Annotated in this window: 53 protein-coding genes, 1 tRNA gene and 1 pseudogene; 30 read left to right on the top strand and 25 right to left on the bottom strand. The window is 50.3% G+C overall.

Translation table 11 applies throughout. The features are described from left to right. Positions 1-715: 715 nt before the first annotated feature. Positions 716-1,489, bottom strand: coding sequence for a tRNA pseudouridine(38-40) synthase TruA (gene truA, locus VHE34_RS01020; protein WP_325583638.1), 774 nt, complete (start codon positions 1,487-1,489; stop codon positions 716-718). A gap of 438 nt (positions 1,490-1,927) precedes the next feature. Next, positions 1,928-3,829, bottom strand: coding sequence for a hypothetical protein (locus tag VHE34_RS01015; RefSeq protein ID WP_325583636.1), 1,902 nt, complete (start codon positions 3,827-3,829; stop codon positions 1,928-1,930). Positions 3,830-4,034: 205 nt separating this feature from the next. On the opposite strand from VHE34_RS01015, the gene VHE34_RS01010 reads away from it, so the two are divergent. Then, complete coding sequence (locus VHE34_RS01010; RefSeq protein ID WP_325583634.1) at positions 4,035-6,530, top strand: M1 family metallopeptidase; 2,496 nt, start codon at positions 4,035-4,037, stop codon at positions 6,528-6,530. A 39-nt stretch (positions 6,531-6,569) separates the two neighbouring features. Here the strand turns inward: VHE34_RS01010 and VHE34_RS01005 are convergent, their stop codons facing one another. The 4 genes from VHE34_RS01005 to VHE34_RS00990 form a co-directional block, all read right to left on the bottom strand. Further along, positions 6,570-7,394: a TPM domain-containing protein gene (locus VHE34_RS01005; protein ID WP_325583632.1), complete on the bottom strand. Its 825-nt coding sequence runs from the start codon at positions 7,392-7,394 to the stop codon at positions 6,570-6,572. Positions 7,395-7,400: 6 nt separating this feature from the next. Beyond that, positions 7,401-7,859: a TPM domain-containing protein gene (locus tag VHE34_RS01000; protein WP_325583630.1), complete on the bottom strand. Its 459-nt coding sequence runs from the start codon at positions 7,857-7,859 to the stop codon at positions 7,401-7,403. A gap of 51 nt (positions 7,860-7,910) precedes the next feature. Continuing rightward, positions 7,911-8,504 carry a LemA family protein gene (locus VHE34_RS00995; RefSeq protein ID WP_325583628.1) on the bottom strand — a complete coding sequence of 198 codons (594 nt, stop codon included), beginning with the start codon at positions 8,502-8,504 and terminating at the stop codon, positions 7,911-7,913. A gap of 291 nt (positions 8,505-8,795) precedes the next feature. Further along, on the bottom strand, positions 8,796-10,127 hold the full coding sequence (locus tag VHE34_RS00990) for a PmoA family protein (RefSeq protein ID WP_325583626.1): 1,332 nt from the start codon (positions 10,125-10,127) through the stop codon (positions 8,796-8,798). Positions 10,128-10,200: 73 nt separating this feature from the next. Between VHE34_RS00990 and VHE34_RS00985 the strand changes: the two genes are divergently transcribed. Continuing rightward, positions 10,201-11,559 carry a Gfo/Idh/MocA family oxidoreductase gene (locus VHE34_RS00985; RefSeq protein ID WP_325583624.1) on the top strand — a complete coding sequence of 453 codons (1,359 nt, stop codon included), beginning with the start codon at positions 10,201-10,203 and terminating at the stop codon, positions 11,557-11,559. 59 nt (positions 11,560-11,618) lie between these two features. Here the strand turns inward: VHE34_RS00985 and VHE34_RS00980 are convergent, their stop codons facing one another. Further along, complete coding sequence (locus VHE34_RS00980; protein WP_414709844.1) at positions 11,619-13,880, bottom strand: FtsX-like permease family protein; 2,262 nt, start codon at positions 13,878-13,880, stop codon at positions 11,619-11,621. A 270-nt stretch (positions 13,881-14,150) separates the two neighbouring features. Here VHE34_RS00980 and VHE34_RS00975 point away from each other — a divergent pair, with 270 nt between their 5' ends. Continuing rightward, on the top strand, positions 14,151-15,227 hold the full coding sequence (locus VHE34_RS00975; protein WP_325583622.1) for a zinc-binding dehydrogenase: 1,077 nt from the start codon (positions 14,151-14,153) through the stop codon (positions 15,225-15,227). Positions 15,228-15,279: 52 nt separating this feature from the next. Here VHE34_RS00975 and VHE34_RS00970 read toward each other — a convergent pair whose 3' ends face one another. From VHE34_RS00970 to gap, 3 genes are all read right to left on the bottom strand, one after another. Continuing rightward, on the bottom strand, positions 15,280-17,100 hold the full coding sequence (locus VHE34_RS00970; protein ID WP_325583621.1) for a serine hydrolase: 1,821 nt from the start codon (positions 17,098-17,100) through the stop codon (positions 15,280-15,282). A 119-nt stretch (positions 17,101-17,219) separates the two neighbouring features. Continuing rightward, positions 17,220-18,413, bottom strand: coding sequence for a phosphoglycerate kinase (locus tag VHE34_RS00965; RefSeq protein ID WP_325583619.1), 1,194 nt, complete (start codon positions 18,411-18,413; stop codon positions 17,220-17,222). An 87-nt stretch (positions 18,414-18,500) separates the two neighbouring features. After that, positions 18,501-19,514: a type I glyceraldehyde-3-phosphate dehydrogenase gene (gene gap, locus VHE34_RS00960; RefSeq protein WP_325583617.1), complete on the bottom strand. Its 1,014-nt coding sequence runs from the start codon at positions 19,512-19,514 to the stop codon at positions 18,501-18,503. Between the two features lie 608 nt (positions 19,515-20,122). Between gap and VHE34_RS00955 the strand changes: the two genes are divergently transcribed. The 5 genes from VHE34_RS00955 (at position 20,123) to VHE34_RS00935 (ending at position 22,552) form a co-directional block, all read left to right on the top strand. After that, positions 20,123-20,194: transfer RNA gene (locus VHE34_RS00955), tRNA-Glu, on the top strand. A 72-nt stretch (positions 20,195-20,266) separates the two neighbouring features. Then, on the top strand, positions 20,267-21,475 hold the full coding sequence (locus tag VHE34_RS00950) for a site-specific integrase (RefSeq protein ID WP_325583615.1): 1,209 nt from the start codon (positions 20,267-20,269) through the stop codon (positions 21,473-21,475). Between the two features lie 106 nt (positions 21,476-21,581). Then, positions 21,582-21,851 carry a helix-turn-helix domain-containing protein gene (locus VHE34_RS00945; RefSeq protein ID WP_325583613.1) on the top strand — a complete coding sequence of 90 codons (270 nt, stop codon included), beginning with the start codon at positions 21,582-21,584 and terminating at the stop codon, positions 21,849-21,851. Between the two features lie 93 nt (positions 21,852-21,944). Next, positions 21,945-22,223 (top strand): type II toxin-antitoxin system RelE/ParE family toxin, encoded by a 279-nt coding sequence (locus VHE34_RS00940; RefSeq protein ID WP_325583611.1) that lies wholly within the window; start codon positions 21,945-21,947, stop codon positions 22,221-22,223. A 20-nt stretch (positions 22,224-22,243) separates the two neighbouring features. Then, a complete protein-coding gene (locus VHE34_RS00935; RefSeq protein WP_325583609.1) occupies positions 22,244-22,552 on the top strand; it encodes a HigA family addiction module antitoxin in 309 nt (102 codons plus the stop codon). Between the two features lie 75 nt (positions 22,553-22,627). Here the strand turns inward: VHE34_RS00935 and VHE34_RS00930 are convergent, their stop codons facing one another. Continuing rightward, on the bottom strand, positions 22,628-23,290 hold the full coding sequence (locus tag VHE34_RS00930) for a hypothetical protein (protein WP_325583607.1): 663 nt from the start codon (positions 23,288-23,290) through the stop codon (positions 22,628-22,630). A 285-nt stretch (positions 23,291-23,575) separates the two neighbouring features. On the opposite strand from VHE34_RS00930, the gene VHE34_RS00925 reads away from it, so the two are divergent. From VHE34_RS00925 to VHE34_RS00870, 12 genes are all read left to right on the top strand, one after another. Further along, entirely contained in the window at positions 23,576-24,301 is a 726-nt protein-coding gene (locus tag VHE34_RS00925; protein ID WP_325583605.1) for a recombinase family protein, read from the top strand. Continuing rightward, positions 24,298-24,804 (top strand): hypothetical protein, encoded by a 507-nt coding sequence (locus VHE34_RS00920; RefSeq protein ID WP_325583603.1) that lies wholly within the window; start codon positions 24,298-24,300, stop codon positions 24,802-24,804. The genes VHE34_RS00925 and VHE34_RS00920 overlap by 4 nt, the downstream gene beginning before the upstream one ends. A 35-nt stretch (positions 24,805-24,839) precedes the next feature. After that, a complete protein-coding gene (locus VHE34_RS00915) occupies positions 24,840-25,190 on the top strand; it encodes a hypothetical protein (RefSeq protein WP_325583601.1) in 351 nt (116 codons plus the stop codon). After that, the gene (locus VHE34_RS00910; protein WP_325583599.1) at positions 25,120-25,833 is read left to right on the top strand and encodes an acyl-CoA thioesterase; all 714 of its coding nucleotides are present in this window, start codon (positions 25,120-25,122) and stop codon (positions 25,831-25,833) included. Before VHE34_RS00915 ends, VHE34_RS00910 begins: the two co-directional genes overlap by 71 nt. Positions 25,834-25,848: 15 nt before the next feature. Then, positions 25,849-26,040, top strand: a complete 192-nt coding sequence (locus tag VHE34_RS00905) for a hypothetical protein (protein WP_325583597.1) — start codon at positions 25,849-25,851, stop codon at positions 26,038-26,040. A 34-nt stretch (positions 26,041-26,074) separates the two neighbouring features. Continuing rightward, on the top strand, positions 26,075-26,521 hold the full coding sequence (locus VHE34_RS00900; protein WP_325583595.1) for a hypothetical protein: 447 nt from the start codon (positions 26,075-26,077) through the stop codon (positions 26,519-26,521). Positions 26,522-26,559: 38 nt separating this feature from the next. After that, entirely contained in the window at positions 26,560-27,012 is a 453-nt protein-coding gene (locus VHE34_RS00895; protein WP_325583593.1) for a hypothetical protein, read from the top strand. Between the two features lie 109 nt (positions 27,013-27,121). Beyond that, complete coding sequence (locus tag VHE34_RS00890) at positions 27,122-27,997, top strand: hypothetical protein (RefSeq protein WP_325583591.1); 876 nt, start codon at positions 27,122-27,124, stop codon at positions 27,995-27,997. A gap of 438 nt (positions 27,998-28,435) precedes the next feature. Continuing rightward, positions 28,436-29,350 (top strand): CHC2 zinc finger domain-containing protein, encoded by a 915-nt coding sequence (locus VHE34_RS00885; protein ID WP_325583589.1) that lies wholly within the window; start codon positions 28,436-28,438, stop codon positions 29,348-29,350. A gap of 59 nt (positions 29,351-29,409) precedes the next feature. After that, positions 29,410-30,339 carry an ArdC family protein gene (locus VHE34_RS00880; protein WP_325583587.1) on the top strand — a complete coding sequence of 310 codons (930 nt, stop codon included), beginning with the start codon at positions 29,410-29,412 and terminating at the stop codon, positions 30,337-30,339. Positions 30,340-30,387: 48 nt separating this feature from the next. Continuing rightward, on the top strand, positions 30,388-30,786 hold the full coding sequence (locus VHE34_RS00875; RefSeq protein ID WP_325583585.1) for a DUF2958 domain-containing protein: 399 nt from the start codon (positions 30,388-30,390) through the stop codon (positions 30,784-30,786). Between the two features lie 131 nt (positions 30,787-30,917). Then, positions 30,918-31,697: an abortive infection family protein gene (locus tag VHE34_RS00870; protein ID WP_325583583.1), complete on the top strand. Its 780-nt coding sequence runs from the start codon at positions 30,918-30,920 to the stop codon at positions 31,695-31,697. 2 nt (positions 31,698-31,699) lie between these two features. On the opposite strand, the gene VHE34_RS00865 is transcribed toward VHE34_RS00870, so the two are convergent. Together VHE34_RS00865 and mobF are read right to left on the bottom strand one after the other, a co-directional pair. Beyond that, on the bottom strand, positions 31,700-32,086 hold the full coding sequence (locus tag VHE34_RS00865) for a hypothetical protein (protein ID WP_325583581.1): 387 nt from the start codon (positions 32,084-32,086) through the stop codon (positions 31,700-31,702). Further along, a complete protein-coding gene (mobF, locus tag VHE34_RS00860; protein WP_325583579.1) occupies positions 32,064-34,784 on the bottom strand; it encodes a MobF family relaxase in 2,721 nt (906 codons plus the stop codon). The genes VHE34_RS00865 and mobF overlap by 23 nt, the downstream gene beginning before the upstream one ends. Positions 34,785-35,145: 361 nt before the next feature. On the opposite strand from mobF, the gene VHE34_RS00855 reads away from it, so the two are divergent. Next, positions 35,146-36,375 (top strand): tyrosine-type recombinase/integrase, encoded by a 1,230-nt coding sequence (locus VHE34_RS00855; protein WP_325583577.1) that lies wholly within the window; start codon positions 35,146-35,148, stop codon positions 36,373-36,375. Here the strand turns inward: VHE34_RS00855 and VHE34_RS31080 are convergent. Then, positions 36,372-36,605: a helix-turn-helix transcriptional regulator gene (locus tag VHE34_RS31080; protein ID WP_414709843.1), complete on the bottom strand. Its 234-nt coding sequence runs from the start codon at positions 36,603-36,605 to the stop codon at positions 36,372-36,374. The two genes, VHE34_RS00855 and VHE34_RS31080, sit on opposite strands and share 4 nt — an antisense overlap. Before the next feature lie 215 nt (positions 36,606-36,820). Between VHE34_RS31080 and VHE34_RS00850 the strand changes: the two genes are divergently transcribed. The 5 genes and pseudogenes from VHE34_RS00850 to VHE34_RS00830 all read left to right on the top strand — a co-directional run bounded on the left by VHE34_RS00850 (position 36,821) and on the right by VHE34_RS00830 (position 43,641). Then, on the top strand, positions 36,821-37,753 hold the full coding sequence (locus tag VHE34_RS00850; protein ID WP_325583575.1) for a DUF1837 domain-containing protein: 933 nt from the start codon (positions 36,821-36,823) through the stop codon (positions 37,751-37,753). A gap of 7 nt (positions 37,754-37,760) precedes the next feature. Next, on the top strand, positions 37,761-39,875 hold the full coding sequence (locus VHE34_RS00845) for a DEAD/DEAH box helicase (RefSeq protein ID WP_325583573.1): 2,115 nt from the start codon (positions 37,761-37,763) through the stop codon (positions 39,873-39,875). A gap of 41 nt (positions 39,876-39,916) precedes the next feature. Continuing rightward, on the top strand, positions 39,917-40,273 hold the full coding sequence (locus tag VHE34_RS00840; RefSeq protein WP_325583571.1) for a hypothetical protein: 357 nt from the start codon (positions 39,917-39,919) through the stop codon (positions 40,271-40,273). 40 nt (positions 40,274-40,313) lie between these two features. Next, a pseudogene (locus VHE34_RS00835) lies at positions 40,314-41,377 on the top strand (IS3 family transposase); the annotation flags it as partial. A 335-nt stretch (positions 41,378-41,712) separates the two neighbouring features. After that, on the top strand, positions 41,713-43,641 hold the full coding sequence (locus tag VHE34_RS00830; protein ID WP_325583569.1) for a DUF4365 domain-containing protein: 1,929 nt from the start codon (positions 41,713-41,715) through the stop codon (positions 43,639-43,641). A gap of 60 nt (positions 43,642-43,701) precedes the next feature. Here the strand turns inward: VHE34_RS00830 and VHE34_RS00825 are convergent, their stop codons facing one another. The 4 genes from VHE34_RS00825 to VHE34_RS00810 form a co-directional block, all read right to left on the bottom strand. Then, the gene (locus VHE34_RS00825) at positions 43,702-44,382 is read right to left on the bottom strand and encodes an RNA ligase family protein (RefSeq protein ID WP_325583567.1); all 681 of its coding nucleotides are present in this window, start codon (positions 44,380-44,382) and stop codon (positions 43,702-43,704) included. Then, entirely contained in the window at positions 44,379-44,897 is a 519-nt protein-coding gene (locus VHE34_RS00820) for a hypothetical protein (RefSeq protein WP_325583565.1), read from the bottom strand. Before VHE34_RS00820 ends, VHE34_RS00825 begins: the two co-directional genes overlap by 4 nt. Continuing rightward, a complete protein-coding gene (locus VHE34_RS00815) occupies positions 44,890-46,260 on the bottom strand; it encodes a DUF3696 domain-containing protein (RefSeq protein ID WP_325583563.1) in 1,371 nt (456 codons plus the stop codon). The genes VHE34_RS00820 and VHE34_RS00815 overlap by 8 nt, the downstream gene beginning before the upstream one ends. Before the next feature lie 67 nt (positions 46,261-46,327). Next, positions 46,328-46,609, bottom strand: coding sequence for a helix-turn-helix transcriptional regulator (locus VHE34_RS00810; protein WP_325583561.1), 282 nt, complete (start codon positions 46,607-46,609; stop codon positions 46,328-46,330). A 357-nt stretch (positions 46,610-46,966) separates the two neighbouring features. Between VHE34_RS00810 and VHE34_RS00805 the strand changes: the two genes are divergently transcribed. From VHE34_RS00805 to VHE34_RS00790, 4 genes are read left to right on the top strand one after another with little or no spacing between them, the layout of a single operon-like run. After that, positions 46,967-47,413, top strand: a complete 447-nt coding sequence (locus VHE34_RS00805; RefSeq protein ID WP_325583559.1) for a hypothetical protein — start codon at positions 46,967-46,969, stop codon at positions 47,411-47,413. A gap of 28 nt (positions 47,414-47,441) precedes the next feature. Further along, entirely contained in the window at positions 47,442-48,077 is a 636-nt protein-coding gene (locus VHE34_RS00800; RefSeq protein WP_325583557.1) for a hypothetical protein, read from the top strand. A gap of 12 nt (positions 48,078-48,089) precedes the next feature. Then, positions 48,090-48,404 (top strand): hypothetical protein, encoded by a 315-nt coding sequence (locus tag VHE34_RS00795; protein WP_325583555.1) that lies wholly within the window; start codon positions 48,090-48,092, stop codon positions 48,402-48,404. Positions 48,405-48,415: 11 nt separating this feature from the next. Then, entirely contained in the window at positions 48,416-48,985 is a 570-nt protein-coding gene (locus VHE34_RS00790; protein ID WP_325583553.1) for a hypothetical protein, read from the top strand. 412 nt (positions 48,986-49,397) lie between these two features. Here the strand turns inward: VHE34_RS00790 and VHE34_RS00785 are convergent, their stop codons facing one another. The 7 genes from VHE34_RS00785 to VHE34_RS00755 all read right to left on the bottom strand — a co-directional run bounded on the left by VHE34_RS00785 (position 49,398) and on the right by VHE34_RS00755 (position 54,276). Continuing rightward, positions 49,398-49,928 carry a hypothetical protein gene (locus tag VHE34_RS00785; protein WP_325583551.1) on the bottom strand — a complete coding sequence of 177 codons (531 nt, stop codon included), beginning with the start codon at positions 49,926-49,928 and terminating at the stop codon, positions 49,398-49,400. Positions 49,929-49,946: 18 nt separating this feature from the next. Further along, positions 49,947-50,981, bottom strand: a complete 1,035-nt coding sequence (locus VHE34_RS00780) for a relaxase/mobilization nuclease domain-containing protein (protein ID WP_325583549.1) — start codon at positions 50,979-50,981, stop codon at positions 49,947-49,949. After that, a complete protein-coding gene (locus tag VHE34_RS00775) occupies positions 50,978-51,355 on the bottom strand; it encodes a plasmid mobilization protein (RefSeq protein WP_325583547.1) in 378 nt (125 codons plus the stop codon). Before VHE34_RS00775 ends, VHE34_RS00780 begins: the two co-directional genes overlap by 4 nt. Before the next feature lie 195 nt (positions 51,356-51,550). Continuing rightward, the gene (locus tag VHE34_RS00770; protein WP_325583545.1) at positions 51,551-51,958 is read right to left on the bottom strand and encodes a hypothetical protein; all 408 of its coding nucleotides are present in this window, start codon (positions 51,956-51,958) and stop codon (positions 51,551-51,553) included. Between the two features lie 40 nt (positions 51,959-51,998). Continuing rightward, a complete protein-coding gene (locus VHE34_RS00765; RefSeq protein ID WP_325583543.1) occupies positions 51,999-52,934 on the bottom strand; it encodes a toprim domain-containing protein in 936 nt (311 codons plus the stop codon). Between the two features lie 62 nt (positions 52,935-52,996). Then, positions 52,997-53,341 carry a helix-turn-helix domain-containing protein gene (locus VHE34_RS00760; protein WP_325583542.1) on the bottom strand — a complete coding sequence of 115 codons (345 nt, stop codon included), beginning with the start codon at positions 53,339-53,341 and terminating at the stop codon, positions 52,997-52,999. Positions 53,342-53,439: 98 nt separating this feature from the next. Continuing rightward, entirely contained in the window at positions 53,440-54,276 is an 837-nt protein-coding gene (locus tag VHE34_RS00755) for a hypothetical protein (protein ID WP_325583541.1), read from the bottom strand. Positions 54,277-54,481 lie beyond the last annotated feature (205 nt).

The following is a 54,481-nucleotide window of genomic DNA, read 5'->3' as shown; positions in this document are numbered from 1 at the left end:
CCATTGTAAATGTTGTTTGACGCTGACTATCAATTCTCTCGAAATGACGGTCATATTGTCGATTTTCTTTCGCTAATATAACCCTACCTAAAAAATTACTTCTTTAGTGCTATTGCTTCCATTCTTTCAAAGAACTTTTGGCTTTTTTTGCCACCCTTATTTTCGAAGGGGATGCAAAGGTAAGAGCCTTTATTAAACTATCAAAAACTTTCTACTGTTTTTTAGTCCCAGTTATTCACAGAAGATGTGAAAACAGTGTGCAGTATTTTGAAAGATCTAATCGAACTGTTGTCGGCCACAGGGCAGCGGGCCGAAGGCCCATTCAACTTGTTTTTTTTCACCAGAGGACATTTTTCAAAACCCGAAGGTGAAAAAAATTTAGAGCGGACGGCAAAGATACAACTACTATTGTTAACACCAAATTTTTCCTTCGTTTTTTTGAGGGCTTCAGACCCTGCTTCTTTCCTGCTTTTTTGGGGTATTTGCTTGTCCGCTGTGTAAAGAACTTATCCGAGTGAGAGGCGTTTTGAGATGCTTTATTTCAAATCGGGTTGCAAAGATAAGCAGATGCACATTGCTGCCAAATCTTTTTTGAGAATTTCTGTTCCACGAAATGTGCATAACCCGTGAAACACCCTATCCATCGGCATTTCGGTGAAAATAAAAATATCCGCACGAGGACCGTCGTCAACTAACGGCAATGGATGCCATGGTTTTACAACCCTTTAACAATCGACGACGCGGCCGGCCTGACGATACTAACGGGAAAGAATACCTGCTGAAGGAAAAGACCGTGTCCCGGTGCGGAGAAATCGGCCAGTTGATTGTCTCGCTTTTCGAGGATCCCGCCGAACTCCGCAACACTGAGCTTGCCACGTCCGACCTGCACCATCGTACCGACGAGGCCGCGGACCATTCCGCGCAGAAAGCGGTTGGCCCTGACGCGATAAACAAGGCAGTTGCCATCCTCTTCCCATGCGCTGTCGAAGACGGTACAGAGGAAGGTCTTTACCTGGGTATTGCGTTTGGCAAAAGCGGTAAAATCCTGACAGGCGGGGACCAGGGCGGCGGCGGCTTTCAGCTTTTCGCGGTCCAGGGTGTAGGGGTAGAACCAGGCGCGGTCGGCGAGGAAGGGGTTCTTGGTGCGATAGATATAATACCGGTATTCCCGGCTGGTTGCATCGAAGCGGCAATGGGCATCGGCTGCAACAGGATAAACATTGAGCAGGACGATGTCCGCAGGAAGGATGGCATTGATGTTATAGAGGACCTGGCGATCTATAATTCCTTCGTAATCAAAGTGAAAAAAGTTTTGGAGCGCATGGACTCCAACGTCCGTACGGGAGGAGCCGGTGAGCTCGAAGCGGGCGCGGAAGAAGATGCCGAGGGCTTTTTCGACCTCCTGTTGGATGGAAATGGCGTTGTCCTGGATCTGGAATCCACTGTAGTTGGTGCCTTTATAGGCGAGTTCGAGGAAGTACCTGGGCATGGGCGCAAAGATACGGGCCCGCGGGGTTTTGGTGTGGGCCGGGCTCCGTGGGACTGGGATTTCGGTGGGGGCTTTTGGCAGGCGATGGGCTTTGGGGGCGCAGCGTTTCGGTGGAGGCAGCGTTTTTGGTGGAGGCCGCGCTTTTTGGCGGGGAGCTGGGTTTGGCGGGAGGCTATGTCACGGCAGGGGAACCGGGTTTGGTGAGGAGGCGATGTTACGGCGGCGGCGGCGGCTCGTTGGTGCGGCCTGGGGTTTGGTGTGGGCTGCGTTCTGGTCGGGTCCGTTTTGGCTGGGGGAGGGGCCGTGGGGGCGGCGTTCTTGCGCGGGCTGCGTTTTGGTTCGGGCTGCGTTTTTGTGCGGTCTGGGATTTGGTGCGGTCTGGGGTTTGGGGCGGTCGGGGTTTAGATGGAAGCTGGAAAAAGATACAGTCGCCAGTTATCAGTGGACGCCGGTGAGGGTTTTGAATTTGCTTTGATAGATCGGATCGGTCAGCAGGCCGCCGAGCTCGCGGAAGTGCTCATCGGCGGCGAAGGGATAGGCTGTTTCGAAGAAGCGGTATTTCGATGCGTCGGTAGTGAAGACTTCGCTGAGGGCCTTGATCTGGCGGGTATAAAAGCATTTGGCCTTGAATACTTTAAGAGCGGCAGCGATGCGTTCCTCGTCTTTTGCCACTTCCAACATCTTTACCCGGAGCTTGTCTATATCATAGTCGGTGGCGAATGCATGGCAGTCCGAATTGACATAAGGCAGCGGGCTCTTTGCCGCGGGCTTTTTGGACGAGTCGTTCGGGCGGCTCTTTTCGGCCGCCGGGGTTATTGGCGTCGGAACGATCTCCCGCACGCCGGAGGGGCTGTCCAGAGTCGATCCTTTTAATCGGGCGGAGGTAACGCGGCCGGAATCGGCGGTCCGAAGCCTGGTCGCGGCGGTCCGGGTAGAATCGGGGCCGGCGTTGCGAGACCTTCCCGAGGAACTGCGGCCGGAGTCGGCGGGGCTGGTATTCCGGATCTTTGCGGCGGCAGGGCGGCTGGAATCCGGGTTGGCATTGTGCGGCTTTGTGGCAGGGTGGCTGGAATCCGGGAAGGCGTTGTGCGGCTTTGTGGCGTTGCGGCTGGAATCCGGATTGGAATTGCGCTGTTTTGCGGCAGGGCGGCTGGAATCCAGGTTGGTATTGCGACGCTTTGCTGCGGCGGTCTGAGGGGTGTCCAGGGGGATGATGACGACGACAGTATCCGACTTGGCATCCTTGCCTTTGTCGGCATAAACGAGCCGCATGTTGCGGGTCAACTTGCGTTCGCTGAGCTTGACGACCGAAGGGATCGGGAGATAAAGGGCCCGGCGGGCGGAAGAGTCGGTTTCGAGCGGTGGGCCGGACCTGAAAGAGTTGGCAGCCGGGCTGTCGGCTTTGGCGGTATTGCTGCCGGCGGGGATAGCGGAAGGATCGGACTTCGGCTGGAGAGTGGCGGAGTTGCCGGGGCGGGTAGCCGGGGAGCCGACGGTCTCGGGCCTGATGACCGGCGTGTCGATCCGGCTGATGGGGGCGGTGGCCGTATCAGGCTTGTTGCCGGGTGCGGCGTTTGCCGGGGTACCGGCCGTGGCGGTACTGGTTACGGGATTACCGGGCGGGGGAAGGCCGGCTGAGGCGGTACCGGCTGTGGAAATACCGGCGTTGGGGGTACCGGCTGGGGGAATACGGGGCGTGGGGGTACCGGCGGAGGCGGTACTGGTTGCGGGGGAATCGGCGGAGGAGGGCCTGGTTGAGGGAGTATCTGCAGCGCTGGTACCTGTTGCGGGTGTGTTGGTTGCCGGGATTTCTCCCGCGGCGGTTCCCGTCGGAGCCGTTCCAGCGGTTCCGGGCCGGATCGCAGGTGTTACGGCCAGCTCGGAGCCGGCATAATCATTATACAGCACGGCCGTATCGTGCACGACGTCGGCCATCATTCGCGAGAAGGCGTCATCGCGGCGGACGCCGATGGCCCGCACTTCTTCTCTCCCACCCGACCGGGACACCGCCGTTAGCCATTCCTTTGTTTGCGTGTCGTAAAGATCCCACCCCGCTTCGCCCCGGTCCCTGATCTCGAACTCCTGATCTTTCCGGGAAGGCGTCAACGCATAGCTTTGTTCGACGCCGGGCCGGCCTGTGCGGCCGATGGCCATCGTATACGTGCTGTCCTTTAACTGTGAAAGGATGAGATGCCCACCGGGCGTAGAACTATATAACTGCGTACCGAGCCGGACGTAGAAGGGCTGCCGATTGCCGGATTGGAGTAGGACGAAGTAGCCTTGCGCATAGTTGCTACCGGTTATGAGCGAAAACAAAAGGACCAGGCCGAGCTTACACATGTTTTGGGGGGTTATGCTCCGGCGTACCCGCGGCAGACAGGGGCCGGTGCATATTTTAACAGGGTTTAACGAGAAACCACCCGCAAGTTACAAAAAAGGAGGCGGACTGCGGGCATCGAAAAAGGGATAGACGGCGGTAGACGGTGACGGATCAACTGTTATCTTTATCGGCAAGAAACAAAATACTATGCACGTTTATCAACACATGAGGTATCGAGACAAGTTATTGACGGCCCTGCTTCCGGGGCTTTTGGCCGGAACGCTGCTGGCGAAGGCCCAGGAGGCGCAGCAGCCGGACGAATCCTGGAAAAAGGTGTATCGGGCTACGGCGACCAAATACGACGACCTGGTGAACACGAAGCTGGACGTCAGATTCGACTATGAGAAATCCTATATGTATGGCAAGGCCTGGGTGACGCTCAAACCGCACTTCTACCCTACTGATACGGTTTCGCTGGACGCAAAAGGGATGGACATCCACAAAGTCGAGCTTGACCGGAACGGTAAGACGACCCCATTGAAATATACCTATGACGGGATGGTGCTGCGTGTTCAGCTGGACCGCACCTATAAATACACAGACAAATACACGTTGTTCATCGACTATACGGCCAAACCGAATGAGCTGAAGGTGAAGGGCAGCGCGGCGATAACGGATGCGAAAGGCCTCTATTTCATCAACCCGAAAGGAGAGGACAAGAACAAACCCACGCAGATATGGACACAGGGGGAAACGGAGGCCAACTCGGTTTGGTTCCCTACCATCGATAAGCCCAATCAGAAGACGACGGAGGAAATCTTCATGACAGTGCCGTCGAAATATGTGACGCTGTCGAACGGCCTGATGGTGGGACAGAAAGACAATGGCGACGGGACGCGGACGGACCATTGGAAAATGGATCTGCCGCATGCGCCCTACCTGTTCTTTATGGGGGTAGGCGACTATGCGATCGTCAAGGATTCTTACAAAGGCAAAGACGTCAACTACTACGTCGAGAAGGAATATGCCCCGGTGGCCAAACGCATTTTCGGCAACACGCCGGAGATGATCGCCTTCTATTCGCGGATCACGGGAATCGACTATCCCTGGCCCAAGTATGACCAGATCGTCGGTCGCGACTATGTGAGCGGCGCCATGGAGAATACCACCTCCACGCTCCACGGGGAAGCGGCGCAACAGGACGCCCGCGAGCTGACGGATGGCAACGGTTGGGAAGATGTCATCGCGCACGAGCTTTTCCATCAATGGTTCGGCGACCTGGTGACAACGGAGAGCTGGAGCAACATCACGTTGAACGAATCCTTCGCCGACTATAGCGAAACGTTGTGGAATGAATACAAATACGGAAAGGACGCAGGTCAGGCCGTCAACTTCCAGGGAATTCAGAGCTACCTGCAGCAGCCGGAGAATGCGACGAAGAACCTGGTTCGTTTCCACTACGCGGACAAAGAAGACGTGTTCGACCAGGTGAGCTATCCGAAGGGGGGGCGCATCCTTAATATGTTGCGCAATTATGTCGGGGACAGCGCTTTCTTCAAATCGCTGAACCTGTACCTGACGACGAACAAGTTCAAATCGGCCGAGGCACAGCAGCTGCGGCTGGCTTTTGAAGAGGTGACGGGCGAAGATCTGAACTGGTACTGGAATCAGTGGTATTATGGCGCCGGTCATCCAAAATTGAAGATCGATTACGTGTATGACGATGCGGCAGGTAAGGTACAGGTGATCGTGGATCAAACACAAGGTGCGGACAACCTGTTCCGGCTGCCGGTCGCGATCGACGTTTATAATGGCCCGAACAAGGAGCGTCACAAAGTATGGATCGAGGATAAGACGGACACCTTTACCTTCACCTATAAGTCCCGGCCTGACCTGGTCAACGTAGATGGCGACAAGGTGTTGCTGTGTCAAAAAGAGGACAACAAGACGTTGGAGAACTTTATCCACCAATATAAATATGCCGGCAATTATGTCGACCGGCGCGAGGCGGTGGAATATTGCGCCAAGCACCAGGACGATGCGAAGGCGGTGGACCTTTTAAAGGCGGCGGTGAAAGACAAATACTATCGCATCCGGACCTTTGCCCTGGGCAAGCTGGACTTCAAGCGGGATGCGGTGAAGACGGCGTTTGAGCCCCTGGTGGCGCAACTGGCCGGGAATGATCCGAGCCGGGTGGTAAAAGCCAAAGCGATTGATATCCTTGGCGGATTTGGCAATTCGGCGTATCTGCCTTTGTTTATCAAGGCGACGGCCGACAGCTCGTATACCGTTGCGGGAAATGCGTTGGAGGCGTTATCCGACCTGGACAGCGCGAGTGCGCTGGCGTTGGCCAAGAAGATGATGAAGGCGCCGGCGAAGGGTGAGCTGCAGATGGCGATCTCGACGGTGTTGATCAAGTCGGGGGATGAGGCTGATTTCGATGCGATCTCGGACAATTTCGAGAAGATGCCTGTGGGTCAGACGAAATTCCAGTTCATGATGCCTTATTCGAAGATGCTGACAAAGGTGCAGAATACGGAAAAGGTGAAGCGGGGTGTGGATCTGCTAGTGCAGTTCAAGGAGGCGATCCCGCAGGCCTACCGGAAACAGACGGACCCTTATTTTGACAATGCGTTGAAGGGGTTGGCGAACCAGAAGGAGAAGGAGGGGAAGACGGATCAGGCGGAATACATCAACTCGAAGTTGACGAAAGGATTCTAAGAAATTGAAAGGGGCCCCTGAGGGGCCCCTTTCAATTTCTTACCAGGAGCCTCCGGCTCCGCCGCCGCCGGTGTCGCCGCCACCGAAGCCGCCGAAACCGCCGCCGCTGTCACCGCCGCCGCCACCTGACCAGCCGCCACCACCTCCGCCGCCGCCGAAGCCGCGGCCGACCATGGTGCCGAGGAGGAAGGGCAGGAATCCACCGCCACCGAAGTAGCCTCCTCCTCCTCTACCGCCGCCACCGCCACGGAAGATGCTGGCGATGATAATTATAAAGATGATAAAGAAGATGCCGATCCCGATGCCGCCCCCACCCTTGCGGCCATGACGCCGGCCGCCGCGGTCGGCATACCCTTCGGGCGCCTTGTATTCGCCGGCCGCGGCCTTGATGAGGGCATCGGCGGCCTGGCTGAAGCCGCGGTAATAGTTATCGCCGGTAGAGCTGCGAAAATTGGGGACGATCTCATTGTCAATTATGGCCTTTGCCGTGGCGTCGGGAATGGCGCCTTCGAGGCCGTAACCGGTAGTAATATAAATCTTCCGATTGTCAATGGTGACCATGATGAGGACGCCATTGTTGGTCTTCTTGTTGCCGATACCCCAGGCTTTGAAGAGCTTGACGGAATATTCCTCGATGTCTGCGTCACCAATGGATGGCATGGTGACGACGACGATTTGATTGGAAGTACTGTCGTCATAGGTGACGAGCTTGTGCTCGAGGGCCGATACCTGGTCGGCTGTCATCACATGGGCGAAGTCGTTGACGAGCCGGTTCGGCTCGGGTTTGGCGGGCACGGGCACCTCCTGCGCGCGGAGGAAGACGGGAAGGAGGAGGAAGAGGAGATATAACAGGTGTTTGTTCATGACGGGTTATTTGCCGAAGACGATATCGTCCGGGAGTTCGTTGGTGTCGGTTCCACGCTGGAACGGGAAATGGGTTTCGAGGGCATGGCCGATGTCGGTAACGATGGAGGCGATGCCGCCGGCGTAGTCGGACTTATTGAAATGAGAGAGGATATGCCGGACCTGTTGGTTCCAGAATTCCTGACCCACTTTTTGATGGATGCCCTGGTCGCCGAGGATGGCGAGCTGCCGATCTTTCAAAGCCACGTAGACGAGAACGCCGTTGCGGGCGGCGGTGTTGTGCATCTTGAGTGCGGCGAAGACCTCGGCGGCGCGGTCGAGCGGGTCGACATATCGGCAGCGGCTTTCGACGTACACGCGGACCTCGCCGCTGGTGCATTTTTCGGCGGCCTGGATGGCGGCGACGATGAGTTGTTGCTGCGCCTCGTTGAATAGAGGTTTCTTTTTGAAGAGGGGAAACGCCACGATTTTAACTTTATATTGTTGAAGGGCCCCGCTTGTGCGGGGCCCCTTGTATTACTTGATATCGAAATGGATTTCGGGGGCGTTCTCGCTGCCGGGGTCGGCCTTATAGTACGGCTTTTCGTGGAAGCCGAAGATGCCCGAGAAGATGTTGTTCGGGAAGGTCTTGACCTGGAGGTTATAATCATTCACGGCGCTGTTGAATTCGCGGCGGGCGTTGTTGATCCGGTTCTCGGTGCCGGCAATATTGGTTTGAAAATCCTGGAATTGCTGGGTGGTCTTCAGCTCAGGGTAGGCTTCGGCGACGGCCATGAGGCGGGCGAAGGACCCCTGGAGATTGGCCTGGGCACGTTGAAACTGGCCGAGGGAGGCGGAGTCATTGATATCGACCTTGACCTGGGTGGCGCTTGCGCGGGCGGCGATGACCTCCTTGAGGGTGGATTTCTCGAAATTGGCCGATCCTTCAATGGTCTTGATGATGCTGCCATAAAGGTCGTTGCGGCGCTGGTATTGGGTTTCGACGTTCCCCCACATATTTTTTACGGACTGATCGGTCTTGACGAGCCCGTTGTATTTGCTGCAGGCGCAGCCTCCGAAGAGGAGGATGACAAAGAGGATGACGATCAGGGTTAAAGACTTCGTGTTCATTTGTAAGTTTTTAGGTTAACATTCGGCCTTTCGGTCCGACAAGGCTCAAAATTAGCACTTTTGGCGGGGTCGCGCGCTTGATTTTAGGCGAGCGGGGGCGGATCGGCCGCAGGCGTCGGTGGGTGCCGGGGAATGGGGTCATCTGACCGGTGAACGGCGGATGGCGGTCCGTGATTGGAGGTGCGGATGGCGGATGGGCGGCGGGGGGGGGAGGCGGGCGACCCGTCGAGCCGGGCGGAGAGGCGGCCGTGGGTGCGGATGAGGGCCGGCCGTGGGGCAGGGACGCCGACGCTATTTCACTCTTCGGGAAAAGTCGGCCGCGAGGGTTTTGATACGATGGGGGGACAGCCTTTCGCCGCCGGCCGAGATGACGATCAGGTACCGGAAGGTGGCGGACTGGCCGGCCGCGAGGTGGAAGTTGAGGGTTTCGCGGCCTTTGCTGAAGACCTTTTGGCCGAGGGGGTTGGCGGCGAAGAGGCCGTAGCCGCGCGCGTGCCAATACGTGGGATACCCGGGATTGGCGGGATGGTCGATGATGGCGACGCTGAGGACATCCTGGCCTTTCTTTCCATACAGCATGCACCAGTTGCCGCGGGTGCCCCAGGCGCTGTCGCCTTTTTTGCCTTCGCTGGTGAGATAGGTGCCATTGATATCGGGGGTATTGCCGGCAACCACTTTTGTGATATTTCCCTTGTCGTCGACGAATTCGCCGGGGGCGTCAGTGGGGATCTGGAGCTCCCTGGTGACGCGGAGGCCGAGCATGCCGTCCTTGGCATCGGGGAAGCTGACATCCTTGACGGCGGTGAGGGTGGTGATGCGGGTGATCTCGCGTTCCGTTGGGGTGCTGCTGAAGACGTAGGTGGTATGTTCCTTTAATAAGGTGTTGTCCTGCTGATCGGTCCAGCGGGCGACGTAGCGGATGACGCCGTGGGTATTGGCGGCTGACTTGACCGCGGCGCCACCGGCGTGGGAGGGCATGGCGCGGCCGGTGGAGGCGGGGTTGGCGACGTTGGTATTGGGATAGTGTTGCAGTGCTGTTGACAGATCTGCGTTGTCTGCTTCGAGGATGCTGTCGGTGCGGATCCAGCCGTATTGGGAGCGCTTGGCGGCGGGGATGGCGTAGGAGTTGTTCCAGAAATCGAGGCCGTTTACGTTCTCATAGTTGAACCAAAGGCCCAGGTGATGCGGATGATCTACCGGTTCGCCTGGGCGAGTGGCTAAGGGGAAACCCCGGGTGATGAGCTGGCCGTCGGCGGCGTAGATGGGATATAAGACGGGCTTGGCGAGGCTGTCGGGATAGATAAAAGTGGTGAAGGGTTTGCCGCCGGCGGTGATGACGATGTTGCGCGCGGCGGGGTTGCTTTCGACTTTGATGGGGAGGGCCTGGGCCGAGGCTGCGATGGGAAGGGCTGCGATGGCGAGGATGAAGGCTGCGTTAGGGATCGCAGCGGAAAGCCCGGAGCCCGACGTAGCGAAGCGGAGGAGGGCGAGGACTTGGAGCGAAGAGCCCGACCCTCCGGCCGCCGCGTTCGAGAACGCATTTGCGCGGCGGCCGGAAGGGAACGCCCTACTGATCATGGAGAAATACTTACGAAAACGTTTGCGGAAGGTACCTGTATTCATATGAGAAGCGTTTGATCTAAATTAGTACATTTAAGTATCAATTCCTTTTTAAGTATCAAAATGACACTTCCATATGACAACAAATCGCAGGGATTTTATCCGTCAATCGAGCATGGCCGGGATGGCCATCTATACGGGGGCCATGGGGTTCAGCGCCAGCAGCTATAACCGGATCATCGGCGCCAATGACCGGGTGCGCGTGGGCGTGGTGGGGTTTTCGGACCGGCACCGGAACGATCATATCCCTGCCTTTCTGAAGAGTTACCAGGAGATGAACTTCGACATCATCGCGGTGTCGGACATCTGGAAGAAGCGGCGGGAAGAGGGCAGCGCCTTCCTGGCGCAGAAGTTCGGTCACGCGGTGACGCCTTGTGTAAATAACGACGCCCTTTATGCGATAAAAGACGTGGACGCGGTGATGATCTCGACCGCAGATTTCCAACATGCGCTGCATACGGTCGAGGCGGTGAAGGCGGGGCGGGACACCTATACCGAAAAGCCGCTGGCTGAAACCATGGAGGACGCGCGGGCGGTGTTGAAAGCGGTGAAGGATTCGGGCAGGATCGTGCAGATCGGTTCGCAACGGCGGAGCGGCGCGAATTATTGGGCGGCTGCCGACTTTATTCAATCCGGCAAGTTCGGGCCGATCGTGATGGTCGAGCTGACCTGGAATGTCAATCAGCCGGGTCGCTGGCGGCGTCCTGCGCTGGTGGCGGAGATGCGCGAGGCGGACACGGACTGGAAGCGCTTTTTGATGAACCGGCCCTACGAACCGTTCGACGCGAGGAAACACCTCGAGTTCAGGCTGTTCTGGCCCTATTCGTCGGGGTTGCCCGGGCAATGGATGAGCCACCAGATAGATACCGTGCACTGGTTCTCACAGCTGCCGCATCCGAGGAGCGCGTCGGCTAACGGGGGCATCTATGCGTGGAAGGATGGGCGTAAAAACGCCGACACGATGACGGTGGTGTTTGATTACGGCCCGCTGGACGATCTGTCGAAGGGCTTCCAGGTGGTGTTCACGTCGCGGCAGACGAACAGCTCGGGGGAGACGAAAGAGATATATTATTCCAACGGCGGGACGATGAACCTGGATACGAATGTCATTTCGCATGAAGGCGGCCTTACGGAGAGGTATGCGAGTGCGATGGGGATGAAGGCGAATCTTTTACCGGACGTCTCCTTGAAGGAGACGGCGTTGAAGGCTTCGACGGAGGCGAGCACGGGGGGCGATCCGTTGACGACGGCGCATGTGAGGAACTGGATGGAGTGTGTGCGGAGCCGGAAGCAGCCGAATGCGCCGATCGAAGCGGGATACCATCATTCAATCGCGGTGATCATGGCGAATGCGGCGTACCGGACGGGGCAGCGGGTAACCTTTGATGAGAAGACGCAGGAGGTGATGGCGGGGGGGAAGGTGTTTAAATATTAGCAGGATCTGCAAATAGAAAGGTGCGCGGCCGGCCGGATGGCCGGCCGCGGCTTTGTGCGTCACTCCGTTCGCAGGCTGTGAATGGGATTGGCGAGAGCGGCTCTTATGGCCTGGGCGCTGACCGTGAGCAAAGCGATGAGCAGTGCCGCCAATCCTGCCAACGCGAATACCCACCAGTGGATGGTTGTACGATAGGCATAGTCCTTGAGCCAGTGATGCATGAACCACCAGGCCAGGGGGAAGGCGATCACACAGGACAGTGCTACCAGTTGCAGGAACTCTTTGGATAAGAGGCCCGCCAGTCCGGCGGTGGAGGCGCCCAATACTTTACGAACGCCGATCTCTTTGGTCCGGCGTTCGGCGGTATAGGCGGCCAGACCAAACAGGCCCAGGCAGGAGATGAAGATCGTCAGCAGATAAAAGATACCGGCGAACTTACCGATGCGGGCCTCCAGCGTAAAAAGCCGTTCGAATTGCTGGTCGGCAAACGTGTAGTCGAATGGATAACCCGGGTTGTTGGCCTTCATGACCGCCTCCACTTTGGAGAGGCTGGCGGGCAGGTTGCCGGGTTTTACGCGGATCTCCAGGAAACCGTAGTTCTGCCTGGACTCCGGCAGGCAGGCGAGGATCAAGGGTGCGACGGAGGCGTACATATCATTGAACAGATAGTCCTTTACGACCCCTACAATCCTGTACCGATCCCCGTGGCCATAGGTGACGTACCGGCCAATGCAGGATTTCGCACTTACCATGCGGGCCATCGTCTCATTGACGACGATATCGCCGCTGTCGGATTTTATGTCCGGATAGAAGCCGCGGCCCTCCTTGAGGTGCAATCCCATGGTCGAGAAATATTCGGGGGAAACATTTTCCCAGCACATCTTTACATCCTTATTCGGATCGGCCCCTGCCCAGGTCATCTCTTTGGTCGTAACGGTCATCCACATCGCCAGGGCCGGGCTGGAGCTTATCGCCGCATCGGCGACTACACCGGTTTGCAAGAGGTCGGATCGGAACGCGTTAAAATGTGCGGCCAGGTCGCCCTGGAGGGAGGTGTACAGCAGATGTTCTTTGTCATAGCCCAGATCCCGCGACCGGATATGCTGAACCTGCTGGTAGATGATGGCCGTGCAGACAATAAGGATCACGGAGACGCTGAACTGCGTTACTACCAATCCCTTGCGGATAAACCCCGCTCCCCTTTTCATCGAGATCCGCTGTCCTTTGAGCACGGCGACGGGGTTGAAGGAGGAAAGATAGAAAGCGGGATAACTGCCGGCGACGAGCCCGCAAAGAAGGCCGATGCCGACAAGGGCGGCAAGATGCGCGGGCGCCAGCGGCGTAAAGGGAAGCTGTCTGTCGAGAAGCGTGTTAAATGCCGGCAGGGCGAGGTATACCAGGCCGACTGCTATTATCACGGCGGCAAAGGACATCAGGATAGATTCCAGGATGAATTGCGCGATGAGTGCTTTTCGCATGGCTCCCAGCGTCTTCCTGACCCCGACTTCGCGGGCGCGTTGAGCGGCCCTGGCCGTTGCCAGGTTCATAAAGTTGATGCAGGCGATGAGGAGGATGATCCAGCCAATGGTGCAGAAAAGGCGGATAAACGTGATGAGGCCGCCGTCGGGCCGGCCATTCGAAAAATGATCATAGAGATGCCAGTTCTTCATAGGCCAGAGGAAGCAGCCGGCATGCGCATAGAGTGGCGCTTTAGACCGGAGCATGGCTGAGAGCCGGGTGTTTACCCTGGCCGCGTCGGCATCCGGCCGTAATTCCACCTGTGTGATGATCCCATAGGTTTCCCATGATCTCAGCCACCGGTTGTTATCCATAAAGTTGCTGACGGGCGCAAGCCAATCGAAACGAAGGGAGACATTGGACGGCCAGTCTTTTACGACACCTATGACGGTGTATTCGTCCTGGTTATCGACCCGCAGCGGCTTGCCGACGACGTCAGTGGTACCGAAGAATTTTTGCGCCATCCTTTCCGAAAGCACCAGGGTATGCGGATGGTCGAAGCCGGTGGCGTTGCCCCGGATAAATTCCGGCTGGTACATGGAGAAGAAGCCGGTATCGACATAAAAGCCCCGTTCATAGGTGGATTTGTCTTTCCAGGCAAACAAATCGTAGCCGAGGCCGAGGCGGGTCATATTGACTATTTCGGGGATGGCTGTCCGCGTGGCGTCGCCCATGGGCCCGGGAACGGAGTAATAGGTGTCGATGGTACCCGAGTAGTCGATGTTCATTTCGATGGAGTACAGCTGGTTCCGTTTCGCATATTGGTGGTCGAAGCTGAGCTCGTATTCGGCCCATAAGAAAATCAGGGCGGCGCAGGCGATGCCAAGGGCCAGGCCGGCGATGTTCAGGAAGGGAAAAGTGGGGTTTTGCGGAAACCGCGGATAAGGATGGAAAGATAGTTTTTGAGCATATCTGCGCAGGTATGTGTAGTTCGCTTCCAGCTTTGTGCCAATTTTATAACTGTTTGTGGGTTATGAGGTTAGCGTTTTCTATCGCCCTTGGGCTGACCGGTTTTGATACTTTTTGTGTCCGGCATAACGCGGGGATCGTTTTGGGGCGGTACCTTAGTCCCTATGAAAGCATTGGTAATAACGGAGAAGGACCGGCCGGTGAAGCTGCAGTCGGTGGCGGACAAGGTGGCTGCCGCGGGCCAGGCGCTGGTGCGGGTGCATGCGGCGGCATTGAATCACCGCGATGTGTGGATACAGAAGGGGCAGTATGCGGGGTTGAAGTACCCGATCATCCCGGGGTCGGATGGGGCGGGAGTTGTGGAGGCGGTGGGACCGGCGGCGGGCCTTGGTGGGGCGGCGGGTGCGGGTGGTTCGGTGGGCTTCGGTGCGGTGACGGGTGGTTTGGGGCATGCGGGTTTTGGGACGGAGTGGATCGGGAGGGAAGTGATTATCGATCCGGCGTTGGACTGGGGGCATGAGGCGGGTTTCCAGGATCCGGCGGGTTTCCGCATTTTGGGGTTGCCGGACGACGGGACGCTGGCCGAATACGTGGTAGCGCCGTTGGGCAACCTGGTGGTCAAACCTGCGCATCTTTCTTTTACCGAGGCGGCGGCTTTGCCGCTGGCGGGGGTGACGGCCTGGCGTGCTTTGATGACGCGAGGCCGGCTGCAGGCGGGAGAGCGGGTGCTGATCACGGGGATCGGCGGCGGGGTAGCTTTGTTTGCGCTGCAATATGCGGTGGCCCTGGGAGCCCGGGTGTATGTGAGCTCGGGGAGTGACGAGAAACTTGCGCGGGCTCGCAAGATGGGGGCGGTCGGCGGGGTCAACTATAATACTCCCGGTTGGGTGGACGAACTGAAGGGGCAGGCGGGCGCTTTTGATGTCATCGTCGACGGGGCGGGCGGAGACGGGGTGAATGATCTGCTGGACCTGGCGACGCCGGGGGGACGGCTTGTTTTTTACGGCGCGACGCGCGGGAATCCATCTTCGCTGGTGTGGCGGCGGGTGTTCTGGAAGCAGCTGAATGTCTTGGGATCGACGATGGGGAACCCGGAGGACTTTGCGGAGATGGTGGAGTTTGTGGGGAGGCACGGCATCCGGCCGGTGGTGGACCGGGTGTTTGGGATGGACGAGGGGGAGGCGGCTTTTAGGCATATGGATGCCGCCGCGCAGTTTGGGAAGATCGTGATCAAGATATAATCAGGCGGGCGACGGCGCAAGGGCTTGGGCAGGCGGGTTGCAGGGCGGGCGGCTATTTCTTTTTTGTCGCTTTGAAATTGCCGCTGGGCCGGATGGCCGTCAGGCCGGTGACCGTGCCTTTGGCATCGAGTTGGAACTGGATATAGAAGCCGTTGACGGTCTTGAATGCGAATTTATCCGTGTCGATGGGAGCCAGTTCATACTCGCCCTGCCCCGGAGCCGTCAAACAGAGCGTGTTCCGTTTTACGGAGACAGTCACCGTGAGAGATTCGCCCACCAAAAATTCGCCAGTGTATTTATTGAGTTGTTCCGGGGTGAGCGTTGTGGCTCTTGCCACGCGGGTAAACGGGACGGGCCTGTCGTCCAAGCCAAGCGTGACGGTGGTGATATTACCGAGCTCATCCATGCCGAAGGAAAAACGGACATTGCCGTGGTCGGTTGTGTCGATACCGTCCTGCGAATCGATGTCAAAGGGTTCGAACACATCATAGTGAAAATGTTTCAACCACCATTTTTGATAAGGAAGATGTACCACCAGCGAGTCGTTGCTTAGCGTGATGTCCAAATTGCCATAGGCCGGATTGGCGAACAGGCCGGCATAGTCGCCGAGCGGGTGCGAGGGATGGGTCTTTGGCTGCCGGTTGGATTGCCTGGAGGCGGCGGCCGCTTTGTCTTCTTTATGTGACTTGTCCGCCTCACTCTTCCGTTCGGATTCCCAGTCCCTGTACGGGGCGTGCAAAAGCCGATCGGCGATGAAATTCCGGACGATGGCCGGGATGGGAGAATTGTTTTGATTGCTCAGGACGACGATACCGATGCTGTCGGCGGGGAAGAAACAGATGTTGGCGGAGAAGCCGTCGATGTTGCCGCCGTGCTCGACCCGGTAGTGACCCCGGTAAGAGTCGATGAACCACCCGAATCCATAGCCGTTAAAGTAGATATCGGGCGCATCTTTGGAGGGGAGGCCGCCACCGATGGCCATTTGGACGCTGGTGGCTTCGGCGGCGTAGCCTGCGGGCAGCACTTCCCTACCCTTGTAGCTGCCGTTGTGGAGCCAGAGGCGGAGCCAAGCTGACAGATCGACGACAGTGCTGTTGATAGCACCGGCGGGAGCCATCTCGGGAAGCCGGTGGTAGGCCATCCGATGGAGGATGCTGTCTTTCTTTACCTCGTAGCCATAGGAGTGGTCGGGACTCTTTTGCAGGTCGTCGATAGTGAAGCCGGTGTGTGTCATGCCGAGCGGCGTGAGGATACTATCCTGTATATTCTTTTCCCAGGACCGGCCGGTGACCTTTTCCACGACGAGTCCCTGGCCGAGGAACATGAAGTTGTTGTATTGCCAGCGCTCGCGGACCCCGGCGGTGGGTTCCATGTATTGGACGCGGCGGATCAGTGAATCGCGTGAGCCGGGCGGGTTGATAAACCAGGATGTCTCGTAGCGGGATAGGCCTGTGCGATGGCACATCATATCCCGCAGGGTGATCATGTTGTCCATGGTCGTGTTGTAAAATTTCAGTTCGGGCAGATACTGGCGGACGGGTTTGTCGATGTCGACGAGCTCCTGTTTTTGGAGGAGGCCGATGAGCGAAGCGGTAAAGGCCTTTGTACAGCTGCCGATGGCGAAGACCGTATTGGGGGTGACGGGGGACCTTTGTTCGAAGTCTTTATAGCCGAAGCCTTTTGCGTAGACGATGCTATCCTTTTCGACGACGGCGACGGCGAAACCGGCGGCATGCCAGTCTTTGAGGACGCGGGCGAAGGTGGTGTCCAGACCGGCGAAGCGGCCGGCGGAGGGGTGTTTTTTCTGGGCGTTGAGCGTGATGGTGACCAGCAGGAGGGCCGGGACAAGGATGAATAGCGGGCTTCGGCGCATGATGGTTGGGTTTGTGAACAAAATAGCCCGATAAATCTATCGAATTATCGGGCTTGCCGGGTGATTTGTACAAAAATTATGTGATCGGCGGTTTGGCGTTCCGCCCGTTTCGCCGGCGGTTACGCTTTAACGGCGGCGATACCGGGGAGTTCCTTCCCTTCGAAGTACTCGAGCATGGCGCCGCCTCCGGTGGAGACATAGCTGACCTTGTCGGCATAGCCGAATTGATTGACGGCGGCTACGGAGTCACCTCCGCCGACGAGGGAGAAGGCGCCTTTCTGGGTGGCTTCGGCGACGGCGCGGGCGATGCCGCGGGTGCCGCGCTGGAATTTTTCCATTTCGAAAACGCCCATGGGGCCGTTCCATAATATAGTCTTGCTGTGGTGGATGACGTTGGTGAATTGCTCGCAGGCGTTCTCGCCAATGTCGAGGCCCATCCAGCCGTCGGGGATATTGTTGCTCGGTGCGGAGGAGTCGTTCGCGTCGGGGGCAAACTTGTCGGCGATGATGCTGTCGGCGGGCAGGTGAATGCGGACACCTTTCTTTTCGGCTTTGGAGCAGAGCTCGCGGGCCGTGTCGAGGCGATCGTCCTCACAGAGGGACTTCCCAATGTTGCCGCCAAGGGCTTTGAAGAAGGTGTAGGCCATGCCGCCGCCGATGATAATATCTGTGGCGCGTTCCAGGAGGTTCTCGATGATGAGGATCTTGTCGGAGACCTTGGCGCCGCCGATGATGGCGACGAATGGCTTTTGCGCCTGGTGGAGGACCTTCTCTGCGCTGTTGACCTCGCTTTCCATCAGCAGGCCGAACATCCGCTTGTCTTTGGGAAAGAACTGGGCGATGACGGCGGTGGAGGCATGGGCGCGGTGGGCGGTGCCGAAGGCGTCGTTGACATAGACGTCGCCGAGTTTGGCGAGCTGTTGGGCGAAGGCCTTGTCGCCTTTTTCTTCCTCTTTATGGAATCGCAGGTTTTCCAGCAGCAGGACCTGGCCGGGCTTCAGCGCGGTGGCGGCTTTTGTGGCGGGTTCGCCGATGCAGTCGGTGGCGAAGGCGACCTGGGTGCCCAGGAGCTGCTGGAGGTGGGGGACGAGGTGTTTGAGGGAATATTTTTCGGATGGTCCGTCCTTGGGACGGCCGAGGTGGGACATCAGGATGACGCTGCCGCCGTCTGCGAGGATCTTTTTGATCGTGGGGATGGCGGCGCGGATGCGGGTGTCATCGGTGATCTCGTATTTGTCGTTGAGCGGTACGTTGAAGTCGACCCGGATCAGGGCCTTTTCATTTGCAAAGCTGTGCTGGCTGAATTGGCTCATTTTGGTAGATGTTAAGAGTGGGCAAGCCCGTGTTAAAAGTAAGAAAGCCCGATCCATGGGGGATCGGGCTTTGGAGTTCGTTCAACCTTATTTGGAGATCAGTTTGGCGAAGTAGTGGAGGCTGCGGACGAGCTGGCTGACATAGCTCATTTCGTTGTCATACCAGGAGACGGTCTTTACGAGTTGAACGTCGCCGTTGGTGATGACGCGGGTCTGCGTCGCGTCATAGAGGGAGCCGTAGCGGATACCGATCACATCGGTGGAAACGATCTCGTCTTCGGTATAACCGAAGGATTCATTTGCAGCGGCCTTCATGGCGGCATTGACCTCTTCGATGGTGACCTTCTTATTGAGGACGGTTACCAGTTCGGTCAGCGAGCCGGTGAGGACGGGCACGCGCTGGGCGCCACCGTCGAGCTTGCCTTTGAGCTTGGGGAGGACGAGGCCGATGGCCTTGGCGGCGCCGGTGCTGTTGGGCACGATGTTGGCGGCTGCCGCACGCGCACGGCGGAGATCGCCTTTGGCATGGGGGGCGTCCTGGGTGTTCTGGTCGTTCGTATAAGCGTGGATGGTGGTCATGAGACCGGAAACGATACCGAATTTGTCGTCGAGTACCTGGGCCATGGGAGCCAGACAGTTGGTGGTACAGGAAGCGCAGCTGATGATGGTTTCGCTGCCGTCGAGGATGTTATGATTGACGTTGAAGACGATGGTCTTCAGGTCGCCGGTAGCGGGGGCGGAGATGACGACGCGTTTGGCGCCCGCCTTGAGGTGTGCCTCGGCCTTTTCCTTGTCGGTGAAGAAGCCGGTGCATTCGAGAACCACATCTACATTGTGGGAGCCCCAGGGAATATCGGCGGGGTTCTTTTGAGCATATATCTTGACCTCCTTACCGTTGACGATAATGGAGTTTTCGGTGGATTTTACGTCTTCTTCGAAGCGGCCTTGTGCGCTGTCATATTTCAGCAGGTGAGCCAATACTTTGGGGCTGGTCAAGTCGTTGATCGCCACTACTTCAATCCCTTCGAGTCCGTGAATCTGGCGGAAAGCCAATCGTCCGATACGGCCAAAACCGTTGATAGCAACTTTAACTGTGCTCATAACGATGAATTTGAGTTTGAATTTTAAGGAAGCGAAGTTACAATATTGATTATTACTATATTATAAATTTTTGGGGATCGGGTGAAAAGCGGAGGTAAGTTTTTTAGAACCAATTGCTTGGGGTGTGTGTTTTTAGGTTGGAGATAATGAAGGCTTTTTCGGGCGGTTTGGACATTGGTGCGGGGCATTATATGGCCAATGATGGGCCTTCGGCCGATTGATTCCTGGCTTGTTTTGGGTGATTTTTTGGCTTTTTTTTGGTGGGTGTTTTTTTGGGCGGGCATTTGAGTTGGTGGGGTTTGGGGGGAGGCGGCTTGTAGCCGCGGGCTTGCAGCGGTAGGCTTTTTTATCGGTGGGATTTGCGGTGGCGGGCGGAGTGGAATGGCGGGAGTTGTTGCGGCGGCGCCCGGGATGTGTTAGGCGGGGAGAAATTGATAATGAAAAATTTGGCTGATCTTGTGAAGGACTATATCTTTGCACTCCCTTTTAGCCGCCGTTGCGGCGGTCTGAAGGACAGACATTAGCGCTTTGCGGAAGATGCGCTAATTTTCTGACAGTGCACCTTCCGCACTTCCTCACGGAAAACCGGCAAAACGGTTTATACGAACGCCGCGTTGGTCAATCGGTTAAGACGCCTCCCTTTCACGGAGGAATGAGGGGTTCGATTCCCCTACGCGGTACAGAATAACGGCCTGAACAACAGGCCGTTTTCGTTTTTAAAAAACTACAGGGACCAAAACGGGGACCAAATTTTGGGCAAGTATGTCACTTGGAAAGAACCCAAACTCTACAAAGGAAAAGACAAATGGTGGGTAGAGTATCAGTTCCGTATACCGGAGGAACTGCGCTACCGTTACAACAATGCAAAGTGGAAAGGTTTTAAGGTTTACGAAGACATCAACCGGATCAAGACGGACGAATATGCCCATCTTTTAATAACAGCGGTCCGCTCCGCGTTGGAAAAAGGCTTCAATCCTTTTGAGTATGCCGAGGAAGCTGTCGTCCAATTCCAGCAGCAGACGCCGACCGCACAACAAAAGGTCTGGACCTGCACCCAGGCATTTAATTATTTCATTCAGGAATGGGAACAGCGCGGGTTAGAGGATGCCACCCTGACCAAACTAAAACGCGCCATTGAGGCCCTGACAGCCTATCTGACCAAGCGCAATATGCACCACGAGCCGGTCACGATCATAACGGAAGATCATGTCACGGCAGCTTTACGGGAAGCCAGCACCGCAAACGGATGGAGCAACCGCACCTTTAATAATAACAAAACGGCACTCTCGACTCTGTTCAAGTTTCTCGAAAAGAAAAGAATCATCGCGGATATTCCGACGGCAGGCATCGAAAAGAAAAAAACCAAATCCAAGAAGCACCGTTATTATGATCCTGAACAGTTTGACCGGGTGCGCAAAGTGATGAAAGAAGATGATCCGCTCGTCTATTTTGCGACCAAGCTGATCTATTATTTGTGCATCCGGGCAGAAAAGGAGCTTAAGCATTTTCGCGTCGGCAATATCTTTCTGGACCGTAAGCAGGTCTTGATACAAGCCGAAGAAGCCAAGACCGACGCCGACAGATTTATCCCTATCCCCGATGAATTGATGGAGGAATTGACCTATATTCGCAAGCACTATCCAACCGACTTTTACGTCATCGGCAAAGGCAATCGGATCAAATTCGTGCACGAGAATACGCCGTCGCCTAAGCCGTTTCCCAATAATATGATCTCGTCGCGCTTCGCCAAAATCAGAAAGAAGGCGGGGATTACTTCGGATCATACGCCGTACAGTTTCAAACATACGCGGGTCATTCACCTGAAACAGGACGGCGCACAAGATAAAGACATCATGCAGGTAACCGGGCACACCTCTTATCAGGCATATGCCGAATATCTGCGCGACCTGGGCGTTGACGGAAACCCGGAGGCCATTAACAAGATTACGCGAAAATTTTGAATTCTGACTAGTTCGCTGCTTCCTTCTCCCTTCCAACCATTCATCGACCAATTTATTCACCGCCCGATGTATCGTTTCAGCGACACATCGGGCCAATTTGCAAAACATGAATGTTATTTGTATTCAGGAAGACGCCTTTTATGCCCTTTTGGACAACGTGTGCCAGTACGTTGACAAAAAACTGGACAAGAATGTCCGCAAATGGATTTCGGAAAAAGAGGCCATGCAACGGCTCAATGTAAAAAGCAACACTACCCTGCAAAAATTCCGCAATGAGGGGCGAATCCGCTTTAGCCAGCCGGAAAAGAAAATTATCCTCTATGATCTGACTTCGATAGATGATTACTTGGAAAAGAACGCCAGAGGGACCTTTTAGGCCCCGTTCCAAGGAAGCAGCGGGCTTGGAAATTTGTCGGGAAAAACGTATTTTTGACTTGACACGTGACACGTTTCGCGTTACATTTATACTATGATTGCGAGTTTTCGGCACAAGGGACTGAAGCTGTTCTACGAGAAGGGGAACGCCTCGAAGCTACAGCCTCAGCATGTCCCCAAGATTCGCCTGATCCTGACCCGTCTGGATGCGGCCACATCGCCCGGCGATTTGAATGTCCCCGGTTATGGATTGCACCCGCTGACCGGCGATCTGGCGGCATTTTGGGCGGTGAAGGTGGACAAGAATTACAGGATCATCTTTCGGTTTGACGGTGTAAACGTGCTGGATGTCGATTATTTGGATTATCATTAAAGGAGGAACAACTTATGGCTATGTTTGACCCTGCCCATCCGGGCGAACTGATCCGCGAGACGATTGAAGGTCTGCGCGAAGAAACCGGCAAGAGACTTCCCATTGAAGAAGTGGCGAAGGGCTTGCGGACCACCCGTAAGACGCTGTCGGCGATTATCAACGGCAAACAGAGCATCACACCCGAGATGGCTCTGAAATTGGCGAAGGCGTTCAACACCTCGGCTGAGTTCTGGATGCACGCCCAGGAAAACTACGATCTGGCGAAAGCGCGCAAAAAGACCGACACAAAATCCGTCCGCGTGTTTTGGAAGCATCAGGTCGCCGTTTAGAATAGCGACAATTCATCTAAAAATGAAAGGCCGGAACGTCTTGCACGTCCCGGCCTTTTGCGTTCTGTCGCCAGATCAGAACCCGCTGAAGTCTTGCAAGGTCAGCTTTGATCGACGGCTAACAATCGCCGCCAAGCTATCGAGCGTCAGCTTGGCCCAAACACCCGTATAATCAGTGATGGACATTTCACCCTGTCCTACCACATTTCCCGAGGCGCGGCCCATTGGCATGTAAACATCCTTGACGCCGGGCCAGATATTTTTCCCGTCCTTCCGGTAGACATGGATTTGCACAATGCCCGCCGTATCGGGATGATCGCAAGCCGCTTCGCTTGTCCAATAGTCCTGATTGGAAAAAATAAAGGAAACGCCCGTATCACCGTTCAGGGTGTAATACTTGATGGTACACGTTCCCTTGTAGGCGTTGATAAGTTCTGCACTGCAATACGCCGTATCGTAATCCACGAGTTCGATACTAGTCCCAATCCCGCCACCAACCATAATGAAACCTCTGTACAAATCGACGTCCCAACTGAGCGTACCGCTGATTTTGGTGACACCCGGCGTTTCCGTTGGTGGCGGTGGCGGCTTCGGGGTGGTGTCGTGCTTTGGCGGTGCAGGGGTGGTGTCATGTGTGCCGTTGCCCGGTCCGACAGGGTCGGACGATCCGGGGTTGCCTTTTGAACAAGCGAAGAAAAGACCTGCTAACGTGCAGATCATCAAGAGCGTGCGTTTCATATACTGATTGATTTTAAGCGATAAAAAAACCTCCCCGGATGCGCGGGAGGTCTCTAATCAAAGTCCCTAGCCATTAAACCTGATCCTATGAACTATTAGTGCACTAAGATAAGCAGAAAATTTATTTCTTCGTCTAAGGATGAACGTTGTTTAACTACTGAAACAGCAAGGATCGACGTTTTTGACTTCACTTTCTAACCAGCGTCTTACACAGCGGATAAACCCGGCCTATTGCCTTTTGGTCATTCAAAAATAATTCTTCGTTGTTTAACAAATGGAGACGCTATGACACAAACTACAATAGAAGCTGTTGCTTATTATAGAGCTTCCACACCAGGACAAGGAAAAACTCGCTTAGGGTTAGACGCCCAAAAGACCAATGTCACAAATTGTTTATTGCTCATTGGCGCTACGGTTGTAAAAGAATACTGCGAAATCGAAAGCGGCAAGAGAAATAAACGTAAAGAACTACAAAAGGCAATCCGGTATTGCCGCCGTTACAAAAAAGCTCTGATTATTGCGGACATGTCCCGTTTGACACGGAACGCGTTTTTTGCGGCTGTCCTTCTGGAAGGGAAGGTGCGGATCATCTCCGCCGACAAGCCTTACGCCACTCGCTTGGACCTTTTGAAAGATAGCATCCGTTATCAAGAGGAAGGCGAGGACATTTCCCGGCGGACGAAACAAGGGCTAGAAGAAGCTCGAAAACGGGGCGTTATCCTTGGCAAGACAGGCAAGGCATTAGGTGCGTTGATGAAAGCCAAAACCCGTTCCAAAGCCATCGACCTGATGCCAGTTGTGGAGGACCGATGGGCGAAAGGCTTCAACACGCGGGAGAAGTTGGCGAAGCAATTCAACAAGGAAGGTATTGCAACCTTTCAGGGCGGCGATTGTCGCTGGCATGCGTCAACAATCCATACCCTATTGAAGCGCATAGAGAAATTAAAATCCGAAATATCCAATGATAACCAAGACAACACTATTTCATCACTTCAAATGACAGGAACATGAAAGACGAAAAAAGAAAGGAGGGGCAGATATGCTACCTGACCAAAGAAGAAATGAACGATCCGCACCGTGTCTTGCAGGAGTTCAAAGACGATGTATCAATAGAGGCCGCACGCAAACTGATCGTTGCGATGCGGGATGTTTGCAGCACAACCGAAAACATCCCCTACGGCGATCCGAAGGCGCGGGAAGATCTGTTTTACATGACCGACAAGATCATCCGGTTTTTCGAGGCATCCTATATCCAGTTGGGTCGGATCACTGTGCAGATGAATATGGGCTATTACGATACAAGGTATTTGACTGTCTTTGAGAAATTCGGTCCGAGGAACTTGCAGGGGCCACCCAATCGGATGCCCTGTATTTCTCTGTACGGCTATTGGCTTTCGGAGATTGGCTTTAATCCCGGAAACAACATCACAGTTGTTAGCGGTCCTCAGCAAATATTCATCACATCGACAAAGGAATGGGACGAGAGGACGCGTAACGCCCAAAAACGAGCTTAGGCAGGAACAATTTTTTTCACAGATCAATTTTTGTTATGTACGAATACACAAAAATGCCCTACGGGGCTAAACAGATGATGCTTTTGAGAGGGGATGAGATCGGGCGGACCAATATATATACACCTCACCTTCAAATGAAGGGACACTGGTTTTATGAATGGGGGTTCAAAGGTGGCGACGAAGTTACCCTTTTTGGACTGGCGGATGGTCTTATCCTCATGAAATTAACCAAGACCCGCGAGGAATTTGAACGCGAGGGATGGTCCAAGCCAAGACACAAGGGGCTAAGCTATGGGCAAGTATTGACCATCGCTAATGACCTTCTGCAAAAGACCCAGGTCTTTTGTCAACGGCTTCTCGATCTACCCAAGACCATTGTTTCCTAGGAGAAACCGCTTTGCCGGGAAATCCGCCTTATCCGTACTCTATTGCATTGCTGACCCAAAGGCGGAGAGTACCGGCAATTTTAATCCTTCACTATTCAATACTTACCCTATGCGACTGTATATGCGTTTACTGCGCGTCATCATGTGCGCGCTCCTAAGAGGACGAAACCTTTATATTTCCGAACCATCCATCTTGCATTTTATCGTTATGCCCTGGGATTGTGTCTTTAGACGTGCCGGAAATGATCGTTACCATGCCTTTATGGACCTCGGGCGCATCGACCTGATGATCCGCATGGGCGGCTGGAACGCTCTCGCCCTGCAACGGCTACAACCCTTTGTCCTGACGGCACATATCCAGTATCGGCACTCCTTACAGATGTTTCAGCGTTTTGTCCTGCAAACCCGGCTGACGCATTGGGATAACAAATTCTTTTGGATGGAGCATGTCTTCAAATGTGGCAACCGGATCATGGCGACCGCCATATCCCGGAACGGCTTTACATTAAATGACCGGATTGTCCCAACGGAGGCCGTCTTTCTATTACTCAACGGCGAAAAAGTATCATCCCTTTATCCCCTCAAAAGTATATCTATCATTCATGCCATCGAAAGCCTTTTGCGCGGCCTGAAATTTATTTAAACCAAATACATCATCATGAGCAAACCTAATCTTGCTACCGTCCTCACAGAACTCGCCGATATGAAAACGGCCAATGCCAAGACCGATCAAACTCTGTCCGTTCAACTTGAAATCCTTGTCAGCGACCGGGAGCGATTAAAACGCATCGAGCATAAACTGGATATATTGATCGCCCGTTCCGAGCGAAGAAACCAACACCGCAATTAGTCTTATTTACCTATCCTCATTTAAATCAACAACCATGCGAAAGACGTTTATTCCCTTCATTCCCGATGCTCTGGCATTGCGGCTGAAAAATCCTGTTGCCCTTATCACCAGAAGAACGGGCGACGATCCCAGTAATGTATCTGCCTATATGCGCGGGGTAAAAAGACCGGGTAACGGGTTCCTGGTCCGCTTCTACACCGCCTTCGAGACTGAGCTTGCCGCCGTCGGCATCAATCGGGACGTGAAAACCTTTATCCGTATCACCCCGCACAAAAAGAGATCGACGAAGGAAGCTGTTTGGAACGTGCTTGTCCGCAAGGTGGAAAAGAAGATCGAATTGCTCACTAAGATCGAAAAGGAGATCGCACGGCAACGGGAAGAGCACAAAGAGACCATGAGGGCTATTGCCCGTATCGACAAGACCGTCATCACACTGCACAATCGAGCCATCGTGAACCGTCAACGACCTCACTATAATTAACCCGTAGACACCTTTCCAAATAACAAAATTTAAACCTTATGCTTCAAGACGGCACCAACCCGTTTCTTGCGGATGTCTCCGCGCTCAAACTCAAATTCGCAGTTTCCGCCATTGCCAAGAGAACAGGAGACGACAAAGGAAATGTATCCGCCTGGATACGGGGCCGAAAACCACCCCCGTCAGCTTTTATGATCCGATTTTATACTGCTTTCAAAAAGGAGCTTGCCGAGAAGGGCATCCATCGAGACGTAAAGGAGCTACTGGCTCAGCTTCCGCCACAGTCCGATCAAATCACCGAGAGGGATTTTCTGCGTAGCATCAATACAAAGCTAACCGAGCAAAACGATCTCATAAAGGAATGGATCGAACGGACAAAGCGAAACGAGCAAAAGCTGGATGAACTGCTACGCCGGAAAGACAAGGAAATTATGAAGTCAGCGAAGGATTATCTATTGGGCATCGTTGCGACGCTCCGTTCGACGGATGGATAACGAGGATCTTTTTTTGCCGTGAAAAGAAAAAACCATTTCATTCAATCCTAGCTGAATTTCGAAAAAGCATGTATTTTAGGCTAACTTTGCTTTCACATCAGGTAATCTAATGTCTATCGACGACCTATCAAAACAGGTTTCGTCTCTTCTTGAAGGAGACTTTCTCAAACGGCTATTTGCCGCGAGTATAGACAATTTGAAAGACAGGTCCAATCCGCTAAGAATAAATAACTTTTCCTTCTCACTAAGGAGTGTGATCGATAACATTCTAAAAGCGAGTTCTCCTAGCGAGGAAATACAACTCTGCTCATGGTTTGATCCCGAAATACACACTTTCAAGCAATCTGACAAAACAGTCCCAAACAGAGAGTCACAATTAAAATATGCCATTCAGTTTGGTGTTGATGACGACTTTGTCATGAACGATCTTAATGTTGATGTCTCGAAGCACATTAAGGAGCTAAAAAAAGCATACGAAAGGCTTAATGCCTATACTCATATAACTGAGAAAACATTCGGCACAGATGAGATTAAAGCAAATTCCATTATCCAAAACATACTACAATCGCTACATGATTTCCTTTCGCTAATACAAAGTTTCAAGGCCGAGTTATTCAAGGCTCTTGAAGAAAAAGTTTATAATGCGGTGGATTTCCAAGCCATGTATGAGACGCTTTTGCCATTAGATGAAATAGCTAGCCATCATTCAATCGAAGAAATTTACCTGGACAACTATAAGATCAAATCAATAGATTCAGTCTTTATCCGAGTTGAATCTAAGGGGAAGATTTCAGTCGTCCATCAATTCGGATCGAATTCAGACCTGAAAAATGATGACGGAGCAGAGGTCGACCAGGAATACCCTTTTGATTGTAATATTGCATTTTACTGTAGCGATCCTACAGATTGGGACGCCGAAGAAAGCAATTTTTCGGTTGATACAAGTAAATGGTGGGATGGTTACTACGACGAAACCGAGTTATAGCACCCTTTTATACATATCTCATTATGAATCGCTCTGCATAACTCTGCATATTTTTTATTTCGGTTGACTTATGTGCTTCAATTCCTTATTTCAACCCGCGCACCGTTGCAGCAAATCTCCCTCGATTCCTGCAACTAACAATCAAACAATTTACTCGGAGACTGAACATGCCATTGAAAAATGTCCATGACCGCCAGCTTAGCCGTAAAGAAGCCGCCCACTTTCTAAGACGCTCAGTTTCAACGCTGGAAAAATGGGCTAGCCAGAAAAAGTATTTGAAATATGTTCTTGTTGGAGGTCGGGCCGAATACAAAATGTCGGACCTGCTCGAATTCAAAAAAGGCAAACAGACATTCTAAAACACGAAAGAGGAAATCGCGCTAACGATTTCCTCCCAGACATTCAATCCACCGCAACCCGTTGACAAGGAGTCGCTCGATGAAGATCGAACAAGCGAAGACCATACCTATTTCCGATATTTTAGACAAGCTCAATATCCAGCCCGACCGCCAATCCCGCAACGACCTTTACTACAAATCCCCCCTACGCACCGAAAAGACCGCCAGTTTCCATGTCGATACCGCTAAAAACGTATGGTACGATCATGGCATCGGTGAGGGTGGTGACGGTGTCACCTTCGTTCGTAAATGGCTCAAGCTAAGTGGCGTCAGCGACACCTGTTCCGACGCCTTGCGCTGGATGTCCAACATGCTCGGATATGTCCCGGTTATTGCTCCCGTTCAAGATCCGGACGCACCCAAGAGCCAGCCGAAACTTACTATCCTGCAAAAGCGCGAGATCATCCGGCCGGAATTATTGGAATACCTGGACTCGCGAGGACTCCCGTTGAGTATTGCCAACGAGTACCTTGTCGAAGCCGATGTCTATAACCGGGAAAAGCGCAAAACCATCTTCGCACTTGGCTTCAAAAATGACAATGGAGGGTATGAACTCCGCAATGAATTCTACAAAGCCAGCACGTCCCCGAAATACATCACCTTCATTCGCGGCAGGATAGGCGGTCAGGGTGGCGGCATCCATATTTTTGAAGGATGGACTGATTATCTTTCCGCTATCATCCAGCACGAAAACGGCAAGCGCTTTATCGACGACACAATTGTTCTAAATTCGCTCTCCAACCTGAAAAAGGCCACGCCTTACATCAAAGGGTATTGTTATCAGACCGCGTACACGTGGATGGACAATGACGAACCGGGCCGGAACGCGACCGCATCACTGGATGCCTTCTTTCAAACAGAAGAAAACCTCCTGCATACGCCGATGAATTACATCTACGCGCCTTATAAGGACGTGAACGCTTGGCACATGGTCAAGCTGGGCCTCACCGGATAGCCAACTTTTCCTTCTCTTTCGTTTCCCATCAACCCGCCAACGAGCAGGAAGGTAAAGACATGGCTACCGTACACTCCATCAGCCGCCGCGATATTCATCAGCAAGTTACCGATACCATCATCCAGCAGCTACAAGACGGAACCGTCCCGTGGCTTCAACCGTGGCAGGACGGCCGACCTTTCGATCCATTATCGCCGGGTACATATAAGATCCCGCAAAACTTCACCACCGGGAACAAATACCGGGGCATCAATATCCTTCTGTTGTGGCATTCTTCGATCCTCAACGGTTTTCCTATGACTGAATGGGCTAGCTACAAACAATGGCAGGATAAAAAGGAACAGGTCAAAGGTGGCGAGAAAGGGACGATGATCGTCTACTATGACACCTTTGAAAAAGAGGTGGAGGGCGAGCTTGAGAAAATCCCATTCATCAAAGCATCCCATGTCTTCAACCGTAGCCAGCTATCCAGCTATCGACCAGGAGAGCAGCCATCTATACAGATCGTCCGGTCCGAGTTCGAGCGGATCAAGCATGTGGAAGAATTTGTTGCCAACACGCAGGCGATTGTCCAGCACAAGGAACCGGAAGCCTATTATTCCCGGACGCTGGACCTCATCAACATGCCGGAGCGGGACTTGTTTATCGACACGGAAACCCGAAGCGCCAAGGAAGCCTATTACGGAACGCTTCTCCATGAACTGACGCACTGGTCCGGCAGTCCAAAACGCCTCAACCGAACCAAAGGCAAACGCTTTGGCGACGATAAATACGCCGCCGAAGAGTTGGTAGCGGAATTAGGCGCGGCCTTCCTTTGCGCCGAATTGGAGATCACGCCGACCATCAGAGGCGATCATGCCAGCTATATCGAAAGTTGGCTCAAGGTGCTCAAGGACGACAAACAACTGATCTTCACCGCCGCGTCCGAAGCATCCAAAGCCGTCGAATATATGCAAGGACTCCAGCCGCAGCCCTCGATGAGGGCTTGATATCCTCATCGCATCGCCATTTTTTCAACCCCCAACAAAAGGACTAACATGGATTTGTTTACCGAAGAACAGACGGAAGAATTACTGCGCAACGGCGGCCCGGATTGGACAAGGGACGATCACATTCCCGTGGCGAAGCTCTATATCCCAGGTACTAAATGTGTCTGGCTTGTCACCGAGCTAAAACCCGATGATCCGACGAAGGCACTGGCGCTTTTCGTGGATGACGGGATGACGATGTATTCACGGATTGATCTGCAAAAACTCAGCAATGAAGTCCCCGAATACTATCACGGCAGGACGCTTTGCCTTGATCCCGATTTTGTCGCGACAAATCCAATCAGTGACTTCCGGTTTGCCGCAACAACCCTCGGTTATATCATCGACGATCCGGACGACCTCTCCCTTTATATGCGGCATCAAAAGACATTCCAATATAAATCCTGAAGATCAAGCCCCTCGATTTTGAGGGGCTTTTTCATTGACGGGATCATCGACACAATGCCATCATATTAATTATAGTTATCTTTGCGCCCACCATGAAATAATTGCTTATGCCATATATCAAACCTTATATCATGAAAATCCTGGTGGATGACATTTTCGGTAGCCCTTCCGGAGCCGGATACGTCATGAATTTTTCCAACAAGACTTTTCAGGAATTCTTTGACGGTGAGATCGGTATAGATATCTACGGTCCCTTATATAATTCTGGGTCGAAGGCCAATTGCTTGCGGACGTTCCTGACGAAAGCAGATGGTCCGCTGGCAGCAAAAGCCTTACGGGCACTCTGGGAGCACCGGGATGCCGTGTACGGTCCGTTTGATCAAAACGATGGGCAACATGCGAACAAAACAAAGAAGTTCTTCGAAATCGTGCAAGGCATCGAAGCGGCCACGGACGTGATCCCTACCGATGGAATTGACAAGTTTGCGGAGAATGAAACGCTCGAAGAGCTGGTAGCAGCTATCGAGAGAGATATTCAGGCAAAGAAGCCGCAAGCAGCCCTAGACAGACTTCACACCTACTGCATGAAGAAATTCGCCCACTTACTCCAACAACGAGGGGAAGCGACAGATAAGGATGAAGCCCTCCATAGTCGTGCCGGTAGGTACATAAAGCTGGTAGAAGCCGAAGGCCGGTTCGACCCAATGACAATCCGCATCATGAAAAGCTCGATCAGCATATTCGATGCCTACAACAGCGTCCGAAATAACAGGTCCCTTGCGCACGACAACACGCTTGTTGAAAAACATGAAGCGCGTTTCATGTTCGACTCTCTAGTCAGCATTCTACGTTTCCTGAAAAACCTTGAAGCGAGCAAGTTCGACGGTGATAAACCGGATCAGGGATCGTAGGGCTACTTTTCCGTGATGGCATCGGTCACATGAAATTCATCAGGTCTCAGGTCGATACAATACCGAGCAAGCCGAACGGGGATAATTTGCGGCGGGTCTTCTTTCCAAAAGAGCAAATATAAAAGAACCAGGTTGTAGCCTTTGAGGGTTACCCGCTCGACAATGAAATCCACGATAAGAACGATCTCCCCCTTCAGGGTGGTCAATTCAATCGAGAACTTATGATTGTAGGAGAAATCCTTCATTCGGCCCGTCGCCTCCCAGACGATCCAGATTTTCGTCAGGCGTTTTAATGGCTCTGGCAGGACGCGGATCGGGCCCGATTGCCGTATCGTCGGATTACCTTCATGCAAAAGGCTATAGGGATTAGAGGCTGAGTTTTGGAGCATGTGACCTCATAGGATTGGATTTGACGGGGGTGGGTGCGGTGATTTTAGGCTGTCGGCTTTTTCCCATTGCCAGTTGCCGGGTCATGGGATGGCTTCGTTGTCGCTTGCCGAGCAATTCAGATCCCGACATTCGATCCCGTGCTTCGGCGGCATGGTGGAGTAGAGCTTCTTTGTCATCGGTGTAAAGCTGCACACCCTCCCGTCCACGACTGATACTTACATACAGTTGTTTTAGGTCAGTCGCCGGAAAGGTGGCGGCAGGCTGTGCGATAAAGACATGATCGACCGTCTTTCCCTGCGACGCATGAGAAGTGATACAATGAGCGTGCGCCAGATGGCCGAACGCGGTAGAAACAGTAAAATCCGTTTTGCCTTCAGGATGGCGGAGGGTGATCGTATCGTCATCCATTGACACTACATCCAGCATTTGCCCGTTATTGAGCCTTTTGTTGTCAGCATCGAAGCCGTTGCGGGTGATCCTCAGCCTATCACCGATGGAAAGGGATATTTCAGTCTGTTGGTACACCTCGAACTCTCCCACCCTGTCGAGTGGTAAATCCACCGTTTCGCCGTTGTTATTTTCCAGCGTCAGGGATTTTCTTTTCACGGCGACCACGATCCACCGACTGCCGCGTTTGATCCCCTCCCGGTTTTGCCCGAATTGTAATACCTGGCTCTCCTGATAGTTCCTTGCGTCAGCCTTTTCCGCCTCTGTCATCGAAAGATTGACCAGACGGGAAACTGTGACCTCCTTTTTGCCGATCAATCCGGCCTTGCGCAACTTATGGCGGATGGCAGCAGTTACTCCTTCACCCTCCCGGTGAGTTGGACAGACCACCAATCCGGTCTTCCCTTGCCGCAGGGTCGCGACGTACTCCTTTACGAGGCCGTCATAAGGATGGCCCGGGTCGATCTGCCGGATCGCTCCCATAGACTCCAGCTTGAAAAAACCCGTCTTCGCATCGCCATCCGATAAGGCCTGTACCGCCTCCCGGTAGACTGCCTTTTTCTGACGGAAAATCTTGGAGACATTCGCCGGGGTAATGCCGGCGACGGTATGCAGGATACGAAGGGCATCTCCGCGGACGACACTAGCGTGTTGGCGCGTGTCGCCGCAGAGGATCAACCTGGCGTTTTGCCGTCTCACCAATTCCTGCAAGGCCAGCATATCCTTGACGCCTAAAAGTCCGGCCTCATCAACGATCAGGACACCGTTCCTGATCTTTTGCTGTAATTCCTGCGATGCCAGCAGCTTGGCGACGGTTTCGGCGTCGGCAAAGCCTTCGGCTCTCAACACCCCTCGGGCGGCTTGAGAGGTCGGGGCGGTCAGAAAGACACTTTTCCCCATTTTCTCGATCAGCCGGACCAATTCTTTCATGAGAGTGGTTTTTCCTGTCCCGGCACGCCCCATGATAAGGTCGATTTGATCCGTGGAGGTGAGGACATTTCCCACCACCTCTTTATGCTGGCCGTCCAGCTTGATTTCCGGTAATCGGGAATAAAGCGGCGCAACCCGGCCTTTGCCAGCACGGGCAAACTGGACCATTCGATTTTCCTCCCCTAGCACTTCTTTTGTCGTGCAGAGCAGCCGGGAACCATCCTGAACATGAATAATCTGGCGATCGCGGCGAAACAGTCCGGTGATCTGATCGACCGTCGCCCCTGTCTTCCCCAAAGCGTGCCGGTAGGCAGACTCCAAGACGCGGCGGTCCTGCATGACGGATGCGCGTTCAAAACTATGGGTCAGCGCGTGATCCACACATTCCCGCGCTGTTACGGTGTCCGACAGGGCGGGATTATACCGAAGGGGATCCCGCCCTGTTTCGCCGTCCGCCATCCCGAGCGCGATGATCTGCCGCCGCCAATCCTTTTTCAGTTCGGCCATTGTCAGGCCTTTTTGTTTTTTGGACCGGGTGCGTGCTCCCAATTTGTCCTTTTCCTTGGCGTCGGTAATGCCGTGCTCTTTTGCCGCCCTGCCAATCGCGTCAGTGCGTTTAGCAAAAAGTCGTATCACTTCCTCGGGAACACCCTCGACCTCCCACGCGTTTTTCGTGCGACGTATGCGGTAGCCCAGGGCGGCCAGCTTATCCGCTAGCCGCAGATGGAACCGCGCTTGGTAATACGGCATATCCCGTTTGATGTCGCGGAACTGTCCGGCCTTATATTGTTTCTCCGTCTTGTCATACGTCACGTTGAAGGTGACGCAATGGGCGTGGAGGTGGGGATCAGGGGTTGACCCATCCACAGGCCGCGCCGTTTGATGGATAAATTCGCCCCAAACAAGCTCTCCTGTGTCCCGGTCGCTGTCATGGCCGCCTTTGCGGACCCGCGCTTTACTGTCCGCCTCGATGTCAGCCATTGTTTCGTGTACCGCATCCCGGAAGGCATCGAGTATATGATTATCCTTTGACAGCACATGCAATGCTGAGACAGACTTCGGCACATGGAAATTGATGTCGTATCCCACGGTCCGACCTTCGACCGTCCGAGCCGTCAGGTTTTTGCCAGTGAGGGGATGCAGATTTTGACACAGAGCATGGAAAACCGGGCCCGTAGCCTCGCCCACAATACCGAGCCGATTGGCAACTTTGCCTAAGATCGTCCCCGTTAGCTCCTGGTCGCTGACGTAGTAATCAGATTGGCTTAGCTCTTGATCGAAATATTTGTCAGCCTGTTCCGCATCACGCATTTGGATCATTCGGATCAATTCAAACTCTCCTAGATTTCTTCTTTTCAGTCGGCTAAAATGGTTCAATGGCGAACAACCCAATCTATCATCCAAAGGGGTAAAGTTGGGGGTAAGCAAAAACGCGTTTAGGTTTTATTGTAGATAAGGCAATGACTTGCGAGATCGTTCTGTATCCCTCTGTCTCCGCCATTGCCATATTTATTATGGTCTGTCCTCATATAAAAACCCCTTGATAAACCGATACATTCCTGATATTATCGTTTAACCTGACCCATTCAAATTCACTCCAAATTACCCGTTTTAGGGGTGAGATTAGGGGTAAGTTGTATGGTCACAAAATCAACTTACCCCTATGCCGTCGAGGTGACTAGTGCTCTCCGATCTCGCCTGTCGATCCGCTAAACCCAAAACCAAGCCCTATAAAATTTTCGACTCCAATGGTCTTTATCTTGAAGTTAGGGCCTCCGGCACAAAGGTTTGGCGTCTCAAATACTACTTCTTAGGAACGGAAAAGCTGCTAACCATTGGTCAATATCCGGCCATCTCATTGCTGCAAGCGCGGTCAGCACGGGACGCCGCGAAAGAGCTTGTTGCTAAAGGCACTGATCCTTCAGAGAAGAAGCAGGAAGATAAAAAGCTGGCGCGTTTCAACAACGCGTTGACCTTTGAGCTTATAGCAATCGAGTGGCATACGAGAAACTTGGACACATGGACTCCAGACTACGGCAAACAAATATTGGCAAGGTTAAAGGCTAATATCTTTCCAGAGATCGGGCATCTACCATTTAGCAAGATTACCCCTGTCAGGCTTTTAGCCGCTGTCCAAAAAATAGAGGATAGAAAGCGATATGATCTTGCAAAGCGCGCCCTTCAGACAGTTGGACAGATTATGCGCTATGCGGTGGTCACTGGTCGCGCTGAGCGCGATATTACATCCGATCTAAGAGGGTCGTTGAAAAAACGTAAGGGAGGGCATTATGCATCTATCACAACGGATCAACTCCCTGACTTTTTAGCGGCTCTTGATAGCCCTGATGCAAGGTTGTTCAAACAGACGCGGCTTGCAACGCGTTTCATGCTTCTGACATTTGTTCGCACCAAGGAACTAATAAAATCGACGTGGGAAGAGGTTGATTTTAAAAAACGGATGTGGTCGATCCCTGGTGAGCGAATGAAAATGGACCGTCCCCACCTTGTACCCCTTTCAAAACAGGCGATTGAGGTTTTAAAAGAACTCAAAGAAGAATTTGGCGATCAAGGTCATATTTTCCCCAGCGTAGTTAAAGGCAAGGAGACTATCAGTAATAACACCATCTTGAAAGTCCTAAAACAAATTGGCTATCGCAAAATAATGACAGGTCACGGTTTTAGATCTTTAGCGATGACCACCCTAAAGCAAGAACTAGGATATAGGCATGAGGTGGTGGATCGTCAGCTTGCACATTTACAAAAAAGCAAGGTCGATCAAGCCTACGACCGGGCAATGTTTGTTTCCCAGCGAATTAAGATGATGCAGGAATGGGCTGACTATATCGATAAGATAAGGCGCTCGGGCAAGCTACCAAAGAGAAAAGAGAACATTGAACAATTATACCCCTAGCCCTGATCGTTTGATTGCGGAAAGTCATTCAAGCATTGAAGAATATCTTTGACCTTCCATCCGGTAACCTTTGGCCCCAGTTTGTAGGGTTTAGGAAAACGACCGGATTTGCAACCATTCCACCAGGTCGCTTTGCAAACTGGTATCAAGGCTAATACTGCTGGCAATCGAAGAAAGCCCTCTTTTTGGATGTCATTAGAAAAGTGTTCCTTAGCGGTAAAAGCATTCATCTCGCCTCCAAAGGTAAAATGAGGGTTATACGGGTGAACACTGTATATCCTGACATTGACCGACTATTCAAACGAGATAAGTTTTATCTAGTGTTTTCCGGGGCCGGTCATGCTTTGAGCCAACTATGATATAGATTTGAATATCAATATATTATAAAATGTAGAAAAAGTATGATATTTTTGTAGTAATAACCCCGTATTGAATAACCCTCCATATGAAAGAAAGAAGGATCCCTAAGTTGGACTTTGAAATTATTATTGACGAATCATTCCTTGCGCTTAATCCCACTAGTGCGTTAAAACCAGCTGAAAATAAAAACGTTCTCAGTCTGATTAATGACTACGAAGACGGCGAGTGGTGGATTGAGAAATTTCAAAATTTTGTATGGGACAATATCGCTGAGGCCGCACTTTCCGCAGAAGAGCGTCAAAAGCTAATAAGCAAACCGCATTCTCAATTAAAGGAGGCGGCCAAGAATCTTCGCCTCACTGATAGTGATGATAAAGGATCAGGTAGTGAATTGGCTGAAATTGTCCTATATGGGATAATGAAGTTACACTACAAGGCGCTTCCCGTTGTCCCTAAAATTTTCTATAAGCAAAATTCGCATGATAATGCTAAGGGGTCCGATTCTGTGCATATCGTACTTTCTGGCGATGATTTTACTCTTTGGTATGGTGAAGCAAAATTCTACAATAGTATTGAAAATACACGACTGGGTGAAATTGTAAGCAGTGTCGAAGAAGCGCTACAAAAGCAAAAGCTAAAAAAGGAGAATAGAATTGTTAGCGGGGTCGGTGACATGGATCTTCTCGTTCCTAAAAAATCCGTACGTGAGGAAATAAAGAGTCTTCTAAAGAATGGCAATTCAATCGATTTGGTCAAGCCAAAACTAAATATTCCTATTTTACTACTTCATGAGTGCCCAATCACCAAGGCGAACACTTCATTATCCAAAAAATATAGAGATGATTTAATTGACTACCATAAAGAAAGATCCGAAGCATATTTTAAAAAGCAAATTTCGAAATTAAGTAGTCTTTCAAAATACTCTGACATAAAATTTCATGTTATTCTTTTTCCTGTAGCCTCAAAAGAAAATATCGTAAATGCATTCTTAGAAAAAGCTGCCCTTTATATAAAATAGCCTGGTCATGGAAATATTTGAAACCTGTCATTCTATCACAGATCTTCTTCATGAGGGTAGTGGCCTCGAAGCAAGAAACGAACTAATTAGACTTCTTGATTACCACACTAAAAACAATATTCCTTATACGCCTCTTTTAAACCATCTTATTAGAGAGGTCGGACTATTTCCTTATCAAGACAATACAACTTCATCGTGGCAAGACAGATACATTTACGAAGTATTCAAGGTTGACGTAGGTGGCAAGGAAATGACATTACACAAAGAGCAGTCCTTCTTACTTCGGAGATTATTACAAGGTGAAAATATTGCCGTAAGCGCTCCGACGAGTTTCGGAAAGAGCTTTGTTATAGACGCATTTATCGCCATCAAAAAACCAACTAATGTGGTCATAATTGTTCCTACGATTGCATTAACCGACGAAACAAGACGACGTCTTTTTAAGAAGTTTTCGGATGAATATAAAATAATTACAACTACAGATGTTCCATTGGGAGAGAAGAATATTCTTATCTTCCCCCAGGAAAGGGCATTCTATTATATTGACAAAATCGAATCACTCGACATTTTGATAGTTGATGAATTTTACAAAGCCAGTTCCGATCACGAAGACGAGAGGGCCGGGTCATTGTTAAAGGCAATTTTAAAATTGGGGCAAAAGGCTAAGCAAAAATATTACCTCGCTCCAAACATCTCCGGGATTACGGACAATATTTTCACAAAAGGAATGACCTTTGAGAAGTTAGACTTCAATACTGTTTGTTTAGAGGTTCACGAAACCTATAAGAAGATTAAGGGAGATGATGACAAGAAAGGTCAAGAACTTCTAAACATTATACGAAAGACTAAAACGAAATCTATAATTTATGCGGCGTCTTATGGACAAATCAAAAAGGTAACCAATGTTCTGCTTGAAGGTCTGCCAGTTTCGAAAAAGAAGTTGCTTAACGACTTTTCTGATTGGCTAACGAAAAACTACGATTCTAATTGGGAACTGACCAACCTGATCAAAAAAGGAGTGGGTATTCATAACGGTCAACTTCATCGTTCATTAGCACAAATTCAAATAAAGGTATTTGAAGAACAAGATGGCATAGAAAACATAGTTACAACATCGTCGATAATTGAGGGGGTAAATACATCAGCGGAGAACGTCATTATATGGAGAAATCGAAGAAGCGGTAGCAATAAGAAATTAGATAGCTTTACTTACAAAAACATTATTGGTCGCGGCGGACGGATGTTTAAACATTTTATAGGGAAGATTTATTTATTAGAAGCGCCTCCATCAGATGAACAATCACAGCTCGATATACAGTTTCCAGAAGAGATTTTGAGCGACATCGATGAAACTGATTACAAAGACAGCCTGACCAAGGATCAAGTTCAAAAAATTGTTAGCCTGCGAGAGGATATGTATAGAATCATAGGAAAAGGCGCATATGATAAACTTGTTAAGGAACATATTTTTCAGACTGACGACGCAGATTTCATCAAAAGAACTGCCTTGGAAATGAAAGAAAATCCGAGCGAATGGAACGGCCTGTCATACTTGAATTCCGATGACCCCCAATCATGGGAACGTTTGCTCAATAAACTAGTATGGCTTAAGCCTGGGGGTTGGGGTGACGGTGCTTACGGAGTCCAACATCCAAAATTTGTTGCCTTTGTAAAAATTCTCTCGGAAAACTGGTCCAAATCAATTCCAGAGCTATTAGACGATTTAGACTATCATGACGTGGATATCGCCAGCTTCTTTCATCTTGAGAGGATTGCGACCTTTAAACTTTCATCCTTAGTAAATCAAATAAATATATTGCAAAGGGTAATTATAAATAACGGTGTCGATGTTTCTCCCTTTGTCGCCAAGGTATCAAATGCGTTTTTGCCTCCGATAGTATATGAATTAGAAGAATATGGGTTGCCTCGGATGATTTCCAAGAAAATACATACCAGTAAGCTTATTGACCTGGTAGAACCTTCCCAAAATATTCACGATGTATTAGATAAATTCCGCCGACTGGGGATTGACAGGATCAACCACCGTCAACAATTCGATAGATTTGACCTCTATATTATCAACTATTTTCTTGAGGGAATTTCTACCGATACCCCAAAATAGCCGATAAAAGCATACTTTTTATTCTTGCAATTGAATCACAGATGGCATCCATTGAAAGCACTATTAAGCAACAATACGCGAAAGTCTTTAAGAAACAAGACTGGGAGAGTTTCAAACTAATTGCCGACTTCTATTTTAGGAAGGCCGCCACACTAAAAAGAAAAGACATCGACATCGATGAAACATTCAAACTTCTGACCAGAAATATCCAAAAGAGGCTTTATTTAGGAATCGGCTGTGAGCTTCTGGTAAAATCTTGCTATTTGAAAAATGGCTTTACTATAAATACACCCATCGACATTAAAAAAGGTAAGCTAATTAAATTCTCCGCCATTAAGGTATCGGAACTAAGCGCGGACAATATGTCGGCTCCCCCGATCTCCGGCCACAAGAATTAGAGTTACCAATTGAATGAATTGTTAACTTTAAACTTGAATTATGAAACGGAAACAGTTTACAGAAAGTCAGATCGTATCAGCACTGAAACAACAGGAAGGGGGTATTGCCGTCAAGGATATCGCCCGGGACCTGGGAATAAGCGAAGCTACCTTTTACAATTGGAAGTCGAAGTATGGCGGCATGGAAGCCTCCGATGTCAAGCGGCTCAAGGATCTGGAGGCCGAACATGCCGAACTGAAGAAGATGTACGCCGAATTATGCATCGAGAACCGGGCAATGAAAAACCTGATCGAAAAAAAGCTATAACGCCTGCGGAGAAACGGGAAGCAGTTGGTTACCTGGTTGACCAGGAGCAGCTGAGTGTTCGCAAGGCGTGTAAGATCGTAGCTATCCCCAGAAGCACCTACGAATATAAGGCCATCCCCAAAGACGATGCTCCGGTCCAGGAAGCGCTGACTGCCTTAACGGATAAGCACGTTGACATTGGGTTTTGGCAATCCTATTATCGATTAAGGAATAGAGGGTTTATGTGGAATCACAAGCGGATCTACCGGGTTTATATACAGATGAGACTAAATATCCGAAGAAGGGCCAAGAAGCGGCTGCCGGCCCGGATCAGGGAGGCCCTGTTTATCCCCGAGGGACCCAATGAGGTCTGGAGCATTGATTTCATGAGTGATGCGCTGGTAGATGGTCGAAAGTTCCGGGTATTGAACGTCATAGACGATTTTAACCGGGAATCATTGGCCATTGAGGTGGATACCTCCCTGCCTGCCCGGCGTGTGATCCGGGTACTGGAAAGGATCACAGCCCGTCGAGGCAAGCCGACCTGCATCCGGACAGACAACGGCCCCGAATTTATCAGCCATCTGCTCCAGGAATGGTGCGAGGCTAACGGGATCAGGTTGGTCTACATCCAGCCGGGAAAGCCAACCCAGAACGCCTACATCGAGCGTAAAAATGGAACCATGCGCCGGGGGCTGTTGAATGCCTACTTGTTTTACAGCCTCGCCGAGGTCCGGTTGATGGCCGAAGAATGGCAGCTAGATTACAATACTGAAAGACCGCACAAGTCGCTTGGGTATCTATCCCCGGTAAAATATGCTGAACAGTATTACCAAAGCCAGGCCGAAGCACTGAAGCTTTATCCACAAACGGCGAACGGAAATCCTTCCAAAATTGAAGAGAGCCGGTTAGTGGATAAAATATTTGAAAAACCAGAAAACTCTAATTGAGGGTGGCCCAGTTTTAGGGGGAGCTTACAAATGCTGATGATTTGGCCAGATTGCGCTATGTTATGAGCAGGCTTTTATTTATAGTTCTTCCGGAAGTTGATCCGGATAACTCTCATGAAGCATGGCGCTCGTTTTTGTATCAGCAAATGGACAATGATGAACTTGGTCTGAAGAAGGGATATTAAAATAATTATGGAAAGGTAGTGAAAAGGGTTCAGCAGCATATCATCGAAGAGGAATCCAGGAAGGCATTTGCAAGCATAATCCCAGATGGTTGGGTGAGCAATGATTTTGTAAAGGACTATGGTAAGGATATTCATTTGGAGATCTTCAAGGATTTGAGTTCAACAGGGAAGAGCTTTATAGTCCAGTTAAAAGCAAGTAGTCAGAATATTGTAAATAGCAAAATTTCGGTTCGGATTGAGGTCGAGAAGTTGAAGTATTACGAACAATATACTTCGCCAATATTTCTCGTTTTTTACAGCACTAAAACAAAGGTTTTTTGGGGGACATGGGCAAATAATCTGCTAAAATCGATGTCGGTGTCCTTAAAGGATGGACAAAAGACTACTCAAATTACCTTAGGTGAGCGAAATATTTTCGACAAAAGCTTCTTTCTTGAATTGGAATCTAAATTCAATAAATCAATTGCATATAAGAATTCGATTTTTTATTCCTTTGATTCACCCAGAACAGAGGTATTTACGAAGCGAATTTTAGGCTGGGTTGACAAATATTTTTCTGGTTGTTTTGAAATTGAAAATCCATACTTGCCGACTAAAATTGCACTTGAGATCCTGGATTCGGAAGGTTTCTTTTTACCAAAAGTAGAATACTGTGGTGTTACGTTCCCTTTAGAAGGGATTGACAAGAGCAGGAATTCAAATCTAATTAACCGACCAATATTAAATGAGCGAGATATTTCTGATTCAGAGGGAGAGATTTTGTTTGTCCTAATTGGTTTCTTTATTGGACTGGCGGTTGATAGAAGCCTAAAATTACTTTACTATGTCATTGATAAGTATAATGGACCATACAAAAACACTGAATCGTTATTTGAGATCGGGAGGATTGCGATTCAAAATAATTTTATCTACGAGCTACAAAGGTTAGTAGATAGAGCGAAGAATTCAAAACTGTTCACGGAATTCCTATTGTTAAATGGAGCTTATTTTGTCTTTGACCCCTCATTAAGGTACATGAAGGAGTATCGAGAGAATTTGAAGGAGGCAATTTCTATATTTGATAAAGATGAGGAGAAAGGGCTTATTGCTTACAATCTTGCCAACCACTACAGGCATTTTCGTTTGTTTTATGAATCTTCAGAAAATTATCAAACCTGTAGGAGGTTGATTAGGTCTTATCTGAATCGACATTACTGGTGGCATGAGTACGCAGGTGTTATGTTTTTGGCTGGACACAACAAGATTGCCGCTGCATTTTATCAAAAGTCGATTGAACTAGACAAAAGTAAGGAGAATTTACCTCTGACGTATGGACTCCGTGGTGACTGCTGTCTGAGAGTGGGAAAAGTGGAGGAGGCTAAGGAACTTTATACAAAGTACTTGGCTGAGGTTTCTATGCTTGAAAAAATGCCTCATCTATATTTTGTGTTTGCATTGCATCTGTGCGATTACTTGTTAGGGCAAGGCTTGGCTATTGAAAGTTTTGATCGAGAAGAGGCTATTGCGTTGGCAAAGGATGGATATGCCCAAAAAGACATGGGCTTGCTAAGGGCGTCTATAGGAAAATTTCCTTTTGATAGCTATACCTGGTTACAGTTAGGGTTGCTCTTAGAAGAAAGTTCTCAATTTGAGGCTGCATACGAGTCGTTTGTTGCGTCGGCGGTTTTGGCGGACGCAGAGAAATCTCTTTGGATTAATGTCTTTATTGCTGCTCAACGGTTTGAAGTGAAAGCAACCGGTATGATGGTGTACGCTTTAATGATTCAAATATTTGGAAATGCAATTATTAACGAGGTTAGTGATTTAATTAGCGATCAACCTGGCATGTCGGAAGAAGACAAGATCAATGCAATTAAATTTTACAAAGAGACCGCCGAATCCTTTAAAAGCAAGTTTGAACCAGTGACATACTTACCTCGGAGAGACCAATTTAGGATTGTAATTTGATCAGACTACTAGACGGGAGTAACTCGGCTTTATGAAGGCGGCCTTCAAGCAAGATGAGAGCTAATTGATAATTTGATTTTTGACTAGTCGTTGACCTTTCCAGTGTAAAGTAATATTCTGTAAGAAATTTGGTCTGACAATTTTTGCTCTTCCAATCAATTGGTTACCAGATTCAATCCGTAGGTAAATTCCTTCTAAGTGCTCTGAGGAGTAATTTGATGGATATGCTTCGATAATCATGGAAAGTTCTTTTTCCGTGAAGTTCTTCTTTCCGATAAGTGGAACGTGAGAAACATTAAGATCTGCCATTATATGGTTTCTCGTGGAGGTATCGACAAAAAAATTTTTGTTTCTGTCGTAGAGATCAAAGCCAAGAAACCAATCAGGAAGCGATGTGTAATGAATTGAGTGCTTAGCGACGCACCATTCTCCAAATAAAATATAACGAGTGCCAATAATGTCTTTAAAGGCCGTCATACGCTGATATATCCAACCTGAAAGCGGCTCGAATTGCGGGTGATCTTTGGGGCTGATATAAGATCCTCTATTTTGAATTTTGAGATTCCAATTGTCGTCAAATGAAATCCCTAGATTTGTTCCGTCGATTTTTTCTTCTGCTGTCAATATATTGTCTAGAAATCGTCTTTTGTCGCGGTTGTCAAGAATTTTATCATTCCTAATCTCGGCTCCGGGAAGAACAAAAAGATGCGGTGTCGTTGGAAATTTGAAAAAAGTACTCACCTTTTTGATTTCTTTTTAAACTTTTCTTCCAGTTCACCCTGGCAAAGGAAATTGATAAGAATGCCTTCATCAAAAAGATTTTGTATCCAGCCAATCCATTTGCTATCCGAACTTTGAACAATAGTCGAGTTTTGACCGTTAGCTTTTGCGATTGCAATGAACTTTTTGTCAGAATGATCTATATTGATATTATGCAAGGATGCAGGATATTCCGCAAATTCATGGCCAAGTGCATCTGTTTGAGTAATTGGTATTTGTTTGACGCGAGAAGGGTTGGCTTGGTTTGTTAAGACCCAATATAGAAATCGGTCACCAAGTTTTTGCTGCCCTTTGCTATTCAGCTTACGTTGATATTCTCGAATGACATGAAAGCAATCATCGATAACAATCGTGTGCTGATTTGACAAGACTTGTTCAATAAACTCAATACAGGCTAGTTCACAGTCAAGGTCCATCGGATGTTCATCGCCTTGTGCGACGATCGGCACATTGGTGTCAACAATGAATTCAGGCATTTATTTTCTTCTTTTTCCTGTTTATAGCTGCCTTAGTCATTGCTGTAAGATCCTCTAGGTCATTTCCAAAAAAGTTGTCCGGCCAATTGGTAATGTTTCCAAAGAGATCTAATTTGAGTTCTTCAATGTTAGATTTGCCATTTTTTTGAGATATAAAATAAATGGCAACATCGTCCTTCGGTAAGATATCCTCAGCTATCCTTCTTTGTATTCTTCTAATGAGATGCTCAGAGTGGGACTCCACTAGAATTTGTGTATGTTTAGACTCCTTATTTTCCCGGGAGTGGATCGCTTCGATAAACATGTCACCCAAATGCGCTTGAACAGATGGATGTAAGTGAATTTCCGGTTGTTCAAACAAGAGAATAGAATTATTTGGAACATAGAAGCTTTGTACTAATACGGGTAATACTTGAGATATTCCGAAACCGACATCCGCAATCAATACCTCCGATGAGTCATTTTTGATTCTAACTTTCACTTCATACTCCTTTCGCCCCTTAGCTATGGGCACAACACGGAAACTGTCGATCAAATTCATTTGTTTGAGCCATCTTGCAACTAAGGCGTCAAATTTTTCAGCACGTTTGTTTGCCTGAGGAGCTATCTTTCTGTCGGCAGCGGAAAGTATGGCATTGATTGTCTTGTCTCCATTGACTCCAACATCTTGAGGAATTTCACCCGAGAATATATATTGTCTTTGAGGATTATTCCTTAGGGGGCCTACATAATAGATGCTCTTAAATAGGTTTTTGATTGCTAAAGTTAGGTCCGGCAGGAAACCCGTGTTTTGATAATAAGCAATTACCTCATCTGGAAACCCATAGAAGTTTTCGGGAGCTGGTAAGTCCCAGGGACGCATTCGTCTTTTGACAAGATTGTAATTTGACGAACCTAACTGGTACCCTGTGCCGGAGGTCTTGAACGAAAATGTTGTGCTGTTGCCATTAACAAGTTTATAGTGGAATTCTTCTAATGTTATCCGCTGATTTCTCTGATTTTGTAGAATAGTGGCTCCAAAGTTGATTTGGGTATAAGGGCCATACTTTTTCCCTGATTTGGCGTCAGTAAATTCGACCGGTGAAGATTCAAATTTAACTTCGAAACCAAGAGGCAGTTTTTCGTTATGCTGGAAAATGATCTCATTAAAGGTTCCCAAATCTTCAATAGTATCTTTATCCCCAAGGTGGAGCACTCTTTGCCGATCGGAAGATTCCACGGTTTGCTTTAACATTAATAGAAACTGCGCCAACGAAGACTTTCCCGAACTATTAGTACCACAGAAAATAGTCAGAGGAGCCAACCTTATCGGTCCAGTACTTTCCCATGCTTTGAAGTTCTGAATTGACAATTCTTTTAGCATCCGATTGTGATATTTGACCAGAGAATAAATGCGAATATCGCAAATACTTCAATTTGGAGAGATTTATTTAGTCGAAGCCTTCTGAAAAGAATTCCTTTGGAGACATCTCAAGGCCATCAATTATTTTAAGAAGTGTCCTAAGCCTGATGTCGTCAAAAGTTCCGGCTTCGTATTTTGACATGCCTGCTCTAGATATTTCAATGTCGTAAGCGAAGAGCTCATAGGATTTGAATCCTTTTGCTTTTCGGATCTTCTTAATCCGTTTGCTTAGGTGATCCAAAAAAGCGCCATGATCGAAATGCCCGAGGGTCGCTTTCTTGCGGTCTTGCTTTTTCTTTCCTTTTGCCATTCTGCAAGTAACATAATAGATGTTTTATAATTAACCCTTTATAATAGGTATAAAATAATATGTCTAATATAATAGACATTTTAATGCTAGTGCCTTATCTTTGAGAAGTAATATATTTGCGGTCCTTGAATAAAAAGGACGTCGCTATAAATCTCGTTCTGAAAACCGCGAATTTTCATAGAGCCGAGATGATAGTGAAAAGCCCATTCTATGTGGAAACATATAGGGTGGGCCCCTATCAGCTTATCGGCTCATGGCTCTTCGCGGTGCCTCAGAACGGTAAGACGGGGCCCGCCCTTTATGTTTTATTGGCGTACTCCGATTGAATAGCGAATAACAGTTTCAATCGAGCGCCTTATGTCACATCTCCAACGACACAGCAAAATTTGCGATCTGCCCTTGCTTCTTTCCGAAGGGGAATTGAAAGATCCGATTTCAGTGATCAAAGCTTTCTTTGAAGACTATACCTTGAGCGAAATTCGTGAGATTCATAAGCTTGCGGATCATGTTTGCCTGGCAAGCGATTTTCCGCCGTTTGACAACGCCGAATATAGAGATAAGCTTCTTTGCTATCGAAAAGGTGCTGAAAAGATCCTGGAGGCGGCATTTCTGCTGAGCCAACAGGATAAACCTGCGTCACCGGCGATTTCCCCCAAAGGAGAAGCCCTTGAATCGAAACTTCCCCTAAATGGAGAAATAGATCTGAATGATCTACAGAAAAGGGTCATGGATATTCAGAGCGATGTGGCTGGAGTGGTGAAAATGGTCGTGGAAGCCTGGGGAAATGCCGTCGACAAACTATAAGATCATCGTTTAAATTTTTGTCCTTGCCATGGGAGTCCTTGAAGAGATTGGTGTTCTAGACCGGAGTCGATTGATCCGGATCAAACCCGTCGGGCGCGCCGAACTGGCGTCGAGAGAATATCGACTTCAGTACAACCAGTGGTTCGATTCAAAGTCAGTATTTACGGCTATCCTTTACTTCATTCAGAGCCAGGATAGGGATCGTCCTGATGCGCTCTGGAAAATTGATGCTTCTGTTCGTCGGATTGACGACGACTCATGTGAACGGCGCCAATCTTTTTATATAAACAAAAATGCCCCATTTTATACGCTACGAGAAGCCTACAATCTCTTGCAGGGAAGGTATGTCCTAAAAGATCACCCCCTGAAGGCGGGGGGCGTTTTGCGCGCTTGGGCTCAACTGGATTTCGAGCACACCTACTTCAGCGGCAACTATGCAACCAATCTGTATCGAGGAGGGCGCTATTATGATGTTAAGGCTGAGCTGAAAAAGGAGTTCTCCAACAAAAAGATTGATCCAGTTGCTTTGATAACCCTGGCTAATTCGCTTGAGCAAGGCAACCGGGAACGGACGACGATTCGCGGGGAAAATGGAGCGCAATGGGTATATGTTCAAGCGAATCCGAAGGATAGGAAGATAGATATTTTACGACCAACGGAATAACATTTTGTCGATATGATTAGGGAGGCACATAAAGATCGTATTGCGGAGTTTCGATCCGATCGAAACCTGCTGGACTATTCAGATACCCAAATCGCTGGTAGGATGGGGATCGATAAAGGAAATTATAGCAAATATGTAAATGGCCAGCAGCGGATCACCCAGTATTTTCTCACCCTTTTCTACCAGGCTTTTGGAGACGAACTGAAGGCAATCAAGTTGGCCACTGAGGTGGCGAACCCAACAGTAGCAGAGAAGTTAGAGGAAATCGCCCGAAGGCTTGACCATTTACAGCGGATCTGTGAGCGGCTTACTGAAAAAAATACCTAAAATAAATTTATATGCGTAACGAAGAAGTTTCCAAAAATGACGAACCGGAATCCTCCGATATCCTACATAAGGAAGCGTATCTGGAGTCTCAACGACTCATCCAGGAGAGGAAAGAGGGTAACGTGAAGTATGACCGGATTTTCACGAAAAAGGGAGAGCCAAAGCGTACATTTAAAAAACTAATAAGCGGGGAACTGCTTTCGATTCTTGGCAATTGTTATTATTGGAAAAGGTACCCAGGTGAGCCGCTCATTCTGTACGCCGAAAATACCATTTCCCGGAAGCTGAAGCCTAAAGGGCTGGTGGAACTTTGCCGAATCAGAGTTCCGGATGCATGGATCGGTGCAGGTGGCTTCCGGATTGATTGGCCAGAAATGGAAGGTAAGAAAGATTTCGACCCTACGGCGATCCTGATATCTCTCTATCTACATTCGACCGATCCCGCGTCATTTGACCGATTTGTTGCCGGTGAAGAGTCTTCAGCTTATTTGGCGTCCCTCTTATTTGATGGTGAGAACGCAGCGCTATTGGCCGACCTAGCAGAGGAGCGCTTCGATGGGATAGTTATGAACAATTATTAAAATAACTGGTAGGGTTAAGCTCACAGGTGAGCCTGAAGATTGGTAGCAGTCCGGCGCAGTAGCGCCGGATTTTACTTTTTGGACAATGAAAATGCCCGGTTTTCTGCCGGGCCGCCCTAATCAGCTCCATAACCATTAACCTTATCCTATTTGCTATAAATATAAACCATTAGGGAGAAAATAACAAAATTTCGTAGGACTCCTTTGATTGCCTGATATCCAGCCCGGATTTTCCCCCAGCCGAAAATATCTCCAAAGGACGAATTTGTTCCAACTGCTGGGCCAATCAAGGGAGGCCTGCGAAATGGCAAGGCCGGACCCGCGGCCGGGATTAATTCCGCCGCTGCCCGGCTGCGGCAGCGTATTCAGAAGGTGGCAGGTCGGCGGGTTAACACCCCATCAAAGCTTCATGCTACCTGCCATGGTCATTGACAGCCTGCTGCAAAGCCTCCGTCATCTTCTTCCGACCTCCGGGTCCGAGAGTCGTATCCAGCCGATTCCAGGCGTCCAGATAGACCTCATAATAATACCGCCGCTCGCCGATTTGGGAAGAGGTTTGTAGGTACTCACGCCCTAGCGTAAAGACAAAGGCAGTCGCAATGAATGCGAATCCCCAGGGGATCAACCGGCCAAACACGATCTTGTAATATTGGCCGGCATTGGTCTCAGGGAAGAGCAAGAAGCGCCGCTGATGGACAACCGTCTTGGGCTGATTGGCTACGATCCTGGTAATCCGCCCCAGGAAGTCGGTTAGAATAGCCTGCATAGGACCGGTGTCTGCTGCTGGAGCCACGATCTTTTGATTTTCCAATTTCTGACCAAAGCCATCTACCTTTTGGCTCGAATCCTTTACTTCCCTGGCCAATTCCTCGATCTGTTTATTGGTAGTTTGCTGCTCTTTCAGATTCTCGTTGAGGGCGTTTCTTAGAACTTCAATTTCCATATTCTTCTGTTTAGTTGTTTACTTGCGTATGCCTTTTCTTTTCCGGCGTCGCTCTTCATCGTCCTCGAAAGGATCGGATCCCCCGCCGCCACCGATGTATTCCGGTTTCAAAAGATCGTTTACCAGTTTCACCAGGCCACCGGCTGACCCTGAACCGGGCTTAGGGGATGCCGATTGTCCCTGTCCGTATCCTTTCCCTTGGCCGGTACCAATCTTGGATTTGGTCTGTCCTTGCCGGATGGATTCCTTAAATTTTTGCTGTTGCTCGAGGTTTTCCTTGAACTGCAACCGACGATTTTCAGCCAGGGTTTTTTCAATGGTGGAAAGGGAATAGCCGACCTCGCTGCCTTTAATGCGAACATTCTTGTCGTCCTCAAAAGCGATCCCCCTGCCCTTATCCACCCGGTAACCTTCGGCGGTGATCCGTTTTTCGAACTCCGGGAAATCCTTGGACCCATTGAGAGCCCCCACAATTTTTTCTTTCAACCGCTCCTTACGCTGGTCCTGCCGGGGAGCCTGGCGCTCTTTCGGGGAAAGGAAACGGCGGGGACTCTGCACTTCTTGCAAATCGTATTTCTGTTCCATCCTGCGACAAAGCTGTGCCATTCGCAGATAGCTGTTAGAATCGTTGGCCGTTTTGCCCTGGTAGCCGATCCGGTTGGCAACAATATGGATATGGGGCTGCTGGGTGTCTTTGTGCAGGATAACTACATATTGGTTCTGGTCGAACTGGAATTCTTTGGCCGCTTCCCGGGCAACTTCTCGCCACTGTTCATTGGTCAATTTATCCCCGTTAGCCAGGCGCATGGACAGGTGGAAGACGGGCTTTTCTACGTTCTTATTGAGCCGGCGCACCTCCTTGAATTGCTCGGAAAGTTCATGCTTATCGCCAAAGCAATAGTTGTATTCCAGTACCTCCGCCCGGCCTTTGTGCGCCAATCCGTCCTCTAATGATAGCTTCGCCTTCTGTTCTTCAGATAGTTCCCATTTGTCTTCCAGACAATAGCTGAGACAGTGGTAAGCCGATTTCCCGGTAAATACTTTCCCGATCATTTTAAATAGTCGATTATTGCTTTCGATGCTTGCACAACCGTTTTCACGTCATTGAAAAGTTCGGCGCGTTCGAGGGCGTTCAGTTCGTCCCCCCGGTTGCGCTTGTGCGCGATCTGGTTTATGTTCGCGGCCGCATGGTTCAGGGTGCCTCGATACTGCAAAACTTCTTTTGGAAGAACCCTTTCATTCCTGTCGATCTTGCCGGTAAGCCCCATTTTCCGCAGGAATTCCGAAACGGAAAGACCGACCGACCTCGCCCTGGCTTCAATGGCTTTTCGCTCGATGAGCGTACACTTGACACCCAGGAGCTGGTCCATCTTCACGGCCTTTTTGGGCCGGCCACCTTTCTTTCTATCGTCTTTTCTCTCTTCCACAAAAATGTTTTTCGCGGTTTTCCGAATGCGATAGCATGAGGAAAACCGTCTTCCCGAACGCGGAGCGTGAGGGGAGCCAGCGTTTCGGTTATACCGAAACATAGCTGGCTACCCGAACTCCACAGAGACCTGCCACCGGATAGCGTCCGAATTGTGGTAGGGAAATCGATGCCAAGGGCTTTTCCTGCCGATGGATCATTGCCCGGAAATAGATCCATCCTGTCCGCTAGAACTTTCGTTTCCGGTGTTCTTGCGTCTACGTCCAGTCTCCGGCTTTTCTGGAGGGGCAGCAGGATTCTTCGGCAATTCCTGGCCGAAAATCCGCTGATCAACCTTGCCACAGCGACGAAGCCCTGCTTTCAGATCCATCCACAATTGGATATTAAAGTCGGCCAGTTCCATGAGGTCGTCAACGGTTAACTTATGAGGATTAGATACGCCACTGGAAGTTTTGTCCTCGGGTTGTTCTTCGATCAGAGATAAAATGTTCGGAGCATAACCCTCGCCGATTTCCAGCGTTTTGCCGATAGCAACGCTGTTACCATACAGTTTGATTTGTTTTCCACTGTTAAGTTGCAGGGTTCTTCTTTTCAAGTCAGCCATTGTAGTAATATTTATAAAGTGAAAAAATAAGTCTGTTCGTTTAAAGAGATCTGCCCATCCTTCGATCCCGGTTTAACTTGGGGCGCATTCGCTGATGGATGAGCCAGTCATTTAGATCTTTGTGACCCTGGTAAAATTCGCTTCGGTCAATGTATTTATCCGGATTCCAAGCCAGGGCCTTCCGGGTAAAAGTCCTGCCGGCATCATCCCGGTCGAGAGCCAGGTGAATACGGTTGAATTGTTCCATCAACGGGCGGCTCCGTTCCAGAAAGGCCAGGGAGTTAAGAACGAGGCAACTGGTTAAGGGCGGCTGCTTGTCCCGGTTGATGGTTTGAAAGGACAGGTAGTTGAAAAAGCCTTCGAAGACGGCGATCTCATTTGTCCGGTTGTCGAAAAAGGAAATGTCTTTGGGCGAACTGCTGCCCTTGAACTGCTCGCTCCTTAGCTCATACCCGCCGGACCGGTTGGGAAAGCCGATAGCTATTTGCTTTTTGCCATAAAGAGAGAAATGTACCTCCTGACAGGATTTTTGGGCAATATCCGGCGGAATGTTTCTTTTTGTGAGATAGTCTAGCAGGGATTGAGCAACCAGGGTGCGGGTATCGACGATCTCGATCCTACCCGCCGGAGAATCTTTCCTTTCACCCGCAGCCTGCAACTCGGAGGGTAGGGGCTGCTGAAATGAAATGAAAGAACTGGCCGCATTTAGGGTTAGCCGTTCCAGCAACTCCGGGATGGTGCAATGGTGATAAAGGGTGCCGAATTCGATCAGATCGCCACCTTTACCCGTTCCATGGTCAAACCAGAGGTTTAAGCGCTTATTAACCTTAAAGGAGGGTGTTTTTTCTTCCCGGAAAGGAGATAGATACCAGTGGTCATCCCGGCGGATGTGTCGAGGATGATGGCCCAACTGAGCCAGGTAATCTACCAGATCGATCCGTTTGGCATCCTGACAGCACAACGTATGGGATTCCATATTGGGATAATTATGCGGGTGAAAAGAAAATGGTGAGATGGGGGTTGATTGAATTTCCGGCGTTATGGCTTTTTATATCGTTTCCTGTTTTCCCGCATCCGATCGAGTGGATCGGCCTTTTCACCCGCCTTGTTGAATTCTTCCACCCAGGCCAGGAGTTCGCCAAATTTGACCAGGTAGCCCTTGCCAATCTTAGTAGCGGGGAGGCCCCGATGGTGGATATAGTAGCGGACTGTTCCGACCGGGCGCCGGACAATCTGTGCCGCCTCTCCCAAGTCGAGGAGCCTTTCGGGTGAAGAGAGGGCGGGGGAGGAGGGTTTTTGCGTGTTTTCCGCCAGTCCGTTGACGGCGGTTTGCAATTGATCCAGCTTGGAAAGGATCAGGTCAAAAGGATTGTTCGTTTGCATATCAGTAACTTTTTGTGGTTGTCAACTGACTGCAATTACCGAGGAAATTTGCCGATAATCAGGCCGATCAGGCGCGAGTAAGCGAGTTTCCTGATTTGTTACTGGAGCTTGCTAATTTTCAAATCCTTCAGTTTGTCAAAATATTTCTGGAAATGGCCGTCTTCCTGGTAATTTTCCAGAAAAGAGGGGAGTTTGCCGACCTTGTTGCCGGAGTAGACAAGGTAAGATTTGAAGACTTCGGCGAAGCTGTACTCCTTATTAAAGTACCCGCGCTCGAAAAAATACCGGATTGTGGCCGCCATAGCCCCATTAAGTCCATAGGGGTTTTTGTTCTTATAAATCCGCTCGGCGGGACTGAACAAAGCGAAGCGAATTCCGGCCTTATCGACCTGTTCAGCGATAAAGCGCAGAGTTTCCTCCGGGGTTCCATTCATTGGACGGACCATGCTTAGGAAGGATATGGGAATGGTGGACTCTGGTTCAACCGGGGAGGGAATGACCGGATCAGGCGCTGACGAGGGCGGGAACAGAGCGGCAATTCGTTTGTTAACCGCCTCCAAAATGCTTTTCCGGTTCTCGACATCGAGGGAGTACATGGTCCGAAACTTCGGACTCTTTTTCAAGTTGGAATTCTTCAGATAGCAAACCTTCAACTCATCGTCCGCATCTTCAGGCATAGGTTCGGGGTAGGCAACGGGGTATTGTTCCAATAGTTCCCGGCAACGATGCAGCTCAATGGGTTTTTGAGCGCCTGCCCGGTCGAGTAGTTTAAGAAGAAAGCTCTTATTGAAAGTCCAGAAAACAGACTGCGCGAATTTCTCGAAGTGGTTAATGTTCCAAAAAGATTGAACGGTGATTGGGTAGGATTCCCTGAGTAGGGTGACGCAATTTCCAGCGCGGATAACCTGGCTGACGTATTCGTCATAGTTGCCCAACTTGCGCTGAGTGGGATCGGTGAACTGTCCTTCTACCGAAACTTCATCAAGGTAATGACGGAGGGAAAGGAACTTTGCGGAGAAACTTATTTTTGATTGACGGGCCACAGACAAGGTTGAATGCTATGCCCATGAATTTAAGAAAAAGCCCAAAGAATCGGAAAGGCGGACTCAGGATTCACAAAAGTTTTCCACACAACCGCTT

This window comes from Puia sp. (assembly GCF_035546395.1).
Taxonomy (GTDB): domain Bacteria; phylum Bacteroidota; class Bacteroidia; order Chitinophagales; family Chitinophagaceae; genus Puia.
This window is presented reverse-complemented; position numbering and strand designations above follow the sequence as displayed.

Excerpts from the sequence above, each read along its gene's own strand:
- VHE34_RS00875 (WP_325583585.1), top strand. The coding sequence starts at position 30,388 with ATGGATTTGTTTACCGAAGAACAGACGGAAGAATTACTGCGCAACGGC.
- VHE34_RS00815 (WP_325583563.1), bottom strand. The coding sequence starts at position 46,260 with ATGCTAAAAGAATTGTCAATTCAGAACTTCAAAGCATGGGAAAGTACT.
- VHE34_RS00895 (WP_325583593.1), top strand. The coding sequence starts at position 26,560 with ATGCTTCAAGACGGCACCAACCCGTTTCTTGCGGATGTCTCCGCGCTC.
- VHE34_RS00850 (WP_325583575.1), top strand. The coding sequence starts at position 36,821 with ATGAAAGAAAGAAGGATCCCTAAGTTGGACTTTGAAATTATTATTGAC.
- VHE34_RS00820 (WP_325583565.1), bottom strand. The coding sequence starts at position 44,897 with ATGCCTGAATTCATTGTTGACACCAATGTGCCGATCGTCGCACAAGGC.
- VHE34_RS00975 (WP_325583622.1), top strand. The coding sequence starts at position 14,151 with ATGAAAGCATTGGTAATAACGGAGAAGGACCGGCCGGTGAAGCTGCAG.
- VHE34_RS00865 (WP_325583581.1), bottom strand. The coding sequence starts at position 32,086 with ATGCTCCAAAACTCAGCCTCTAATCCCTATAGCCTTTTGCATGAAGGT.
- VHE34_RS01010 (WP_325583634.1), top strand. The coding sequence starts at position 4,035 with ATGAGGTATCGAGACAAGTTATTGACGGCCCTGCTTCCGGGGCTTTTG.
- VHE34_RS00880 (WP_325583587.1), top strand. The coding sequence starts at position 29,410 with ATGGCTACCGTACACTCCATCAGCCGCCGCGATATTCATCAGCAAGTT.
- VHE34_RS00770 (WP_325583545.1), bottom strand. The coding sequence starts at position 51,958 with ATGGCTGACTTGAAAAGAAGAACCCTGCAACTTAACAGTGGAAAACAA.
- VHE34_RS00905 (WP_325583597.1), top strand. The coding sequence starts at position 25,849 with ATGAGCAAACCTAATCTTGCTACCGTCCTCACAGAACTCGCCGATATG.
- VHE34_RS00925 (WP_325583605.1), top strand. The coding sequence starts at position 23,576 with ATGACACAAACTACAATAGAAGCTGTTGCTTATTATAGAGCTTCCACA.
- VHE34_RS00760 (WP_325583542.1), bottom strand. The coding sequence starts at position 53,341 with ATGCAAACGAACAATCCTTTTGACCTGATCCTTTCCAAGCTGGATCAA.
- VHE34_RS00780 (WP_325583549.1), bottom strand. The coding sequence starts at position 50,981 with ATGATCGGGAAAGTATTTACCGGGAAATCGGCTTACCACTGTCTCAGC.
- VHE34_RS00990 (WP_325583626.1), bottom strand. The coding sequence starts at position 10,127 with ATGAATACAGGTACCTTCCGCAAACGTTTTCGTAAGTATTTCTCCATG.
- VHE34_RS00935 (WP_325583609.1), top strand. The coding sequence starts at position 22,244 with ATGTTTGACCCTGCCCATCCGGGCGAACTGATCCGCGAGACGATTGAA.
- gap (WP_325583617.1), bottom strand. The coding sequence starts at position 19,514 with ATGAGCACAGTTAAAGTTGCTATCAACGGTTTTGGCCGTATCGGACGA.
- VHE34_RS00845 (WP_325583573.1), top strand. The coding sequence starts at position 37,761 with ATGGAAATATTTGAAACCTGTCATTCTATCACAGATCTTCTTCATGAG.
- VHE34_RS01005 (WP_325583632.1), bottom strand. The coding sequence starts at position 7,394 with ATGAACAAACACCTGTTATATCTCCTCTTCCTCCTCCTTCCCGTCTTC.
- VHE34_RS00900 (WP_325583595.1), top strand. The coding sequence starts at position 26,075 with ATGCGAAAGACGTTTATTCCCTTCATTCCCGATGCTCTGGCATTGCGG.
- VHE34_RS00930 (WP_325583607.1), bottom strand. The coding sequence starts at position 23,290 with ATGAAACGCACGCTCTTGATGATCTGCACGTTAGCAGGTCTTTTCTTC.
- VHE34_RS00945 (WP_325583613.1), top strand. The coding sequence starts at position 21,582 with ATGAATGTTATTTGTATTCAGGAAGACGCCTTTTATGCCCTTTTGGAC.
- VHE34_RS00920 (WP_325583603.1), top strand. The coding sequence starts at position 24,298 with ATGAAAGACGAAAAAAGAAAGGAGGGGCAGATATGCTACCTGACCAAA.
- VHE34_RS00810 (WP_325583561.1), bottom strand. The coding sequence starts at position 46,609 with ATGGCAAAAGGAAAGAAAAAGCAAGACCGCAAGAAAGCGACCCTCGGG.
- VHE34_RS00765 (WP_325583543.1), bottom strand. The coding sequence starts at position 52,934 with ATGGAATCCCATACGTTGTGCTGTCAGGATGCCAAACGGATCGATCTG.
- VHE34_RS31080 (WP_414709843.1), bottom strand. The coding sequence starts at position 36,605 with ATGAATGCTTTTACCGCTAAGGAACACTTTTCTAATGACATCCAAAAA.
- VHE34_RS00940 (WP_325583611.1), top strand. The coding sequence starts at position 21,945 with ATGATTGCGAGTTTTCGGCACAAGGGACTGAAGCTGTTCTACGAGAAG.
- VHE34_RS00915 (WP_325583601.1), top strand. The coding sequence starts at position 24,840 with ATGTACGAATACACAAAAATGCCCTACGGGGCTAAACAGATGATGCTT.
- VHE34_RS00995 (WP_325583628.1), bottom strand. The coding sequence starts at position 8,504 with ATGAACACGAAGTCTTTAACCCTGATCGTCATCCTCTTTGTCATCCTC.
- VHE34_RS00890 (WP_325583591.1), top strand. The coding sequence starts at position 27,122 with ATGTCTATCGACGACCTATCAAAACAGGTTTCGTCTCTTCTTGAAGGA.
- VHE34_RS00910 (WP_325583599.1), top strand. The coding sequence starts at position 25,120 with ATGACCTTCTGCAAAAGACCCAGGTCTTTTGTCAACGGCTTCTCGATC.
- VHE34_RS01015 (WP_325583636.1), bottom strand. The coding sequence starts at position 3,829 with ATGTGTAAGCTCGGCCTGGTCCTTTTGTTTTCGCTCATAACCGGTAGC.
- truA (WP_325583638.1), bottom strand. The coding sequence starts at position 1,489 with ATGCCCAGGTACTTCCTCGAACTCGCCTATAAAGGCACCAACTACAGT.
- VHE34_RS00965 (WP_325583619.1), bottom strand. The coding sequence starts at position 18,413 with ATGAGCCAATTCAGCCAGCACAGCTTTGCAAATGAAAAGGCCCTGATC.
- VHE34_RS00800 (WP_325583557.1), top strand. The coding sequence starts at position 47,442 with ATGGGAGTCCTTGAAGAGATTGGTGTTCTAGACCGGAGTCGATTGATC.
- VHE34_RS00785 (WP_325583551.1), bottom strand. The coding sequence starts at position 49,928 with ATGGAAATTGAAGTTCTAAGAAACGCCCTCAACGAGAATCTGAAAGAG.
- VHE34_RS00885 (WP_325583589.1), top strand. The coding sequence starts at position 28,436 with ATGAAGATCGAACAAGCGAAGACCATACCTATTTCCGATATTTTAGAC.
- VHE34_RS00970 (WP_325583621.1), bottom strand. The coding sequence starts at position 17,100 with ATGCGCCGAAGCCCGCTATTCATCCTTGTCCCGGCCCTCCTGCTGGTC.
- VHE34_RS00870 (WP_325583583.1), top strand. The coding sequence starts at position 30,918 with ATGAAAATCCTGGTGGATGACATTTTCGGTAGCCCTTCCGGAGCCGGA.
- VHE34_RS00795 (WP_325583555.1), top strand. The coding sequence starts at position 48,090 with ATGATTAGGGAGGCACATAAAGATCGTATTGCGGAGTTTCGATCCGAT.
- mobF (WP_325583579.1), bottom strand. The coding sequence starts at position 34,784 with ATGATCCAAATGCGTGATGCGGAACAGGCTGACAAATATTTCGATCAA.
- VHE34_RS00985 (WP_325583624.1), top strand. The coding sequence starts at position 10,201 with ATGACAACAAATCGCAGGGATTTTATCCGTCAATCGAGCATGGCCGGG.
- VHE34_RS00805 (WP_325583559.1), top strand. The coding sequence starts at position 46,967 with ATGTCACATCTCCAACGACACAGCAAAATTTGCGATCTGCCCTTGCTT.
- VHE34_RS00790 (WP_325583553.1), top strand. The coding sequence starts at position 48,416 with ATGCGTAACGAAGAAGTTTCCAAAAATGACGAACCGGAATCCTCCGAT.
- VHE34_RS00840 (WP_325583571.1), top strand. The coding sequence starts at position 39,917 with ATGGCATCCATTGAAAGCACTATTAAGCAACAATACGCGAAAGTCTTT.